The sequence below is a fragment of the Streptomyces sp. NPDC051218 genome (assembly GCF_044455475.1).
In the GTDB taxonomy this organism is placed as follows: domain Bacteria; phylum Actinomycetota; class Actinomycetes; order Streptomycetales; family Streptomycetaceae; genus Streptomyces.
This window is the reverse complement of sequence record NZ_JBITEU010000003.1, coordinates 339,177-396,847: the sequence shown is the minus strand read 5'-3', so window position 1 is coordinate 396,847 and position 57,671 is coordinate 339,177. Positions and strand designations below refer to the sequence as shown.

The 57,671-nt window shown below is 69.6% G+C and carries 39 protein-coding genes and 1 pseudogene (2 of these 40 cut by a window edge); 25 read left to right on the top strand and 15 right to left on the bottom strand.

Annotated elements, in window-relative coordinates:
* The 4 genes from acnA to ACIBCK_RS12725 all read left to right on the top strand — a co-directional run.
* Positions 1 to 2,222, top strand: partial view of an aconitate hydratase AcnA gene (acnA, locus tag ACIBCK_RS12740; RefSeq protein ID WP_399389498.1) — the 3' portion only. It extends 493 nt beyond the left edge of the window; only the last 2,222 of its 2,715 coding nucleotides appear in the window; its start codon lies beyond the left edge, outside the window; it ends in the stop codon at positions 2,220 to 2,222.
* A 98-nt stretch (positions 2,223 to 2,320) separates the two neighbouring features.
* Positions 2,321 to 5,515 carry an NACHT domain-containing protein gene (locus ACIBCK_RS12735; RefSeq protein ID WP_399389496.1) on the top strand — a complete coding sequence of 1,065 codons (3,195 nt, stop codon included), beginning with the start codon at positions 2,321 to 2,323 and terminating at the stop codon, positions 5,513 to 5,515.
* Positions 5,516 to 5,584: 69 nt separating this feature from the next.
* Positions 5,585 to 7,774 carry an ATP-binding protein gene (locus ACIBCK_RS12730; protein ID WP_399389494.1) on the top strand — a complete coding sequence of 730 codons (2,190 nt, stop codon included), beginning with the start codon at positions 5,585 to 5,587 and terminating at the stop codon, positions 7,772 to 7,774.
* Positions 7,771 to 9,339: an ABC transporter substrate-binding protein gene (locus ACIBCK_RS12725; protein ID WP_399389492.1), complete on the top strand. Its 1,569-nt coding sequence runs from the start codon at positions 7,771 to 7,773 to the stop codon at positions 9,337 to 9,339. The genes ACIBCK_RS12730 and ACIBCK_RS12725 overlap by 4 nt, the downstream gene beginning before the upstream one ends.
* A gap of 1 nt (position 9,340) precedes the next feature.
* On the opposite strand, the gene ACIBCK_RS12720 is transcribed toward ACIBCK_RS12725, so the two are convergent.
* Entirely contained in the window at positions 9,341 to 9,730 is a 390-nt protein-coding gene (locus tag ACIBCK_RS12720; RefSeq protein WP_399389490.1) for a VOC family protein, read from the bottom strand.
* Between the two features lie 126 nt (positions 9,731 to 9,856).
* Positions 9,857 to 13,732: a GH92 family glycosyl hydrolase gene (locus tag ACIBCK_RS12715; protein WP_399389488.1), complete on the bottom strand. Its 3,876-nt coding sequence runs from the start codon at positions 13,730 to 13,732 to the stop codon at positions 9,857 to 9,859.
* A gap of 520 nt (positions 13,733 to 14,252) precedes the next feature.
* Between ACIBCK_RS12715 and ngcE the strand changes: the two genes are divergently transcribed.
* The 13 genes and pseudogenes from ngcE to ACIBCK_RS12650 all read left to right on the top strand — a co-directional run.
* Complete coding sequence (ngcE, locus tag ACIBCK_RS12710) at positions 14,253 to 15,686, top strand: N-acetylglucosamine/diacetylchitobiose ABC transporter substrate-binding protein (protein ID WP_399389486.1); 1,434 nt, start codon at positions 14,253 to 14,255, stop codon at positions 15,684 to 15,686.
* Between the two features lie 172 nt (positions 15,687 to 15,858).
* Positions 15,859 to 16,800 carry a carbohydrate ABC transporter permease gene (locus ACIBCK_RS12705; protein ID WP_399389779.1) on the top strand — a complete coding sequence of 314 codons (942 nt, stop codon included), beginning with the start codon at positions 15,859 to 15,861 and terminating at the stop codon, positions 16,798 to 16,800.
* A 21-nt stretch (positions 16,801 to 16,821) separates the two neighbouring features.
* Positions 16,822 to 17,715, top strand: coding sequence for a carbohydrate ABC transporter permease (locus ACIBCK_RS12700; protein ID WP_399389484.1), 894 nt, complete (start codon positions 16,822 to 16,824; stop codon positions 17,713 to 17,715).
* A 148-nt stretch (positions 17,716 to 17,863) separates the two neighbouring features.
* Positions 17,864 to 19,126 carry an ABC transporter substrate-binding protein gene (locus ACIBCK_RS12695; protein WP_399389481.1) on the top strand — a complete coding sequence of 421 codons (1,263 nt, stop codon included), beginning with the start codon at positions 17,864 to 17,866 and terminating at the stop codon, positions 19,124 to 19,126.
* A gap of 42 nt (positions 19,127 to 19,168) precedes the next feature.
* The gene (locus tag ACIBCK_RS12690) at positions 19,169 to 20,116 is read left to right on the top strand and encodes a carbohydrate ABC transporter permease (protein ID WP_399389479.1); all 948 of its coding nucleotides are present in this window, start codon (positions 19,169 to 19,171) and stop codon (positions 20,114 to 20,116) included.
* Positions 20,116 to 21,000 (top strand): carbohydrate ABC transporter permease, encoded by an 885-nt coding sequence (locus ACIBCK_RS12685; protein WP_399389477.1) that lies wholly within the window; start codon positions 20,116 to 20,118, stop codon positions 20,998 to 21,000. Before ACIBCK_RS12690 ends, ACIBCK_RS12685 begins: the two co-directional genes overlap by 1 nt.
* 208 nt (positions 21,001 to 21,208) lie before the next feature.
* Positions 21,209 to 22,408, top strand: a complete 1,200-nt coding sequence (locus ACIBCK_RS12680; RefSeq protein WP_399389475.1) for an ROK family protein — start codon at positions 21,209 to 21,211, stop codon at positions 22,406 to 22,408.
* A 120-nt stretch (positions 22,409 to 22,528) separates the two neighbouring features.
* Positions 22,529 to 23,647, top strand: coding sequence for a sugar ABC transporter substrate-binding protein (locus tag ACIBCK_RS12675; protein WP_399389473.1), 1,119 nt, complete (start codon positions 22,529 to 22,531; stop codon positions 23,645 to 23,647).
* A gap of 193 nt (positions 23,648 to 23,840) precedes the next feature.
* Positions 23,841 to 24,629, top strand: a complete 789-nt coding sequence (locus ACIBCK_RS12670; protein WP_399389472.1) for an ATP-binding cassette domain-containing protein — start codon at positions 23,841 to 23,843, stop codon at positions 24,627 to 24,629.
* Entirely contained in the window at positions 24,626 to 25,918 is a 1,293-nt protein-coding gene (locus tag ACIBCK_RS12665) for a sugar ABC transporter permease (protein ID WP_399389470.1), read from the top strand. The genes ACIBCK_RS12670 and ACIBCK_RS12665 overlap by 4 nt, the downstream gene beginning before the upstream one ends.
* A gap of 213 nt (positions 25,919 to 26,131) precedes the next feature.
* Positions 26,132 to 28,066 (top strand): 1-deoxy-D-xylulose-5-phosphate synthase, encoded by a 1,935-nt coding sequence (dxs, locus tag ACIBCK_RS12660; protein ID WP_399389469.1) that lies wholly within the window; start codon positions 26,132 to 26,134, stop codon positions 28,064 to 28,066.
* Between the two features lie 146 nt (positions 28,067 to 28,212).
* The gene (locus tag ACIBCK_RS12655) at positions 28,213 to 29,712 is read left to right on the top strand and encodes an amino acid permease (protein WP_399389467.1); all 1,500 of its coding nucleotides are present in this window, start codon (positions 28,213 to 28,215) and stop codon (positions 29,710 to 29,712) included.
* An 83-nt stretch (positions 29,713 to 29,795) separates the two neighbouring features.
* Positions 29,796 to 31,253, top strand: a pseudogene (locus ACIBCK_RS12650) (ArnT family glycosyltransferase); the annotation flags it as partial.
* Between the two features lie 8 nt (positions 31,254 to 31,261).
* Here the strand turns inward: ACIBCK_RS12650 and ACIBCK_RS12645 are convergent.
* Entirely contained in the window at positions 31,262 to 31,633 is a 372-nt protein-coding gene (locus ACIBCK_RS12645; protein WP_399389466.1) for an NTP pyrophosphohydrolase, read from the bottom strand.
* Positions 31,634 to 31,780: 147 nt separating this feature from the next.
* On the opposite strand from ACIBCK_RS12645, the gene ACIBCK_RS12640 reads away from it, so the two are divergent.
* A complete protein-coding gene (locus ACIBCK_RS12640; protein ID WP_399389464.1) occupies positions 31,781 to 32,881 on the top strand; it encodes a hypothetical protein in 1,101 nt (366 codons plus the stop codon).
* A gap of 70 nt (positions 32,882 to 32,951) precedes the next feature.
* Here the strand turns inward: ACIBCK_RS12640 and ACIBCK_RS12635 are convergent, their stop codons facing one another.
* Complete coding sequence (locus ACIBCK_RS12635; protein ID WP_399389463.1) at positions 32,952 to 33,989, bottom strand: LCP family protein; 1,038 nt, start codon at positions 33,987 to 33,989, stop codon at positions 32,952 to 32,954.
* A gap of 383 nt (positions 33,990 to 34,372) precedes the next feature.
* Here ACIBCK_RS12635 and ACIBCK_RS12630 point away from each other — a divergent pair, with 383 nt between their 5' ends.
* The 3 genes from ACIBCK_RS12630 to ACIBCK_RS12620 are packed head-to-tail and all read left to right on the top strand — an operon-like array spanning position 34,373 to position 39,803.
* The gene (locus ACIBCK_RS12630) at positions 34,373 to 35,206 is read left to right on the top strand and encodes a CDP-alcohol phosphatidyltransferase family protein (RefSeq protein ID WP_399389461.1); all 834 of its coding nucleotides are present in this window, start codon (positions 34,373 to 34,375) and stop codon (positions 35,204 to 35,206) included.
* Positions 35,203 to 38,805 (top strand): CDP-glycerol glycerophosphotransferase family protein, encoded by a 3,603-nt coding sequence (locus ACIBCK_RS12625; protein ID WP_399389459.1) that lies wholly within the window; start codon positions 35,203 to 35,205, stop codon positions 38,803 to 38,805. The genes ACIBCK_RS12630 and ACIBCK_RS12625 overlap by 4 nt, the downstream gene beginning before the upstream one ends.
* 41 nt (positions 38,806 to 38,846) lie before the next feature.
* Complete coding sequence (locus tag ACIBCK_RS12620) at positions 38,847 to 39,803, top strand: capsular polysaccharide synthesis protein (RefSeq protein WP_399389457.1); 957 nt, start codon at positions 38,847 to 38,849, stop codon at positions 39,801 to 39,803.
* Positions 39,804 to 39,887: 84 nt separating this feature from the next.
* On the opposite strand, the gene ACIBCK_RS12615 is transcribed toward ACIBCK_RS12620, so the two are convergent.
* The 5 genes from ACIBCK_RS12615 to ACIBCK_RS12595 form a co-directional block, all read right to left on the bottom strand.
* A complete protein-coding gene (locus tag ACIBCK_RS12615) occupies positions 39,888 to 42,029 on the bottom strand; it encodes a 3-hydroxyacyl-CoA dehydrogenase NAD-binding domain-containing protein (RefSeq protein ID WP_399389456.1) in 2,142 nt (713 codons plus the stop codon).
* On the bottom strand, positions 42,026 to 43,252 hold the full coding sequence (locus ACIBCK_RS12610) for a thiolase family protein (RefSeq protein ID WP_399389455.1): 1,227 nt from the start codon (positions 43,250 to 43,252) through the stop codon (positions 42,026 to 42,028). The genes ACIBCK_RS12615 and ACIBCK_RS12610 overlap by 4 nt, the downstream gene beginning before the upstream one ends.
* Positions 43,253 to 43,976: 724 nt before the next feature.
* Positions 43,977 to 45,248, bottom strand: coding sequence for an HRDC domain-containing protein (locus ACIBCK_RS12605; protein WP_399389454.1), 1,272 nt, complete (start codon positions 45,246 to 45,248; stop codon positions 43,977 to 43,979).
* A gap of 78 nt (positions 45,249 to 45,326) precedes the next feature.
* Positions 45,327 to 45,989 carry a response regulator transcription factor gene (locus ACIBCK_RS12600; RefSeq protein ID WP_160507754.1) on the bottom strand — a complete coding sequence of 221 codons (663 nt, stop codon included), beginning with the start codon at positions 45,987 to 45,989 and terminating at the stop codon, positions 45,327 to 45,329.
* Between the two features lie 206 nt (positions 45,990 to 46,195).
* On the bottom strand, positions 46,196 to 46,864 hold the full coding sequence (locus tag ACIBCK_RS12595) for a DUF3000 domain-containing protein (RefSeq protein ID WP_399389453.1): 669 nt from the start codon (positions 46,862 to 46,864) through the stop codon (positions 46,196 to 46,198).
* Positions 46,865 to 47,040: 176 nt separating this feature from the next.
* Here ACIBCK_RS12595 and hemE point away from each other — a divergent pair, with 176 nt between their 5' ends.
* Positions 47,041 to 48,120, top strand: coding sequence for a uroporphyrinogen decarboxylase (gene hemE, locus ACIBCK_RS12590; RefSeq protein WP_399389451.1), 1,080 nt, complete (start codon positions 47,041 to 47,043; stop codon positions 48,118 to 48,120).
* Positions 48,121 to 48,229: 109 nt separating this feature from the next.
* Here the strand turns inward: hemE and ACIBCK_RS12585 are convergent, their stop codons facing one another.
* Both ACIBCK_RS12585 and ACIBCK_RS12580 read right to left on the bottom strand, forming a co-directional pair.
* Positions 48,230 to 49,612: an FAD-dependent oxidoreductase gene (locus ACIBCK_RS12585; RefSeq protein WP_399389449.1), complete on the bottom strand. Its 1,383-nt coding sequence runs from the start codon at positions 49,610 to 49,612 to the stop codon at positions 48,230 to 48,232.
* A 37-nt stretch (positions 49,613 to 49,649) separates the two neighbouring features.
* A complete protein-coding gene (locus ACIBCK_RS12580) occupies positions 49,650 to 50,603 on the bottom strand; it encodes a DUF4349 domain-containing protein (protein WP_399389447.1) in 954 nt (317 codons plus the stop codon).
* 141 nt (positions 50,604 to 50,744) lie between these two features.
* On the opposite strand from ACIBCK_RS12580, the gene hemG reads away from it, so the two are divergent.
* The 3 genes from hemG to ACIBCK_RS12565 all read left to right on the top strand — a co-directional run bounded on the left by hemG (position 50,745) and on the right by ACIBCK_RS12565 (position 53,455).
* Entirely contained in the window at positions 50,745 to 52,196 is a 1,452-nt protein-coding gene (hemG, locus tag ACIBCK_RS12575) for a protoporphyrinogen oxidase (protein ID WP_399389445.1), read from the top strand.
* Positions 52,197 to 52,200: 4 nt separating this feature from the next.
* The gene (gene hemQ / locus ACIBCK_RS12570; protein WP_399389443.1) at positions 52,201 to 52,920 is read left to right on the top strand and encodes a hydrogen peroxide-dependent heme synthase; all 720 of its coding nucleotides are present in this window, start codon (positions 52,201 to 52,203) and stop codon (positions 52,918 to 52,920) included.
* A gap of 160 nt (positions 52,921 to 53,080) precedes the next feature.
* Positions 53,081 to 53,455 (top strand): RNHCP domain-containing protein, encoded by a 375-nt coding sequence (locus tag ACIBCK_RS12565; protein ID WP_399389442.1) that lies wholly within the window; start codon positions 53,081 to 53,083, stop codon positions 53,453 to 53,455.
* A gap of 4 nt (positions 53,456 to 53,459) precedes the next feature.
* Here the strand turns inward: ACIBCK_RS12565 and ACIBCK_RS12560 are convergent, their stop codons facing one another.
* From ACIBCK_RS12560 to ACIBCK_RS12545, 4 genes are all read right to left on the bottom strand, one after another.
* Positions 53,460 to 55,088: an alpha/beta hydrolase gene (locus ACIBCK_RS12560; protein WP_399389440.1), complete on the bottom strand. Its 1,629-nt coding sequence runs from the start codon at positions 55,086 to 55,088 to the stop codon at positions 53,460 to 53,462.
* A 107-nt stretch (positions 55,089 to 55,195) separates the two neighbouring features.
* Positions 55,196 to 55,957, bottom strand: a complete 762-nt coding sequence (locus ACIBCK_RS12555; protein WP_399389438.1) for a TIGR04222 domain-containing membrane protein — start codon at positions 55,955 to 55,957, stop codon at positions 55,196 to 55,198.
* 85 nt (positions 55,958 to 56,042) lie between these two features.
* On the bottom strand, positions 56,043 to 56,819 hold the full coding sequence (locus ACIBCK_RS12550; protein WP_399389436.1) for a DUF4142 domain-containing protein: 777 nt from the start codon (positions 56,817 to 56,819) through the stop codon (positions 56,043 to 56,045).
* Between the two features lie 182 nt (positions 56,820 to 57,001).
* Positions 57,002 to 57,671, bottom strand: partial view of a TIGR04222 domain-containing membrane protein gene (locus tag ACIBCK_RS12545; RefSeq protein WP_399389435.1) — the 3' portion only. It continues 299 nt past the right edge of the window; the window shows 670 of its 969 coding nt (coding positions 300–969); its start codon lies off the right edge, out of view — the gene reads right to left on this strand; it ends in the stop codon at positions 57,002 to 57,004.

Below are 57,671 nucleotides of genomic sequence, written 5' to 3'. Positions count from 1 at the left end.
TCAAGGTCGTCCCCCCGGGCACCGGCATCGTCCACCAGGTCAACATCGAGAAGCTGGCGCGTACGGTCATGGTCCGTAACGGCCAGGCCTACCCCGACACCCTGGTCGGCACCGACTCGCACACCACCATGGTCAACGGCCTCGGCGTCCTCGGCTGGGGCGTCGGCGGCATCGAGGCCGAGGCCGCGATGCTGGGCCAGCCGGTCTCGATGCTCATCCCGCGCGTCGTCGGCTTCAAGCTGACCGGTGAGCTGCCCGCCGGCACCACCGCCACCGACCTGGTGCTGACCATCACCGAGATGCTGCGCAAGCACGGTGTCGTCGGCAAGTTCGTCGAGTTCTACGGCGAGGGTGTGGCGGCCACGAGCCTCGCCAACCGCGCCACCATCGGCAACATGTCGCCCGAGTTCGGCTCCACCGCCGCGATCTTCCCGATCGACGACGAGACGCTGAAGTACCTGCGCCTGACCGGCCGCGACGAGCAGCAGGTCGCGCTCGTCGAGGCGTACGCCAAGGAGCAGGGCCTCTGGCTCGACCCGGCCGCCGAGCCCGACTTCTCCGAGAAGCTGGAGCTCGACCTCTCGACGGTCGTCCCGTCGATCGCCGGTCCCAAGCGCCCGCAGGACCGCATCGTCCTCGCCAACGCCTCGCAGCAGTTCGCCCAGGACGTACGCAACTACGTCACGGACGACGAGGAGGCCGGCAAGGAGTCCTTCCCGGCGTCCGACGCCCCGGCCAGCGCCAACGGCATCCCGACGAAGCCGACCACGGTCACCGCCCCCGACGGCTCGACGTACGAGATCGACCACGGCGCCGTCACCGTCGCCGCGATCACCTCCTGCACCAACACCTCGAACCCGTACGTCATGGTCGCCGCCGCGCTCGTCGCGAAGAAGGCCGTGGAGAAGGGCCTGACCCGCAAGCCGTGGGTCAAGACCACCCTCGCCCCGGGTTCCAAGGTCGTCACCGACTACTTCGACAAGGCGGGGCTCACCCCCTACCTCGACAAGGTCGGCTTCAACCTCGTCGGCTACGGCTGCACCACCTGCATCGGCAACTCGGGCCCGCTGCCCGAGGAGGTCTCCAAGGCGGTCAACGACGCCGACCTGGCCGTGACGTCCGTCCTCTCCGGCAACCGGAACTTCGAGGGCCGCATCAACCCCGACGTCAAGATGAACTACCTGGCGTCCCCGCCGCTGGTCGTCGCGTACGCCATCGCGGGTTCGATGAAGGTGGACATCACCAAGGACGCGCTCGGCGCGGACCAGGACGGCAACCCCGTCTACCTGAAGGACATCTGGCCCTCCGAGGCCGAGGTGAACGACGTCGTCGCCAACTCCATCGGCGAGGACATGTTCAACAAGTCCTACCAGGACGTCTTCGCGGGCGACGCCCAGTGGCAGGCCCTCTCGATCCCGACCGGCAACACCTTCGAGTGGGACCCGCAGTCGACCTACGTCCGCAAGCCCCCTTACTTCGAGGGCATGACGATGGAGACCACCCCGGTCTCCGACATCGAGGGCGCCCGCGTCCTGGCCAAGCTGGGCGACTCGGTCACCACCGACCACATCTCCCCGGCCGGTGCGATCAAGGCCGACACCCCGGCCGGCAAGTACCTCACGGAGCACGGCGTCGAGCGCCGTGACTTCAACTCCTACGGCTCGCGCCGTGGCAACCACGAGGTCATGATCCGCGGCACGTTCGCCAACATCCGCCTGCGCAACCAGATCGCGCCGGGCACCGAGGGCGGCTTCACGCGTGACTTCACGAAGGAGGACGGCCCCGTCTCCTTCATCTACGACGCCTCGCAGAACTACCAGGCGGCCGGCACCCCCCTCGCGATCCTCGCGGGCAAGGAGTACGGCTCCGGTTCGTCCCGCGACTGGGCCGCCAAGGGCACCGCGCTCCTCGGCGTCAAGGCCGTCATCGCCGAGTCGTACGAGCGCATCCACCGCTCGAACCTCATCGGCATGGGCGTCCTGCCGCTCCAGTTCCCCGAGGGCCAGACCGCCGAGAACCTCGGCCTCACCGGCGAGGAGTCCTTCTCCTTCACCGGCGTGACCGAGCTGAACGAGGGCCGCACGCCGAGCACGGTCAAGGTCACCACCGACACCGGCGTGGAGTTCGACGCGGTCGTCCGCATCGACACCCCCGGCGAGGCGGACTACTACCGCAACGGCGGCATCATGCAGTACGTGCTGCGCTCGCTGATCCGCAAGTAAACGCGACAGCAGCGTAGTTGGGCCCGTACCCCCCTGACCGGGGGTGCGGGCCCTACGCTTTGTGTGCGGGGGAAAGCGCGGCGGCGACGGGGGATCGTGTGGACGCTGGAGCAGTCGGAATCAAGGTCGCGTCCTCGGTCGTGGTGCCGTTGCTGAAACGGCTGCTGCTTCCGCCGCCCAAGGCGCCCGGCGCCGAGTACACCGAACAGCCCGTACGGATCAAGGGGTTGCTCTCCTTCGCGGGGGACCACCCCTCGCTCAGCAAGGACGACATGCACCGGCTGGCCCGGGAGCTGGTGCGCCGGGCGGTGCGCGCCGCGGGACCGCACGAGCGGCCGATCGCGGACGACGAGCACGACGCCGTCGGACAGGCCCTGACCCGCACTCTCTTCGCCCTCGGCGAGCTCGACATGGACGACGTACAGGTCTTCGTGCTCGGACCCGACGAGCTGGCCAGGGAGCTGTCACGCAAGGCCGGGCCCGACACGCGCAGGCTCCTCACCCGCGACGCGGCACTCTTCCACGACGTACTCCTGCGGACCGCCTGCGTGCACCTCGTGCGGTTCTTCACCCAGCGGCCCGGGTTCGCGGCCCGCGCGCAGCTGGAGGAGTTCCAGGAACTGCGGCGCCAGCGCGACCAGTTGGAGGTCATCCTGCGCCGCGTATCGGGCGACGACTGGACGGCGGCCGACGCCCGCTTCGAGGAGGACTACGCACGCTACGTCGTCAAGCGCCACGGCAGCCTCACCCTCTACGGAGTCGATCTGCGTGACCCCCGCGGCAAGGAATGGCCCCTGGAGAGCGCCTACCTGAGCCTGCGGGCCGTCGCGACGGCCGCCGCGGACGACGAACCGGACGTGGACCGCGAGGGGAGGCCCGCGCAGGTCGAGGAGAGCGTCGAGACCGTTCTGGTCGGACACCGGCGCGTCCTGCTGCACGGGCTCGCCGGTACGGGCAAGACGACGCTCGTCCAGTGGCTGGCCCTGACCACCGCGCAGCAGGACTCGGTGCCCGGACATCTGCCCCAGCTCCTCGGGCGCGTCCCCTTCGTCCTGCCGCTGCGCACCCTGGTCCGTGAAGGCACCGAACTGCCGCTGCCCGACGACTTCCTGCGCCGGATGGGCTGCCCGCTGGCCGGCACCGAACCCGCGGGATGGACGGCCCGTCTGCTGCAGAACGGCCGCGGAGTCCTGCTCATCGACGGCCTCGACGAGATCCCCGCCGCCGACCGCACCCGCACCCGGGACTGGCTGCGCGATCTCCTCGCCGCCTTCTCCGGCAACATCTGGCTCGCCACCACCCGCCCCTCCGCGCTGGCCCCCGGCTGGCTGGAGCGCGAGGGCTTCCACGAGTTCACCCTGAACGCGCTGCGCCCCGACGACCTGCGGCGCTTCATCCAGCGATGGCACACGGCCGCCGACGCGCGCGAGGGAGAGGACGACGCGCTGATCCAATCCCTGCGCGCACGACCGGAGTTGAGCAGGCTCGCCACCAACCCGCTGATGTGCACGCTGATCTGCGCCCTGCACAGGGAACGCAACGGCTATCTGCCCGCGGGCCGGGCCGCCCTCTACAAGGCGGCCCTGTCCATGCTGCTCGAACGGCGCGACGTGGAGCGCGGCCTGCGCGGCCTCAAGCTCAGCGAGGAGGCCGCCGCCGAACCCCTCAAGCGCCTCGCGTACTGGCTGATCCGCAACGAACGCACCCAGATCGAGCGCCCCGACGCCGTGGACCTCGTCCGCAGGCTCCAGCCCCAGGTGCCGAGCCTGCAGAAGATGGGCGAACCGGAAGACGCCCTGCAGTACCTCATCGAACGCACCGGAGTGCTCCGCGAGCCCGCGTCGGGGGCCGTGGACTTCCTGCACCGCACGTTTCAGGATTATCTCGGCGCCAAAGCGGTGCTCGAAGAGCGGGACTTCGGCATTCTGGTGAAGAACGCCCATGCCGACCAGTGGGAGGACGTGGTGCAGATGGCCGTCGCGCAGAGTGATCACAACGGACGTGCCGATCTGCTCATGCGGCTCAACGACCGGGGCAACCGCGAGAAGGACGCGACGGTCCAGGCCCGGCTGCGACTGCTCGCCCTCGCCTCGCTGGAGCAGGCCACCCGCCTCGACCCCGCCGTGCGGACGACCATCGAGGCCGAGGCCGCGCGCATGGTCCCGCCGCGCAGCCTGCGCCAGGCCAGGCTCCTAGCGCGCACCGGGCCGCTGCTGCTCGGCCTGCTGCCGGGCGCGGGCGAGCTCGACGGCGACGAGGAGCTCGCGACCGTCCACGCGATCTGCCAGATCGGCGGTGACGCCGCCATCCCGCGCCTGCGGGAGTTCCTCGGCACCCGGCAGGCCGTGGTTCGAGCCCAACTCCTCGGCCACTGGGACCGGTTCGAGACCGGGGTGTACGCCGACGAGATCATCCGGCCGCTCCTCACCGCCGACCCCTCGCAGGCCGTCACCGTACGGTCGAGCGCCGAACTCGAAGCGCTCGCCGCGCTGCCCGGCTGCGAACGCGTAGGCATACATGGCGACTTCACTCCGGAGGCCGTACGCGCGGCCCTCGACCCGCAGCGCCTGCGCGAGCTCAGGCTGCGCGGCGCGCTCCAGCTGGACGACCTCGGGCTGCTCGCCGACTTCCCGGCACTGGAGAGCCTCACCCTGCAGGGCTGCCGCAACCTCCGGGAGCCCGCGCCGCTCACCCGGCTGCCCGAGCTGCACACCCTGGTGCTCGATGATCTGCCGCAGTTCGAACCCCTGGCGAAGTTGGCCCAGTGCCCCCGCCTGCGCGCCCTGCACCTGGGTCTGCAAGTGCCCTGGCGCGGGCTCGCCGACCTCGCGGGCCTCGGGGACCTGCGGGTCCTTGCGCTGCCGATGGGCACGGTCGAGCTGGCGGAGATCGGGCACTTCCGGGCGCTGGAGGAACTGCGCCTGCACGAAGCGGGGGAGCGGCTGCTGCCGGACGGGTGGGGCGCGCTGCTCGCCCGACTGCCCGAGCTGCGCACCCTGACGCTCTCCCCGGAGCAGCTGAGCACGCTGCTCTTCGATCCCAAGGCACAGGTCTCGCAGGTCACGCACCTGTACGTGTACGCGAAGCCGGGCGCCCTCGTGTCGCTGCGGCGTATCGCCCGGCGGCTGCCGGGCCTCGTCGAGATCCATCTCACCCAGGGAACCGACATCGATCTCTCGCATCTGGCGGGCCTGTCCGAGCTGCGGAGGGTCAGGCTCGCGTACCCGGGAGAGGTCCGTGCGGCGGCGAATCTCCCGGACCGGGTCGATCTGGAGATTTACCCGCAGCCCTGATGGGAAGGGGGGTAAGTTCCACAGGTCCGAGCTGAGTTGGCGCTCCAGGGGGAAGCGGGAAAACGTCGGATGGGCAAGCCGCAAACGCCACTGCTGTACGGGCGCGGTCCTCTGGTGGGCTCACTCATCCCGTCGCTCACGGGTCTTGCGTACGACGAACGGGCGCGCACGAAACGGGAGTTCGGTGACGACGTGCCCGTGGTCCTGCTCACCGGGCAGCACGGACTCGGCCGCAGCGCGGTCCTCGACGGGCTCGCGCGGAACTACCGCAACAGGCTGCCACTGGCCCATGTGCGGGTCCTGGTGCCGGGAGCGTCCGCCGCGGCACCCGTCGTGACCGCACAGGCCGAGGACGTGCCCGCCACGCCCGCGGCCGACTTCGTGCAGATCCTCGAGCGGATCGTGTGCGCGCTCGCACCCGGGCTCGGCCTCTTCCCGGTCCTGCTGCCCGGCCTGTTCGCGGTGTCCGGCTGGTCCCTCGCCGACGCCGACGGACGGGACGCCGTGTGCGCGCGGCACGCCAGGCTCCTGATCGCCTGCGGGGTGATGGCCGGGGGCGAGCGCGACGTGGCGCGGCAGTGGTCGGAGCAGGTCGTGGCCTCCGTCGACGCGGCGACCGAGGCGGCGGCCTCCGGTGCCGACGTGGCGGACGACGACGCCACGCAGCCGGTCACCGCGGCGATCCTGCGTGAACTCCAGTCCCTGCGCGGCCTCACCACGGCCCGCAACTGGTACGGGCAGCGGCACACCATGCCCGAGGGGGAGACGGGGAAGCCCGATGCCCTCCTTGAGCTCGGCCGCCGCTTCCACCGGGGCGGCGACTACCGCCACGCCGTCGAGAACACCCTCATGGCCGCCTTCCTGGAGGAGGTGGCCGCCGCCTACGGCCTGGTGCGGCACCTGAACCGTGAACCCTGGCCGCTGATCCTCCTCGACGAGGCGCACGCCCCCGCGGGGCGGCGCTTCCTGGACCTGCTGCTCGAACACCGCGCCGGCGCGCAGCGACCCCACCGCGACCGGATCACCGTCGTCGCCACCCGCCTCGGGGACGTGCCCGAGGAGGAGGCGCCGCAGGCGGTGCGCCGCGAACTGGCCGACCTGCTGCCGCCCGTGGGCAGCGCGCGGCGCAAGCAGGCCGCCGCCATCTGGCAGCGCGCCGGACACGATCCGTCCGCCGGACTGCTCGTCGTGCCGCTCACGCCGCTGGGCAGGGACGACGTCCTGTCGATGCTCGACCGGGCCTCGGCGCGGCTCCTCCACCCCCACCTGGCATCGGCCCTGCACTCGCTGACCGGCGGGCACCCCTCGGCGAGCACCGTGCTGTGCGACGCCGTGGTGCACGCGGCCCGGCACCACCGCGCGGTGGCCCCCAGGGACCTGCTCGACCTGCCCACGCCGCAGGGCCGCCCGGTCACCCAGGTGCTCCTGGAGGATCTCCTGCCGGACCGGCGGCAGCGCGACCGGCTCCTGGTGCTGTGCCTGGCGCGGGACAACGCGACCGCGGAGGCCCTCGCCGAGGATCTGCGCCTGGACGGGCCCGAGCAGTTGCCGGCCAACGCGGCGGCGCAGTACCTGGTGGAGCGGCAGTGGCAGCAGTCCGTGCCGATCGATGCGCCGTTGGTCGAGAGCAAGCTCCTGCAGGCGCTCCTCGTCCACGAGGCGCGCCGCACCTCGCCGCCGCCCGACGACCCGCACAGCTGGCACGAGATACACCGCTTCCTGCACCGCTACCACGTGCAGCGCACCGCCCGGGGAGAAGCGGACGCGTTGCGGCACAACCTCGCCGCCGGGAACGCGGCGGGGGCGGTCGAGATGCTGGCGGACGAGTTCGGCGCGGAGGAGGCGGTGCAGAGCGTCGAGCACTGGCTGAAGTGCCTGCGGCACTGCGCCACCGCCCCCACCCCGCCGTCGAAGAACACCGCGGTGGACGCGAACTCCCAGGACCAGCCGGGTGGTTGGAGCGACCACCGGGTGGAGATCGCGCTCGGCGAACGCGCCGCCCAGTTCGCCCACCTCGACGAGGCGGGCCGCAGCATCAACCGGCTCCTGCACGCCCTGTGGTACCTGTCCGAGCCGTACGCCGACGCGGCGATCGACCCGGATGCCGAGACCCTGTGCCAGGCGGTGGGTGACGAACTCGGGTTCCTCTCCCGCCGCCACCGCACCTGGTACGCGGCCCTCGGCAGAGCAGCCCGCGACTGGCCGACGGCCGCCCGCAAACGGCAGGTCCTGCCCGTCCCCGCCAGTGAGGGGTCATGATGTTCAAGAACCCGCCCAAGGAGTGGGGCCCCCTCGAATGGCTCGTGGCCGCGGTGGTGGTCATCGCCCTCGTCGGCGGCCTCATCACGTGGAACAGCTCGCGTCCCGGTCCGTGCGGTGAGGGCCTGGAGGAGATCGCGGGGGAGTGCGTCGGGGTCACCGCCCAGGCCTTCGACGCGGACGAGGAGACCAAGAGCCTCATCAAGGCCGTGGCGGACGAGAACGCCCGCGTCCGGCAGGACTGGGAGAACCCCACGGACGACAGGGCCCCCATCCCCTACGTACGGGTCGCCCTGATGATGCCGTTCACATCGAACGCGTCGAGCGCGATGACCGGCGACATGATCCGGCGCTCCCTGGCGGGCGCCCTCGCCGCGCAGCTCGAGGCGAACAGCGCGAGCGGGCCGCACTACCAACTGCTGTTCGCCCCCGACGGCAAACACCTCAGCGAGTGGCGGCCCGTCGTCGACCGTCTCGCCGAGCTGACGCGGGACAAGGCGGCCCCACTGGTCGGCGTGACGGGCATCCCCAGCAGTACGACGGAGACCCGCGAGGCGGTCGCCGAGCTCACCGGGCGCGGCATCCCCACGGTCGGCCCGGTGATCACCGCCGCCTCCATGAACTTCCGGTACTTCTTCAAGACCTCGCCGAACAACGAGCAGTTCGCCGAGGCCCTGTCCCGCTACCTCGACCGCTATCCGCAGAAGGAGAAGGGCCTGCTGCTGTGGGACAGCCGCGAGGGTGACGTGTACTCCCAGAACCTGCGTGAGGTCTTCGACCGGCACTTCGGCAAGACCTACGACCTCAAGAACCACAACTCCCACTACATCGGCTCGTCGGGAGACGACCAGGGCATCCCGCAGCGATTCGCCGACGCCGTCGCGCGGATCTGCCGCGACCAGGCGGACACCGTCTTCTTCGCGGGCCGGGACCAGGACCTGCCCGCCTTCATCAACCGCCTCGCCAATGAGGGCGGTTGTGACCGCGGCGGCCACAAGCTGCGGATCCTCAAGGTCGGCATCGGCCTTGAGCCGACACTCACCGCCGCCGGCATCGAACGCAGCCTGCGCAGGGCCAACGCCATGATCGTCGACGCGTCGGCCTACGACCCCGACTGGGCGAAGGATCCCGGCGAAGCACCCTCGGGCTTCTCCCCCTTCCACGCCCGCTTCAAGAAGATCCAGAGCGAGCACGAGCTGGGAACCAAGCCCCTGGAGGACGGGTACGCGGCCATGTACTACGACGGGTTCGCACTCCTCGCGTCCGCCGTCGACCGCTCGTACAGCGAGATCACCGAAGGCGGCCACACGGAGCGGCTGCCCTCCACCAAGGACGTCTACAGCACGCTCACCTTCTCGACGATCAACGGCGGCACATGCACGGGCTGCCTCGTCGGCGCGGGCGGCACCTATGGGTTCACCGGCCCCGGCGAGAACAACCAGTGGGCGGTCTGCAAGCCCGTCCCGGTCATCGAGTTCCCCCCGGTGGCCCGCTCCGGCGACAAGAAGAAACTGCCGCTGTACCGGACGTTCCGGGGGGACGAGGAGAAGAGCTGCCCCTCCTGAGCTACGCGGGGAAGCCGCCGTACGGCACGGTGATGATCTCCATGGCGTGGCCGGACGGATCCAGGAAGTACACGCCCCGGCCGCCGTCGTTGGTGTTGAACTCACCCGGCAGCTTCTGCTGCGGATCGGCCCAGTGCTCGATGCCGCGCGCCCTGATCTTCTCGTACGCCGCCTCGAACTCCGTCTCGGAGACGAGGAACGCGTAGTGCTGCGGGGTGATCTTGTCCGCGGGGATGGTGGCGAAGTCCAGGGTGACGGAGTTGCTCAGCTGCACCGCGATGAACGGGCCCCACACCGAGGCGATTTCGAGTCCCATCAGGTCCGAGAAGAACTCGGCGGACTCCCGGTTGCCCCGGGCGTGGATGATCGTGTGGTTCAGTTCGACTGACAAGGAATGCCTCCAGAAGGCATCTCCCGACACCTCCATGCCTCACCCAGCCGGTGACCGACACGCGATGTCGCCGTGGATCTTAGCCACGGCGACATCACGCTGTCGAGCGATTACCTGCGACGCGTCTCAGCTGAGCAGTTCCACCTCCGCCAGCGTCGCGGACCCCTCGGGCACGAGCCGGTAGTGGCGGTACGTGCCCGGGGCGTCGACCGTGAACACCCGGGTCTGCTTGTCCCAGGCGAAGGACTCGCCGGACCGCTTGTCCAGCTCCTGCCACTTCTCGCCGTCGGACGAGCCCTGAAGGACCCAGCCGCGCGGCGCCTTCGCCTTGTCGGACGATGACGTCAGCGTGTACTGCACGGCCTTCGTTTCCTTGGCGACCGGAAGGTCGACGGCGGTGTCCGACGACGCGTCCGTGTCGGAGGTGTTGTCGAAGAGCGCGCCGTCACCCTTGATGGCGTCACCGCGCGGCGACGGCACCTCGTCGTCCTGTGTGACCGACGTCGGCTGGGCGTTCTTGCCCGTGCCCCACGCCGACGGCTTCGGCCCCATGTCGAACTCCAGGACACCACCGCGGGCGATCTCCTTGTGGGGGAGCGCCGTCGAGGTCCACTTCTTGCCGTTGACCTTCAGGCCCTGGACGTACACGTTCTTCGCGCTGTTCTTCGGCGCCTTGACGACCAGGTCGCGCCCGCCGTCCAGATGCACGGTCATCTTGGTGAACTGCGGGGAGCCGATGGCGTATTCGCCGCTGCCCATGACCAGCGGGTAGAAGCCGAGCGAGGAGAAGAGGTACCAGGCCGACTGCTCGCCGTTGTCCTCGTCGCCGTGGTAGCCCTGCCCGATCTCGCTGCCGGTGTAGAGGCGGGAGAGGACCTCGCGGACCTTCTCCTGCGTCTTGGACGGCTCACCGGCCGCGTCGTACATGTAGGCGGCGTGGTGGGCGACCTGGTTGGAGTGCCCGTACATGCCCATGCGTACGTCGCGTGCCTCGGTCATCTCGTGGATGACGCCCCCGTAGGAGCCCGCGAACTCCGCGGAGCCGGTCTCCGGAGTGGAGAAGTACGTGTCCAGCTTGTCGCCGAGTCCCTTGCGGCCGCCGTAGAGGTTGGCGAGGCCGCGTGAGTCCTGCGGGGCGGTGAAGGCGTAACCCCAGGCGTTGGTCTCCGTGTAGTCGTGACCCCACACGCGCGGGTCGAACTTGTCGGAGGGGACGCGCCACTCGCCCTTCTTGTCCTTGCCCTGGAAGAAGCCAGGCGCGGTGCCTCCGCCCGCCGCCTTGTCGTCGAAGAGATGCACGTAGTCCCGGGCGCGGTTGAGGAAGTACTCCGACTCCTCCTTGTAGCGCTTCTCGCCCGTCTTCTTGTAGAGGGCGTGGCCCATCCGCGAGATGCCGTAGTCGTTGAGGTAGCCCTCGAGCGCCCAGGACAGGCCCTCGTGGGTCTCGCTCGGCGTGTAGCCGAGGAAGGGCGAGGTCTCCATGCCCTTGCGGCCGACGCCCGAACTCGGCGGCACCACGGTCGCGTTCTTCAGCGCCGCATCGTACGCGTCCTTCGCGTCGAAGTCCACGCCCTTGACGTAGGCGTCGGCGAACGCCACGTCCGACGAGGTGCCCGTCATCAGGTCCGCGTAGCCCGGCGACGACCAACGCGACGTCCAGCCACCGTCCTTGTACTGCTGTACGAAACCGTCGACCAGCTCACCCGCCTTCTTCGGCGTGAGGAGCGAGTAGGCGGGCCAGGTCGTGCGATACGTGTCCCAGAAGCCGTTGTTGACGTACGGCTTCCCGTCGACGATCTTCGCGCCGGTGTGGGTCGGGGTGTCCGGTCCCGTCTGCGGCGAGAAGGGCGACGCGTACTGGTACTTCGACTTGCCGTTCGCCGAAGTGACCTTCTCGAAGCCCGAGTTGGGGTAGAGGTACAGGCGGTACAGGCTGGAGTAGAGCGTCGTGCGCTGGCCCTCGCTCGCGCCCTGGACCTCGACCTTGCCGAGGATGTCGTCCCAGCTCTTCTGCGCGCGGTTCTTCACGCGCTCGAAGGAGCTGCCCGACGGGATCTCGCGGTTCAGGTTGGCCTTGGCCTGGTCGAGGCTGATCAGCGAGGTCGCGAGGCGCAGGTTCACCGTGCGGTCCTTGCCCGGCTTGAAGCGCAGATAGCCGGTGACGTCACCGCCACCCCCGCCGTCGAGCTTGCCGCCGGCGGTGACGGGCGAGTCGAAGGTCCCGTACACGAAGAGGCGGGTGGCGCCGGTGGAGAGCCCCGACTTCACGTCCGAGTAGCCGCTGACGATCCCGTTCTCCTCGTCGAGGGTGAGGCCGCCCTTCTCGGAGACGTTGTCGAAGATGACGCTCGCGTCGTCACCGGGATAGGTGAACTTCATCATCGCCGCGTGATCGGTCGGGGCCATCTCGGCCTTCAGACCGTTCTCGAACGTCACGCCGTAGTAGTGCGGGCGTGCCGTCTCCTTCTCGTGCTTGAAGGGCAGCGCGCGCTTGGTGCGGGACGCGGACGGCGTGTCCTTGTCGACCGACGGCATCATCTGGAAGGTCTGCCGGTCGCCCATCCACGGGCTCGGCTCGTGGCTCGCGCTGAACGCCTGGATCGTCGGCAGGTTGTCCGCGTTGTTGCCGCGCGCGTAGTCGTAGAGCCAGCTCAGGGAGCCGGCGTTGGTCACCGGCGTCCAGAAGTTGAAGCCGTGCGGTACGGCCGTCGCGGGGAAGGTGTTGCCGCGCGAGAAACCGCCGCTGGAGTTGGTGCCGCGGGTGGTGTCCGCGTAGTCCGATGGGTGGGCCTTCGGCTTCGCCGGGGCCTTCTCCTTCAGGGACACGTCGTCCACCCAGCCACGGAACTTCGCCGGGCCCTTGGGGGAGTCGTACGCGACGAGCACCCGGTCGACGGTTTTGCCGCGCGCGACCTGCCCGATCCGCGCCTGGACGTTGTTCCACTGGTTGACGTAGAGCCCCTTCGCGGCGCCCTGGCCCTGCGGCGTCAACGGGAAGCCGTGCTGGTCCATCGCCTTGAGGTCACTCAGATAGGTGCCGTCGGTGAAGGCCAGGTCCACGGACACGTTCGTGGCGTCGTAGTCGAGGTCACCCTCCGCCATGGACGGGAAGACCCGGTAGGACAGCTCGGTGTCACGCCGCACCGAGACGTTCACGTCGAAGACCTTGTTGTACGAGTAGCCGCGCCCGTCCACCTTGTGGGTGCCCGCGTAGCGCAGCGCGCGCTTGCCGGTGAACCCGGCGCCCGACTTCGCGGTCGGGGAGCCGCTGGGGCCGCGGTCCACGAGGGAGAGCATGTCCTCGGGGTCGGGCGTCTGGCTGCCGCCGACGGAGAGGTGGACGTCGGAGAGCTGGAGGGCGTCGGACGCGCCGTTGTTGGCGGTCACCTCCAGGCGGTAGTGCGCATACGTGGTGGAGTTCTCGAAGTCGTACTTCTTGGTCTGGTGGCGCTTGTCGAACGCCTCACCCTTCCGGGTGTCCAGGACCTTCCAGTCCTTGCCGTCGGTGGAGCCCTTGAGGGTCCAGTCCTTGGGGTCGCGCTCGGCGTGGTCGTTCGCGGACGTCAGCGCGTACGTCACCGTCTTGGCGGGCTCGTCCAGGTCGTACTCGACCCAGCCCGTCGGCTCGAACGTGAGCCACTTGCTGGTGGGCTCCCCGTCGACCAGGTTCTCCTTGACCTCGCCGCTCCCGGAGTTCTCACCGCTGGCGCGGACCTCCGTCACGTGGTCGTTCACACTTCCGGGTATCCCCGAACTGAACGCGCCGTTGACACCGGCGGTCCGCTTCTTGCCGTCGGGACCGGTCTCCACGGTGTTCAGCCAGTCGGGCTGCGCCTCGCCCTCTTCGAACGAGGAGACGAACTCCTTGGCCGCCTTGGGCGGTTCCTCCGGCTTGGCGACGGCTGCGCCCTGCGCTGTCGCGACGAGCGTGAACGCGGCCGCTCCCAGGACCGCGGCCGAACGGTGGTGTCTGAAGCGAGGTCTGCGTGATCTGTGCGGCATCCCCGAACCCCTCCCTGCGAGTCGGACAACGTTGTCACATCGCTGCGCAGGGTCCAGTAGGGCGGCAAGTGGTGTGTGGTGTCAAGGCTGTTGAAAGCGCCGAACGGGGCCTGGAGGGGGGCGGGGGCCGGGGGAAAGTCCAAGGGGTACGGGAGAAAGTCCAATGAGGTGCAAGTGAGCGCCAGGGAAGATCAAGGGGAGGGAGTGACGGCGGGTCCAAGTCGCGGCCGATCCGTTCGGCTGAATTTGCTCACGCCGTGAACGAACCAGTCCGTATCTCCGCGAGGTCTCAACTCGGGAAAGACTGCTGGCCGAGGCTGCGTTCGATCTTGCTCTGCTGCCGAGAAGTGGACTATACCTATCGGCACCCTGAGTGGCGGGTGCGAGCCCTTGCCATGTAGTTGTCGCACGCAACGCACCACGAAAGCTTCAACTGACCCGCGGTGTCGGGCCCTTCGCCACTGGCGAGCTGTCGGGAGCCCCGTACGCCGCCTGAGTCCTGGAAGGCGAGGACTTGAGCATGGGATCCACCAGCATCAACCGTCGTGACGTGATGAAGAGGGCGGCGGCCACCAGCCTTCTCGCAGTGCCGGCCGTGGGCGCCCTGAGCTCGTGCGCGAGCGGTGGCGGAGAAGAGAACAAGGCGGAAAAGGGCGAGAAGTCCAAGAAGAACCCGCTCGGCGTGAAGGACGACGCCGCGCTCGCCGTGGTCGTCTTCAACGGCGGTTACGGCGACAAGTACGCCCAGTTCGTGACCGACATGTACAAGAAGCGGTACCCGGACTCGGACGCCGGCCAGAAGTCGACGACGAAGGTCGCCACTCAGGTGCAGCCGAAGATCGTCCGCGGCAAGCCGACGGCCGACGTCATCAACAACTCCGGCGCCGACCAGATGAACCCCGGCAAGCTGGTCTCCAACAAGCAGGTGGCGGACCTCACCGAGCTGCTCGACGCGCCGTCGTGGGACGACCCGAGCGTCAAGGTGCGCGACATCCTCGCCCCGGCCGTCGAGGCGAGCGGCAACTTCGGTGGCTCGGGCACCTGGCAGGCCGGCATCTCGCTGACGGTCTACGGCACCTTCTACTCCAAGAAGCTCCTGGAGGAGGGCCTGGACTCCGAGTACCCCAAGACATGGGACGAGATGCTCGCGGTCTGCAAGAAGGCCAAGGCCAAGGGCATCCACGGCTGGAGCTACCCGGGCGGCCACCCCCGGTACATGTTCTTCAGCATGTACACGATGTTCGCGCAGCGTGGCGGGCGCGAGATCGCCACGGCCATGGACCACCTGGAGCCGGGCGCCTGGAAGAACGACGCGGTCAAGGACGTCTTCGAGGCCTGGGAGGAACTGGTCGCCAAGAAGTACGTGTTGACCGGCTTCGACGGCACCGAGGCGCACACCGAGATGCAGACCGCCTGGACCAAGGGCGGCAAGTGCGTCTTCGTGCCCAACGGTTCCTGGGTGGAGAACGAGGCCAAGGACACCACCCCGAAGGACTTCGGGATGTCATTCGGCCCGAGCCCGTCACTGGACTCGGGCGACAAGATGCCGTTCGGCACGATCAACGCACCGGCCGGTGAGTTCTACGTCGTCCCCGAGAAGGCGAAGAACCGGCAGGGCGGCCTGGAGTGGTTGCGGGCGATGTACAGCAAGGAGGCCGCCCTGAACAACTTCAGGGAGCTCTCCGCCCTCCCCGTGGTCAAGGGAGCCATCGACGGCCAGAAGCTGCCGTCGGGTGTGGCCAGCGTGCAGAAGGCGATCGAGGCCGCCGGCGACAACGTCGTCATCGCGAAGCACATGGACTGGTACAACGAGCTGTTCCGCGAGGACTTCAACGACATGATCGCCAAGTTCATGCTGGGCCAGATCGGCACCAAGCAGGCCATGGACATCATGGAGAAGGCCGGGGCCCGGATCCTCAAGGACCCTGACGTCGTCAAGGTCAAGAAGTCCTGACCAGCGGCTGATCGACCGAGAACGCGGGCACGTGAGCGAGGCGGGGCGAAGTGGCGTGAAGAGTGACACCCGGGTGGACGATTCCCCACCTTCGAAGAAGGCACGCAAGGCACCGGACCGGCCGGGCCCACGCAAGGCGCCGGGCCGGGCGCTGTTCATCCTGGCGGTGCTGCTGCCGCCCCGCTTCACACCGGAGAGCGTGCGCTACGACCGGCGCTACCGCACGCTCGACAAGTACCGCTTCATCGCGGGCTTCCTGGCCCTGCCGCTCGCGTTCTACGCCCTGTTCGTCATCTCGCCCTTCGTCCAGGCGATCTACTACTCGTTCACGGACTGGTCCGGCGGTCCCGTGGCGAACTTCATCGGCTTCGACAACTTCACGAAGATGTGGAACGACGAGCGCTTCTGGGAGTCCCTGGAGGTGAGCGTCACCCTGGCGGTCGTCGCCCCGGTGCTCACGCTCGTGCTCGGCATGTTCTTCGCCTACATGATCACGTCGGGCGGCCGGCACCGTAAGGGCCAGGCCATCGCCGGGGTCGCGGGCTCGTCGTTCTACAAGGTCGTCTACTTCTTCCCCCAGGTCCTTTCCGTCGCGATCATCGCGGTCGTCTGGGGCCGTGTCTTCAACACCAACAGCGGTCTGATCAACGGCGGCCTCGACAAGGTGGGCATCGACGGGCCCGCCTGGCTCGGCGGCGACCGCTCGCTCGCCCTCATCGCGGTGATGGTCGTGCTCTCCTGGAGCTTCGTCGGCTTCTACGTGGTGCTGTTCTCCGCCGCGATGGGCGCGATCCCCAGGGACATCTACGAGGCCGCGCTGCTCGACGGCGCGGGCCGGGGGCGGACCTTCTTCAGCGTGACGCTCCCGCTGATCTGGGACACCGTGCGGACCGGCTGGATCTACATGGGCATCCAGGCCCTCGACTCGTTCGCGATCGTGCTCGTGATGGTGCCCGAGCACGTCCTGAAGGTGACCCCGGTCTTCCTCTACGAACGGTTCCGTGACGGTCAATACGGCTATGCCACCTCCATCGGCGTCGTCCTCCTCGTCCTCAGCATGGCGTTCTCGCTGATCGTCATGAGGATCGGGAATCGCGACCGGATCGAATACTGAGCCCGCGGGAGCCACTGCATCATGACCACGACCACCGTGCCCCGCACCGACGCCGCCGACGTACCCCGCCGGGAGGGCGATTCGGCCGGCGGTGCGACCCTCAACGTCTTCTCGCACGCCTTCCTCGTCCTGTGGGTGGTGCTCGCGGCGGGCCCGCTCGTCTGGGTCGCCCTCACCGCGTTCCGTCCCTCGACGGAGATCCTCAGCGATCCGATGGGCTGGCCGGCCTCCTTCCACTGGGAGAACTTCACCAACGCGTGGACCGAGGCCAGCATCGGGCAGTACGCCCTCAACTCGGTGATCATCCTGGCGGGTTCACTGACCGGCACGATGCTGCTCGGGTCGATGGCGGCCTATGTGATCGCCCGCTTCACCTTCCCGGGCAACCGGCTGATCTTCATGCTCTTCGCGGGCGGGATGATGTTCCCGGTCATCCTCGCCCTCGTGCCGCTCTTCGCGGTCATGGAGAACTTCGGCCTCTTGGACACCCGACCTGGCCTGATGATCGCGTACATCGCGTACTCGCTGCCCTTCACCACGTTCTTCCTGACGTCCTTCTTCCGTACGCTGCCGACCGGCGTCCAGGAGGCGGCGATGGTCGACGGGGCCTCGCACACGCGCACGTTCTTCCAGATCATGCTGCCCATGGCCAAGCCCGGCCTGGTAAGCATCGGCATCTTCAACTTCCTCGGCCAGTGGAACCAGTACCTGCTTCCGCTGCTGCTCAACAACGAGGAGGAGAGCCGGTACGTGCTGCCGCAGGGCCTCGCGACGCTGGCGGTCTCGCAGGGCTACCGGGGCGACTGGGGGGCGCTCTTCGCGGGCCTGACGATCGCCATGCTGCCGGTGCTCGTCGTGTACGCGGTCTTCCAGCGCCAGGTGCAGGCGGGGCTCACCGCGGGCGCTCTCAAGTAACCCTGTCCGGCTGTGATTTCAGCTTGGCCACGAAAGTGGTCTAGGCCTGTTGCGGCAATTCCGGCCGTGAGTAATGTCGGCGCCACGGCGCCGCGGGGGGACCTTTGCCCGCGTTCAAGTCGACACCGATGTCGAAGGGTTGAACAGCATGAGGAATCGAGTAATCGCCACCGGTGCGGCAACGCTCGCCATGGCCATGGGACTTACCGCGTGCGGCGGTGACAGCGACAGCGGCGACGGCAAGACCATCAAGCTCGTCGCCGCGGACTACGGCGACAAGGCCTCCAACGCCTCCAAGAAGTACTGGGACGGCGTCAAGAAGGAGTTCGAGAAGGAGAACAAGGGCTACAAGGTCGATGTCCAGGTCATCAACTGGAACGAGATCGACAAGCAGGTCAAGAACATGATCCAGTCGGGCAACCAGCCCGACCTGCTGCAGACCGGCGGCTACGCCGACAAGGTCGCGGACGACCTGCTCTACAAGGCCGACGAGGTCCTCTCGCCCAAGACGAAGGAGAACCTCATCCCCACCTTCGCCAAGGCCGGCGAGGTCAAGGGCACCCAGTACGGCATCCCGTGGGTCTCCTCCAGCCGCGTCATGTTCTACAACAAGGACGTCCTGAAGAAGGCGGGCGTGAAGACCCCGCCCAAGACCTGGGACGAGGTCGCCGCCGCTGCGAAGAAGATCAAGTCCTCCAAGGCCGCCGACACCCCGTACGCCCTGCCGCTCGGCCCCGAGGAGACCCAGGGCGAGACGATGATGTGGGAGCTCGGCAACGGCGGTGGCTACACCGACGAGAGCGGCAAGTACACGCTGGACAGCGCGCAGAACGTCGAGACCTTCGACTGGCTGCAGAAGGAGCTCGTCAAGCCCGGCCTCACGTACTCCAACCCGGCATCCACCGACCGCAAGACGGCCTTCGCCGACTTCGCGGCCGGCAAGGTCGGCATGCTCAACGGCCACCCGAGCCTCATCCAGATGGCCAAGGACGGCAAGGTCGACTACGGCGTCGCGCCGATCCCCGGCAAGGACGCTCCGCTGGAGTCCACCCTCGGCGTGGCCGACTGGATGATGGCGTTCAAGGACGGCGGCGCGGAGAAGGAAGGCGTCAAGAAGTTCCTGGACTTCACGTACTCCAAGAAGATGCTGGAGTTCGACGAGATGTACAACCTGATGCCCGTCACCCAGGACGCGCTCAAGACGATGCAGACCAACGGCAAGCACAAGGACCTGGAGCCGTTCTTCGAGGTCCTGCCGAACGCCAAGTTCTACCCCCTGGGCGACACCTCCTGGGACGTCATCTCCGCCGAGATGAAGAAGACCGGCGGCAAGGCCGCGAGCGACGACCCGAAGACGGTCCTCGGTGACCTGCAGAAGAAGGCGGAAGCGGCGGCTGCCGAGGCCAAGTAGCAGGCAGACAGCTCCCGTTCGCTCCGTACGCAAGGAGACCTTGTGTCACTGAAGGCCCCTCCGCCCCCGGCCGACACCGGCCAGGGACGGAGCGGGCGCGCACCCAGGCCCGTGAGCCGCCGCAGCGGCATCGCCCGGCTCGGCCCGCTGCCCTGGATAGCGCCCGTCATCCTGCTGATCCTCGCCGTGGTCATCTGGCCGGTCGTCGAGCTGATCCGCACCTCGTTCCTCAACATCTCGATCGCCGGCATCGTGCGCGGCAGCGCGGGGACCGACAAGTACAAGAAGCTCTTCGAGGAGACCGACTTCGGGTCGGTCCTGCTCTGGACGGTCGTGTGGACCGTCGTCGTCGTGAGCGTGACGATGCTGCTCTCGCTGGCCCTCGCCCAGCTGTTCAACCAGAAGTTCCCCGGCCGCACCGTCACCCGCTGGGCGCTCATCGCGCCCTGGGCGGCGTCCGTCCTGATGACCGCCATCGGCTTCAAGTGGATGCTCAACCAGACCGCGGGCGTGCTCAACACGCTCATGCTGGACCTCGGCCTCATCGACAAGTCGAAGGACTGGCTCGGCCAGCCGGAGACGGCCTGGCCGTGGATGATGGCCGTCGCGATCTTCGTGTCGCTGCCCTTCACCACGTACACCCTGCTCGCCGGTCTGCAGACCATCCCGGGCGAGGTCTACGAGGCGTCGCGGATCGACGGGGCGAGCCCCTGGCAGACGTACCGGCACATCACCGTGCCGATGCTGCGGCCCGCGTTCCTCGTCGGCGTGGTCATCAACCTCATCAACGTCTTCAACTCCTTCCCGATCATCTGGGCCATGACGCAGGGCGGTCCCGGCTATGACACCTCCACGACCATGGTGTTCATGTACAAGCTGAAGGAGACCGACATCGGCGAATCCGCCGCCATGTCCGTGGTCAACTTCGCGATGGTCGTCGTGCTCGTGCTGATCTTCCTGAAGGTCAGCCGCTGGAACGAGGAGGACTGATGGCCACGGCGACGGAGACCCGCGCGGGGTCCCCGAAGAGCCCCGCGCCCCGGCCGAGGGCCAGGCGCACGTTCCGGCCGCGCACGCTGGTCATCACCGTGGTCGCCTGGGCCCTGGCGGCGATCTTCCTGGCTCCGTACCTGGAGATGGTGATCACCGCGCTCCGGCCCAAGAGCGAGCTGCGGGACCGGACGTACCTGCCGCAGAACCTGGAGTGGTCGAACTTCATCGAGGTCTGGAAGGAGTCGGAGCTCGGCCAGAACCTCCAGGTGACCCTCCTGGTCGCGGGCGGCGCCACGCTCCTGGTGCTCCTGGTCTCGCTGCCCGCCGCGTACTACACGGCGCGCATGCGCTACCGCGGACGCAAGGCCTTCCTGCTGCTCGTCCTGATCACCCAGATGTTCCAGCCCACCGCACTGCTCGTCGGCCTCTACCGCGAGTTCCACCAGCTGGACATGCTCAACTCGGTCTGGACGCTGATCCTCACCAACGCGGCGTTCAACCTCGCGTTCGCCGTGTGGATCCTGACGGCCTACATCAGCTCCATCCCACCGGAGCTGGAGGAGGCGGCCATGGTCGACGGCACCAGCCGCTTCGGCGCCATGGTGAAGGTGACGCTGCCGCTCGCGCTGCCGGGTGTGGTCACCGCGGTGATCTTCACCTTCATCACCTCATGGAACGAGTTCGTGATGGGCCTCACGCTCACCACCGAGCCCGACAAGCAGCCGCTGACCGTCGGCATCAACAACTTCATCGGCGCCTACACCGTGGAGTGGAACTACCTCTTCGCGGCCTCCGTGGTGGCGATCGTGCCGGTCATCGTGCTGTTCGCCTTCATCGAGCGGCACGTGGTCTCGGGTCTCACCGCGGGATCGGTCAAGTAACGGATCGGCCCCCACAGGCCGGGTCTGGGTGGTTTGGGGTGCATCCTCGCCGCTTGGACCCGGCCTGTCCCGCTGTTCGGGAGGGGGATTTCCGTCAAGGACTTGACTGCGCCAACCCGTTCAGCAGAGCTTGGAGTTCACAACTTGTACGGGCGGCGAAGGTGCTGCTTCTACATTTACGTCATACGGAATAAGGGTGGCTGAGTCAATGGAGACTCCGGGGTCGCAGTCGTCGCTGCACCGGGCCAATCTCGAGCGGGTCGTACGTGCCGTACGGCTCGCCGGATCGCTCACTCAGGCGGAGATCGCCAGGACGACGGGCCTGTCCGCGGCCACGGTCTCCAACATCGTCCGGGAGCTCAAGGACGGCGGAACGGTCGAGGTCACGCCCACCTCGGCAGGCGGCCGACGGGCCCGCAGCGTCTCGCTCAGCGGCGACGCCGGCATCGTCATCGGCGTGGACTTCGGCCATACGCACCTGCGCGTGGCCGTGGGCAACCTCGCCCACCAGGTGCTCGCCGAGGAGTCCGAGCCGCTGGACGTGGACGCGTCGGCCGCACAGGGCTTCGACCGCGCCGAGCAGCTGGTCAGCAGGCTGATCGCGGCGACCGGCGTGGACCGCTCGAAGATCGCGGGCATCGGCCTCGGCGTGCCGGGGCCCATCGACGTGGAGTCCGGGACACTCGGCTCGACGTCGATCCTGCCGGGCTGGTCCGGCACGAAGCCCGCCGAGGAGCTCAAGGACCGCATCGGCGTCCCCGTGCACGTCGACAACGACGCCAACCTCGGCGCGCTCGGCGAGCTGGTGTGGGGCAGCGGCCGCGGGGTCAAGGACCTGGCGTACATCAAGGTCGCGAGCGGTGTCGGCGCCGGGCTCGTGATCAGCGGGCGGATCTACCGCGGGCCCGGCGGCACCGCCGGCGAGATCGGGCACATCACCCTGGACGAGTCGGGCCCGGTCTGCCGGTGCGGCAACCGCGGCTGCCTGGAGACCTTCACGGCGGCCCGCTATGTGCTGCCGCTGCTCCAGTCCAGCCACGGCACCGAGCTGACCATGGAGCGCGTGGTCGCCCTCGCGCGTGACGGGGACCCCGGCTGCCGCCGCGTGATCGCCGACGTCGGCCGGCACATCGGCAGCGGCGTGGCCAACCTCTGCAACCTCCTGAACCCCAGCAGGGTCGTCCTCGGCGGTGACCTCGCGGAGGCCGGTGAGCTGGTCCTCGGGCCCATCAGGGAGTCCGTGGGGCGCTATGCGATCCCCAGCGCGGCCCGGCAGCTTTCCGTCCTTCCGGGGGCCCTGGGCGGCCGCGCCGAGGTGCTCGGAGCACTGGCTCTCGCCCTCAGCGAAATGGGCGATTCGACCCTTTTGGACGGCTCTCTCCCTGCGACCGCACCTGCCTTCACTTAGATAACGCATGGCACCGTTGTCATCTCGTTAAGGATTTACTCCTTGACGCTGGTGTGGCGGCCGAGTTGACTTCGAGCCACCTCGGCCGCAACGACGCGGCCACGTCAGGGAGGTTCCCAAATGAACACGCGTATGCGTCGTGCCGCCGTTGCCGTTGCCGCCACCACCATGGCCGTCACCCTCGCCGCCTGTGGCAGTGCCAAGGAGTCCGGCGGTGACAAGGATGAAGCGGGCTCGGGCTCGAAGAAGGGCGACGCGCTGAACATAGGTCTGCTCCTGCCGGAGAACCAGACCGCGCGTTACGAGAAGTTCGACAAGCCGCTGATCGAGAAGCACGTCAAGGAGCTGACCGACGGCAAGGCGAAGGTGACGTACGCCAACGCCAAGCAGGACGCGAACACCCAGAACCAGCAGGCCGACACCATGATCACCAACAAGGTGGACGTGCTGATCGTGGACGCGGTGGACTCCAAGGCCATCGCGGGGTCGGTCAAGAAGGCCAAGGACGCGGGCATCCCGGTCGTGGCGTACGACCGCCTTGCCGAGGGCCCCATCGACGCGTACACCTCCTTCGACAACGAAGAGGTCGGCCGCGTCCAGGGCAAGGCCCTCCTCGAGGCCCTCGGCGACAAGGCCAAGGGCGGCACGATCGTGATGATGAACGGCGCGATCACCGACCCGAACGCCAAGCTCTTCAAGAAGGGCGCCGAGGCCGAGCTCAAGGGCAAGGTCAAGATCGGCAAGTCGTACGACACCAAGGAGTGGAAGCCGGAGAACGCCAACGCCAACATGGAGGGCGCGATCTCGGCGATCGGCAAGGACAAGATCGACGGCGTCTACTCCGCGAACGACGGCATGGCGGGCGGCATCATCACCGCCCTCAAGGCCGCGGGCGTCAGCAAGCTTCCCCCGGTCACGGGCCAGGACGCCGAACTCGCCGGTGTGCAGCGCATCGTCGCGGGCGAGCAGTTCATGAGCGTCTACAAGTCCTACCCGCAGGAAGCCGAGATCGCCGCGAAGATGGCCGTCGCGCTCGGCAAGGGCGAGAAGCTCGACTCGATCGCCAAGACGACCGTCGACAGCCCCACCGCCAAGGACGTTCCCACGGTGCTCGTGCCGGTCGTCTCGCTGACCGACAAGAACATCAAGGAGACCGTCATCAAGGACGGCATCTACGCGGTCGACGAGATCTGCACGGCCAAGTACAAGGCCGACTGCGGCAAGGTCGGCCTGAAGTAAGTCCCCTCGTCTCCACGGGACTTCACCACCATTGAGGCCTGTCCGGCGCCCCGTTCCAACAGCCCCGCAGCTCCAGGCGGGGCGCCGGACAGAAACGCGCTCCGGTCGCGTACAGGTCTTCTCGCTCCTCCCGTTCTTCTCGTTCTTCTCGTTCTCTTCTGTTCAACCTCCCGCCGGTCAGGCGGCGAAGGAGATGGTTCACGTGTCCGCTACGCCCGTGTTGGCGTTGCGCGGGGTCTCCAAGCGATTCGGTGCCGTCCAGGCGCTCACCGACGTCGAGCTTGAGGTCCACGCCGGTGAGGTGGTCGCCCTGGTCGGCGACAACGGCGCAGGAAAGTCCACGCTGGTCAAAACGATCGCCGGCGTGCATCCCATCGATGACGGCGTCATCGAGTGGGAGAACAAGGCCGTCCAGATCAACAAGCCGCACGACGCCCAGAACCTGGGCATCGCGACCGTCTACCAGGACCTCGCGCTGTGCGACAACATCGACGTCGTCGGCAATCTCTACCTCGGTCGTGAGCTGCGCAGGCGCGGAGTGCTCAACGAGGTCGAGATGGAGCGCCGCGCCCGCGAGCTCCTCACCACGCTGTCGATCCGCATACCCAGCGTCCGCATCCCGATCGCCTCGCTCTCCGGCGGTCAGCGCCAGACGGTGGCGATCGCCCGCTCGATGCTCGGCGAGCCCAAGCTCGTCATCCTCGACGAGCCCACCGCGGCGCTCGGCGTCGAGCAGACCGCCCAGGTCCTCGACCTGGTGGAGCGGCTGCGCGAGCGTGGCCACGCGGTCATTCTCATCAGCCACAACATGGCGGACGTCAAGGCCGTCGCGGACAAGGTGGCGGTGCTCCGGCTCGGCCGGAACAACGGCGTCTTCGACGTGAAGTCCACCTCGCAGGAAGAGATCATCTCCGCCATCACGGGCGCCACGGACAATGCCGTGACCCGTCGCGCGGCGCGCAATGGGGAGGCCCAGAAGTGAGCAGCATCGACAAGACCTCCACGCCCGGCGACGCGCCCGTCGACGCCCCCGCGGCCGCCGCCGACGCCGTCACCGCGGTGGACCCCCGCCTGCTCGTGCGCGAGCAGGGCTTCGCGGGCTACATCACCGAGTTCAAGCGGAAGATGCGCGCCGGTGACCTGGGTTCCATACCCGTCGTCGCGGGCCTCATCATCATCTGGGCGATCTTCGCCTCGATGAACTCGCGCTTCATGACCGCGGAGAACCTCAGCAACATCTCCGTCGCCATGGTCGGCACCGGCATGATCGCGGTCGGCATCGTCTTCGTGCTGCTGCTCGGCGAGATCGACCTGTCGGTCGGCTCGGTCAGCGGTGTCGCGGGCGCGGTCGCCGCCGTGCTCGCCGTCACGCACGGCGCACCCGAGTGGGTCGCGCTGATCGTCGCCGTACTCTCCGGCACCGTGATCGGCACGATCCACGGCTTCTTCTTCGCGCGCATCGGCGCCCCGGCGTTCGCCGTCACCCTGGCGGGCCTGCTGTTCTGGCAGGGCTTCATGCTCCAGATCCTGGGTGACAACGGCACCATCAACCTCGACTCCGAGGGCCTGATCGCCAAGCTGACCTCGTACTACTTCACGGACGTCGCCGCGGCCTACGGCCTCGCGGTCGTCGCGGTCGCCGCGTTCTTCCTCTCCTCGTTCCTGGACAGCCGCCGCCGCGAGGCGGCCGGTGTCCCGTCCCGGCCGCTGAGCGAGATCATCGTCCGTACCGCGGTCCTGGCCGTGGTGGCCTTCGCCGCCGCGATCATGTTCAACCAGTACAAGGGCCTGCCCCTCGCCCTGGTGATCTTCCTGGTGGTCCTGGTCGGCACCGACTTCGTGCTCCGCCGCACCGGCTACGGCCGCAAGGTCTTCGCGCTCGGCGGCAGCGTCGAGGCGTCCCGCCGCGCGGGCATCAACGTCACCCTGATCCGTACGTCGGTCTACGCGATCGCCGGTACGTTCGCCGCGGCCGGTGGCCTCTTCATGGCCTCCAAGATCGCCGCCGCCAACCAGGGCGCCGGTACCGGTGACCTCCTGATGAACGCCATCGCGGCGGCCGTCATCGGCGGCACCAGCCTCTTCGGTGGCCGGGGCCGCACCTGGAACGCCCTCCTGGGTGTCATGGTCATCACCTCGATCCAGTACGGCCTTGCGCTCGAAGGCATCGCAACGCCGGTCCAGTACATGATCACTGGTGGCGTACTGCTCGCCACGGTCGTGATCGACTCCGTGACGCGCAAGACCCAGAAGACGGCAGGACGCGCCTGACCTGCCAGAACCCGGAACAGGGCTGCCCGGCACCGCAACGGCGCGGTGCCGGGCAGCTCGCTGTCCGCCCCCTGTCTACCGCCGATCGCGTGACGTGGAACTCACGGCCCGGACTCCGCCGCCGACGGCGGAACATTAGACTCAACAGGCCCGGCAACAATCCGGTCAACGCTTGAACAGCTCTACTGCACGCTCTACTGCAAGGAGGCACGGGTGCCGCTGCTGACCCGCATCAGGGGACCGCGCGATCTGGACCGGCTCAGCCTGGAGGAGCTGAACCAGCTGGCCGGCGAGATCCGCGCCTTCCTCGTCGACGCAGTGTCCAAGACAGGCGGCCACCTCGGCCCCAACCTCGGCGTGGTCGAGCTCACCATCGCCATGCACCGCGTCTTCGAGTCCCCGCAGGACAAGGTGCTCTTCGACACCGGCCACCAGAGCTACGTGCACAAGCTGCTCACCGGCCGCCAGGACTTCGGCAAGCTGCGCACCAAGGGCGGCATCTCCGGCTACCCCTCGCGTGCCGAGTCCGACCACGACGTGATCGAGAACTCGCACGCCTCCACCGTCCTCGGTTGGGCCGACGGCCTCGCCAAGGCCAACGAGGTGCAGGGCAAGGACGACCATGTCGTCGCCGTCATCGGTGACGGCGCGCTCACCGGCGGCATGGCCTGGGAGGCGCTGAACAACATCGCCGCCGCCAAGGACCGCCCCCTGGTGATCGTCGTCAACGACAACGAGCGGTCGTACGCCCCCACCATCGGCGGCCTCGCGAACCACCTGGCGACCCTGCGCACCACCGATGGCTACGAGCGCTTCCTGGCCCGCGGCAAGGACCTCCTGGAGCGCACCCCGGTCGTCGGCAGGCCCCTGTACGAGACGCTGCACGGCGCGAAGAAGGGCCTCAAGGACTTCATCGCCCCGCAGGGCATGTTCGAGGACCTCGGCCTGAAGTACGTCGGCCCCATCGACGGCCACGACATCGAGGCCCTGGAGTCCGCCCTGGTGCGCGCCAAGCGCTTCGGCGGCCCGGTCATCGTGCACTGCATCACCGAGAAGGGCCGCGGCTACAAGCCCGCCGAGGAGGACGAGGCCGACCACTTCCACGGCATCGGCCCGATCCACCCCGACACCGGCCTGCCCATCGCCGCGGGCGGCATGGACTGGACGTCCGTCTTCGGCGAGGAGATGGTCAAGCTCGGCCACGAGCGCGAGGACATCGTCGCGATCACCGCCGCCATGCTCCAGCCGGTCGGCCTGCAGAAGTTCGCCAAGGCGTTCCCCGACCGGGTCTACGACGTCGGCATCGCCGAGCAGCACGCCGCCGTCTCCGCGGCCGGCCTCGCCACCGGCGGCCTGCACCCCGTCTTCGCCGTCTACGCGACGTTCCTCAACCGCGCCTTCGACCAGCTCCTGATGGACGTGGCCCTGCACAAGTGCGGCGTCACCTTCGTCCTGGACCGGGCGGGCGTCACCGGCACGGACGGCGCGTCGCACAACGGCATGTGGGACATGTCGATCCTGCAGTGCGTGCCCACCCTGCGCATCGCCGCCCCGCGCGACGCCGACCAGGTCCGCCTGCAGCTGCGCGAGGCCGTCGAGGTCACGGACGCCCCGACCGTCGTGCGCTACTCCAAGGGCGCGGTCGGTCCCGCGGTCAAGGCCGTCGGCAAGGTCGGCGGCATGGACGTCCTGCGCAAGGCGGGCACCAGCCACCCCGACGTGCTCCTGGTCTCGGTGGGCGCGCTCGCTCCCATGTGCCTGGAGATCGCCGACCTCCTCAACAAGCAGGGCATCACCACGACGGTCGTCGACCCCCGCTGGGTCAAGCCCGTCGACGAGGCGCTCGCCCCGCTCGCCGAGAAGCACCGCGTCGTCGTCACCGTCGAGGACAACTCCCGCGCCGGCGGCGTCGGTTCGGCCGTCTCCCAGGCCCTGCGCGACGCGGGCGTCGACGTACCGCTGCGCGACTTCGGCATCCCGCCGCGCTTCCTGGACCACGCGTCCCGCAAGGAGATCATGGCCGAGATCGGCCTGACCGCCCCGGACATCGCCCGCCAGGTGACCGGCCTCGTCGCCAAGCTCGACGGCCGCTTCGAGCGCCCGGCGGCCGTCGACTCGGTCGAGGCGGGGGAGCCCGCGCGCGACTGACGTCAACGACCACCGCCGATGGGCCGGTTCCGACACCCTGTACGGGTGGTGGAACCGGCCCATTCGCGTGAATAGGCTCGCGCCGGGGCCAATGGGGTACCCGCCCTCTCGATCATGTCGAGGACGACAAGCGTGGAGGTACGTCCGTGGCAAGCAGCCTTTTCAGAACGAAGAGCATCGAGCAGTCCATCCAGGACACCGAGGAGCCGGAGCACCAGCTCAAGAAGTCGCTGTCCGCCCTTGATCTCACGGTCTTCGGCGTCGGCGTCGTCATCGGCACCGGCATCTTCGTGCTGACCGGGGCGGTGGCCAAGGAGACCGCCGGGCCCGCCACCGCGATCGCCTTCGCCGTCGCCGGAGTCGTCTGCGCCCTCGCGGCGCTCTGCTACGCGGAGTTCGCCTCCACCGTGCCGGTGGCCGGATCGGCGTACACCTTCTCGTACGCCTCGCTCGGCGAGCTGCCCGCCTGGACCATCGGCTGGGACCTGGTCCTGGAATTCGCGCTCGGCACGGCGGTGGTCGCCGTCGGCTGGTCCGGCTATGTGCGCTCCCTGATGGACAACGCGGGCTGGGAGCTGCCCGCGGCACTCTCCGGGCCCGACGCCTCCGATGGCTTCAGCTTCGACATCCTCGCCACCGCGCTGGTGCTCGTCCTGACGGTCGTCCTGGTCCTCGGGATGAAGCTCTCCGCCCGCGTCACCACGGTCATCGTCGCCATCAAGGTGGCCGTCGTCCTGATCGTCATCATCGCGGGTGCCTTCTTCATCGACGCCGACAACTACAAGCCGTTCATCCCCAAGGCGCAGGAAGTGCCCGCGGGCAACAGCATCGATTCCCCGCTCATCCAACTGATGTTCGGCTACGCGCCCACCAACTTCGGCGTGCTCGGCATCTTCACCGCGGCCTCCATCGTCTTCTTCGCCTTCATCGGCTTCGACATCGTGGCCACCGCGGCCGAGGAGACGAAGTTGCCCCAGCGGGACATGCCGCGCGGCATCCTCGGGTCGCTCCTGATCTGCACCGTCCTGTACGTCGCCGTGTCGATCGTCGTCACGGGCATGCAGCACTACAGCGAACTATCGGTGGACGCCCCGCTCGCCGACGCCTTCAAGGCCACCGGGCATCCCTTCTACGGCGGTGTGATCAGCTTCGGCGCGGCCGTCGGCCTCACCACGGTCTGCATGATCCTGCTGCTCGGCCAGACCCGTGTCTTCTTCGCGATGAGCCGCGACGGTCTGCTGCCGCGGTTCTTCTCGCACGTCCACCCGAAGTACCGCACGCCGCACCGGCCGACCATCCTGCTCGGCGTCCTCATCGCGATCCTCGCGGGCTTCACCAGCCTCGACGAGCTCGCCGAACTGGTGAACATCGGCACGCTCTTCGCCTTCGTCGTGGTCGCCCTGAGCGTCATCATCCTGCGCCGCACCCGCCCGGACCTGCCGCGCGCCTTCCGCACCCCGCTGGTGCCGCTCGTACCCATCCTCTCGGTGGCCGCATCGGTGTGGCTGATGCTGAACCTGCCGGCCGAGACGTGGCTGCGGTTCGCCGTCTGGATGGCGCTCGGCTTCGTCGTCTACTTCGTGTACGGGCGCTCGCACAGCCGGCTCGGCCGGGAGGGCAAGCAGCAGACCGGTGACGTCCGGTAATCGTATCGGTCACTTCCAGTCAATCGTCCGGCCCCGTATGTCCCGATCCGATGGGAACTGCGGGGCCGGATAGCGTGCACCTCATGCTCGCCGAGCCCTCCGCATCACCACGCTCCGTACACGGGCCGCGGCTGTCCCGCCCGCGTACGGAGTCGTACTGGCCGCGTCTGCTCCCCCTCCTCGCCGCCCTGGCCTGCGTCACCCGGATCCCCTCTTTCCGGTGGCCGCTGTGGAGCCCGGACGAGGGCTATATCGCCGTCCAGGCAAGGATGCTGGCCGACGGGGGAGAGCTCTACGAAACGGTCGTCGACCGCAAGCCGCCGCTCGTCCCCTGGCTGTACGAGGGGGCGTTCGCGCTCTTCGGCGACGGGACGCTGCTCCCGCTGAAGGTGCTCGCGGTGGCGGCCCAGTTCCTGACCGCCGTGCTCCTCGTCTGCATCGCAAGGCGCCGCTGGGGCGACGGCGCCGGCCGTACGGCCGGCGTGCTCTACCTCCTCGTCTCGGTGGGGCTGAACCCCGAGGACGCCCAGGCGGCCACCTTCGAGGTCTTCATGCTGCCGTGCACGGCGGCCGCCCTGTGGTGCGCGGACCGGCGCCGCTGGGGGGCGGCGGGTGCGGCGGTCGCCTGCGCGTTCCTCGCCAAGCAGACCGGGGGAGCGGTCCTGGTGCCGGTGGTGTGGCTGCTGTGGCAGGCGGGCGGCGCCCGAAGGGACGTACTGCGCATGGGAGTTGGCCTGACCGCCCCGGTCCTCGCGGCGGCGGCTCTCACGCATCCGGCGGGATTCCTGTTCTGGACGGTGACGGGCTCGGGGGCGTACGCCTCCTTCACCGGCTCCGAACTCCACGTGCTCTTCAGGGGCCTGACGAACACGGCGATCCTCGCGGTGGCCTGCGGGGGGATCATCCCGCCCGTCGTACGGGTCCTGCGCATCGCCCGCACAGGCTCCACAGAGCTGTGGCTCTGGCTCGCCTCATCGGCGGCAGCGGTCCTGGCCGGCTTCCACTTCTTCGGCCACTACTACCTCCAACTCACCCCACCTCTGGCCCTCTTGGCCACGGCAGCGCTCCACATCCTGCCTCGGGAGCGCACACGGACGGCGGTGTCGGTCTCGGCCGCCGCCTGCGCACTGTTCCTGACCTGGGGAATGCTCGCGCCCCGCCCCGAACTGGCGCACGCCACGCGCCTGGCGGAGACGGTCCGCGCGCTCACATCACCCCAGGACAAAGTGCTGTTCTGGGGGATACACCCGGAGACGTACTGGCTGTCCGACCGCACCCCCGCGAGCCGCTACCTCACGGCAGGGCTCCTGACCAACTACAGCGGCGGCAGGAACGGCCCCCAGGTGGGCGAAAGGTACGCGGTCGAGGGCTCCTGGAGGGTCTTCCGCCGAGAACTGGAGGACCACCCACCAACGATCATCATCGACGACTCCCAGGGCAAGCCGTTCACGCCGACCCGACTGCCGTCCCTGCGACGAATCCTCACGGTCGGGTACGAGCCGGTGGGGCGGGTGGGGGGAGCGGTGGTGTACGCACGAACGGACCGAGGTCAGCTGTCGCGGACCGTTCGGGGGCCCACCGATAGTGCTCCCAACTCGTCGACCCTTCGGCGCAGCTCGCGGTCGGCCGTGACGACCACGCAGGGTCTGTCCGCCGCCTCGGCGACCAGCTCCACGATGCGGTCGTCGCCGCTGCCGGGTGCGGGGACCACGCGTACGCCCTCGACCGACTCGACGTAGCGGGCCGCGCCCTCCACCACGAGGGTGATGTCCAGCGGCCCCGGATGACCCGGGATGCCCGTGTCGGCGTACGCGACGAGCCGGTCCCGCAGGCGCTCGGCCGCCCCGTGCCGGTCGCGCCACCAGCCGTCGGGCACCGAGCCCACGACGTTGGCGGCGTCCACGACCAGGAGAGTTCTCATGGCGCCACCCTGGCACACCGGCGGCCGGGCCCCGGCCGGAAGCCGCGTGCGTCAAACGTAGACTTAAGGCCCATAGGCAGCCACGGTCCACGGGCTGGCCAGAGCACCGCAGCAGACGACCACTCGCAGGAAGGCCGACGCCGAGTCATGCCGCAGAGGTCCGCACCCGGGCCCGAGGGAGAATCCTCCCGCCGGGCCGCCGCCGGCCACGCCGCGACAGGCACCCTCGCGACAGGGCGCTGGCTGCTGCGGGGCACGGACGGCAGGCTCACCGCCTATGCCCGCGCGGACGAGGGCCTGCTGCGCTGGACGGAGGCCCGCCCCGGCGGCCCGGAGTGGTCGGGCCCGGAATTCTTCGAGGCACCGGACCTGACGCACCTCACCCTGGCCCAGGGTGTCGACGGGTACGTCCACTTCATCGGCCTGCGCAAGCGCGGGACGGAGGTCGACGTGGTGCACAGCATCCAGTACCAGTCGGGCCGCCCGCTCATGGACTGGCGCTCACTCGGCAACCCGCACACCAAGATGGTCGAGCGCGCCCCGCACCTCGGCGCCCCGACCGCCGCCGTGGACGCCGCGGGCTCGGTCCACGTCTTCGTGCGCGACGCGGTGAACAGCGTCCGGCTGCGGCGCGAGGGCAAGGGCGGCAAGTGGGAGGGGTGGAAGGACTTCAAGGTCCGCGAGGTCCTCGACGGCATCACGGCCGTCGCCACCTCCACCGGCCGGATCGAAGTCTTCGGCCCGGCACGGAACAAGACGCTGCACTGGACCCAGGACAAGCAGGGCGCCGACTTCCAGCGCACCGACGATATTGCCCTGCCCCCGTCCCCCGGTTCGGGCACGGCCCTGGAGACGGCCGACGACCGCCTCACGTACTACGCCACGGACGCCCGCGGCTCAGGCGTGGTCGCGCACCGCGGTGTCGACGAGGACACGCGGCCCCTCGGTGGAGCCCCGGACACCGGCCACACGGCAGCCGTCCGCGCGACGATAGAGGGCCACGACTGCACGGTCCTCGCCCACCGGGGAGCGGACGGCCGCCCGGTCATAGCGGCCTACCCCACGGAGGACGAGAAGGCGGGCATCTGGTGGGCCGAGACGGGCGAACCCTGCCTGGGCTCCCCGGCGTTGGCGCTGGACGCGCAGGGCCGCGTGGTCATGGCGGCCATCGGCCTGGACGGCACGCTGCGGCTCGCGCGCCAGAAGGCGGAGTCGGGCCTCGCGCTGGAGGCGTGGACGCGGGTCTGAGGGAGCGCGGGTGAGGGAGCGCTGGTCTGAGGGGTACTGACACCGCGGCCTCGGCCGGCGACCTCACCGCTCACGAACCCCCGCCCCGCACGGGCGACTTCCTGGCCGACGCGGGCACCGGCTCATCGGTCTTCAGCGCCGACCACAGCTCGTCGGCCTGCGGCTGCGCGGCGACCACGCGGTTCGGGTCGCTCTTGTCGTAGGCCACGGGCAGCGTGACCGTCTCCATGCTCCGGGGATCGAGGCCGTCGAGGCTCCTGGCGAAGGAGGCCAGGTCCGTGAGCGAGGCGAGGCCGGAGTCGGTGGTGAGCGACTTGGTCGCGGCATCGGCGACCTCGTAGAGCTTGTTGGGGTTGCTCAGCGTGCCCTGCTGCTTGATCTCCGAGAGGGCCGCCAGCATGAACTGCTGCTGGAGGCCGATGCGCCCGAGATCACTGCCGTCGCCTATGCCGTGCCGGGTGCGGACGAAGGCCAGCGACTGGGTGCCGTCGAGCCGATGGGTCCCGGCCGCGAGCCGCAGGCCGCTGCCCTTGTCGTCGATCGGCTTGTCCGTGGTGACGGTGACGCCGCCGAGCGCGTCGACCAGCCCCTTGAAACCGGCGAAGTCGATCTCCACGAAGTGGTCCATGCGGATGCCGGTCATGTTCTCGACCGTCTTCACCACACAGGCCGGGCCACCCGCGGTGTAGACGGAGTTGAACATCACGCGCCGGGCCTCCGGCAGCTTCCTGCCGTCGGCGGTGGCGCACCCCGGCCGCGTCACCAGCGTGTCCCGCGGAATGCTCACCGCGGTCGCCCGGCCGCCGCCCGCGGGCAGATGCACCACCATGGCGGTGTCTGACCGGGCCGTGCCGCCGGTGTCGCCGCCCGCCAGGCCCTTGTTGTCACCGGACCGCGAGTCGGAGCCGATGACGAGGATGTCCTGGCTGCCGTTGTCGGTGTCGGCGGGGCGGTCCATGCCGAGGGCGGCGTTGATGTCGACGCTGCTGAGGTTGCCGGACAGCTGGCGGTAGGCGAGGAAGCCGATGCCACCGCCGACGACGAGCAGCCCCGCCAGGGTCCAGCACACGATTCTTCGGATCTTCCGACCCCGCGGTAGCCCGGCCATGATGTTCGTCCTTCGCGCCCCGTCCCGGAATGGTCCGCCGGGATCGGTGGGGCACGGCCCGGCGCGGGACGTCACACGACGCCCCACTCCATTCGACGGTGCCGCGCACGCTCCGGTGCGGGGGCGAAAGTCCTGACCGGCCGAACGGAAGTCCCGAGTGGGATTTTGGAATCGGCAAGGACCTTTGTCCCTGCCGGTCAGGACCAAAGCGTCCCGGTTCGATTCACCCTCCCCCGTAAGGTTGGAAATTCCGCTCTCGCGTGACGTTCCTTACGTGGCGTTCTTTATCGGCTGGTGGCTGAGGGGTTATGAAACGGCATTCGCTGAAGGATGTCCAACAGCAGACGTGCAAGAGGCGCGATGCCTGGTGGACGGTTCTTCTCGTGGACCCCGTAGCCACCCGACTCGTCCGGTTCCTCGCGCGCTTCGAACGCGTCACGCCGAACGGCGTGACGTGGTCGGCGCTCCTTCTCGGCATCGCGGCGGCCGGCTTCTTCGTGCGGGGCGACCAGCTGTCCCTCGTCGTCGGCGCGCTTCTCTACCACGTGAGCTTCATCCTCGACTGCGTCGACGGGAAACTTGCCCGCCTCAAAGGGAACGGCACGGTGTTCGGGGGCTGGCTCGACTACGTCTTCGACCGGATACGGGTGCTGTGCTGCGCCATCGCCCTGATGGGCGGCCAGTATCTGTGCACCGACGACGAGTGGTACCTCGTGGGCGCGCTGGCGGTCGTCTTCCTCGACATGCTCCGGTACGTCGACGCCCTGCAGATCTACAAGATGCGGGTGGCGATGCGACGCAGGATCGAGGACCTGGCCGCCGAGCGAGGGCAGGGCGGACGGGCCGGCAACACCCCGCCGGTGGTCTTCATGGAGGACCTGATGCGGGAGAACCCGGACCTCGACCCCGAGCGGCAGCAACCGCCCCGCAGCGTGACCGTCGTCGACCTGCACGCAGGGTTCCGCGGCCGCTTCCCCTGGTACGCCCGCGTACGCAGGACACTGACCGAGCACCGTATCCGGCCGCATCTGGTGAGCGGAATCGAATTCCAGATGGCGATCTTCATCATCGCGCCGCTGACGGGATGCATTCTGCCCGTCACGGTGGTCGCCGGCGTACTGCTCGCCCTTTTCGAATTGGCCATCATGTACAAATTCTGGCTCTCCACACGGGATTTCAGCCGCGTCATGGAGAAACGGGAGTGGAGCCTCATATGACGCCGAGACTGAGCATCATCGTCCCCTTCTACGGGGTGGAGGAGTACCTCTTCGACTGCCTCCAGTCGATCGCCGAACAGACCTTCCGTGATTTCGAAGTCGTTCTCGTGGACGACGAGTCACCGGACAACAGCGCGGACATCGCCCGTGATTTCGTGGCACGGGATCCGCGTTTCCGCCTCGTCTCACAGCGCAACGGCGGACTCGGCCACGCACGGAACACGGGATTCACGCACGCGGACCCGGGTTCCGAGTTCATCACCTTCGTCGACAGCGACGACGTACTGCCGAACTACGCCTACAGCGTGATGGTCAAGTCCCTCGAAGAGAGCGGGTCCGATTTCGTCGCGGGAAATGTCCACCTGCTGTACGGCGCGGGCACCCGGCAGTCCCCGCTGCACGCCCCGCTGGCGAAGAAGCGGACGCGAACGCACATCAGCGAGGTGCCCGACCTCGTCAATGACCGCACGGCCTGGAACAAGGTGTTCCGCCGTGACTTCTGGGAGAAGCACGCCTTCGCCTTCCCCGTCGGGGTCCTCTACGAGGACACCCCGGTCACCATGCCCGCCCACCACAAGGCGACCGCCGTCGACGTGATCGAGCGGCCCGTCTACTACTGGCGCCAGCGCGAGGGCTCGTCGGCGCCCTCGATCACCCAGCGGCGCACGGAGGTCAAGGGCCTCGTCGACCGCGTCGCCGCCTGCGACGGCGTCAGCCGCATGCTGGCCGAGGCCGACGCCGCCGACGGCCGACGGCGCAAGTACGAGTACGACCTGCGCGTCCTCACCTCCGACCTCCCGCCGTTCATGAAGGTCCTCCTCGACGCCGACGACGCGTTCCGCGCCCGGTTCCAGGAGCTGACCCGCGACTACCTCGGCCGCGTCGAGGCGGAGGTCCTCGACGCGCTGCCCGCCCAACTCCGCCTGAAATGGCACCTGGTGCGGTCCGACGCATACGAGGACCTGCTCGCCCTGTTGGCCAGGGAGCGGCGCGGCGAGAAGCTCGCCGTGCGCCACGGCCTGCGGCACGCCTACCTGAAGTACACCCCCGAGGTCACCGGCCGGCGCGTGCCCAAGTCCGTTCTGCGCTGCGACGACGAGCTCTCGGCCCGCGCCGTCCTGACCGACGTCAGCTGGCAGGACGGCCGCATGCGGGTCGAGGGGTACGCCTACATCCGGCACGTCGACGCGGCCTCGCGCATCGGTTCGTTCAAAGTGGTGGCGCTGCGTGAACGCGGCACCCGCCGCACGCTCCCGGTGCGCGTACGCTCCGTGCGCCGCCCGGACGCCACCGCGGGCTCGGGCCAGTACCACCGCAGCTACGACTGGGCCGGCTTCTCCTTCGAGGTCGACGTCCAACGGCTGCGCCACCGGGGCGAGTTGCACCGCGGCACCTGGGGGCTGCGCATCGGGATCCTCTCCGGCGGCAAGCTGCGCCTGGCCAAGCTCGCCAAGGGCACCCGCGGCTCGGCGAGCCACCCGCCGTACTACTGCCCGGACGAGAAGACGCGCGTGATCCCCGCCTTCGGCGGCGGTGGCCTGCTGCTGCGCGTGGAACCCGTCCGCGCCCTGGTCACCGGCCACCGGCTGTCCGGCGACCACCTCGAACTGCGGATCGACCTCGCCCGGCGCCACCGTGCACGGGCGGCACTGCGCATCCAGCACCTCGCCCTCGGCAAGTACCGCGAGTACCCGATGGAGCAGCTCGGCGGCATGGAAGGCCCCGGGGTGCGCGTCGTCCGCATCCCGGCCCGCGACCTCGCGGAGTTCGGCGTCGACGGCCGGCACGGCTTCCAGCGGATGCTCAACACCTCGGACAGCAACGGCTGGCGCTGCCAACTGGTCCTCGGCAGGAAGACCGTACGCATGATGGTCGACCCGATTCTCGCGGAGGGCCACTACCTCGCCCCGGACCGCCCCGGCGCCGCCGCGGGCAGCAGGCAGCTGGTGGTGCACCAGAACACGTCGGGAGACCTGGCGCTCTACGAGACGGACGTCTTCGCGGTGGCCACCTCGGTGAACTGGGGACCGGAAGGTGAACTCCAGGTCGAGGGAAGCCTGTTGGGATCCCACCGGGTGGGCGGGCGGCTCGTGCTGCACCACCGGGGGCAGAAGGAGGAGTGGACCTTCCCCGTAGAGGTGTCGGGCCACCACTTCCGGGCCACGCTGCACCCGGCCGCCGTCGACTCGCTCGCCGGTACCGTGCCGCTGCGGCCCGGCGCCTGGGACGTACGCTTCCGCGCCGAGGGAACCGACGCGGGCGCCGACAGCCCGGTGCGTCTGGACCGGCCGCTCCTGGGCTCCCTGCCCCTGGCGTACGGAGCGTCCGGCTTCACCGTGGAGCGGGCCCGCTTCAACCAGCTGATCGTCGTGGCCCCGTCCCGCGTCGCCGAACAGGAGCGCGGACCCTACTGGCAGCGCAGGCTCCAGCACGACGTCTACCCCGCCGCACGGCGCGAGCCGCTGCGCGACGCGGTGCTCTACAACAGCTTCACCGGCCGCCAGTTCTCCGGAAACCCGCGCGCCGTCCACGAGGCACTGCTGCGCAGGCATGAACCCCTGGAACACCTCTGGGTCGTGCGTGACGACCAGGTGCAGGTGCCCGCCACGGCCAGGCCCGTGACCATGTGGAGCCGCGAGTGGTACGAAGCCCTCGCGCGCAGCCGCTACATCGTCTCCAACACCCATCTGCCCGAGTGGGTCGAGCGCAGGGAGGGCCAGGTCATCGTCCAGACCTGGCACGGAACACCTCTGAAGCGGATCGCCCACGACATCGAGAACGTGCGCTTCTCCGACCAGCGCTACCTGGAGAAGATGGCCGAGGAGGTGCCCCACTGGAGCCTGCTCGTGTCGCCCAACAGCTTCAGCACCCCGATCCTGCGCCGCGCCTTCCGGTACGAGGGCGAGATCCTGGAGTCCGGCTACCCGCGCAACGACATCCTGTTCTCCGACCGCGCCGCTGACGTGGCCGCCGAGGTGCGCGCCCGCCTCGGCCTGCCGCCCGGCAAACGCGTCGTCCTGTACGCCCCCACCTGGCGGGACGACCTCTTCCACAGCCCCGGCCGCTACAAGCTCGACCTGCGCATCGGCCTGGAGCGGGCCCGTGAGGAGCTCGGCCACGACCACGTCCTGCTGGTGCGCAAGCACCCCAACGTCGTCGACGACGTGCCGGGCGCGGGTGACGGCTTCGTCTTCGACGTCTCCAAGTACCCCGACATCGCCGACCTCTTCGTCGTCACCGACCTGCTCATCACCGATTACTCGTCGCTGATGTTCGACTTCGCGATCACCGGACGCCCGATGTTGTTCTTCACCTACGACATGGAGCGCTACCGCGAGAAGCTCCGCGGCTTCTACTTCGACTTCGAGGCGGAGGCACCGGGCCCACTGATCCCGGACTCCGAGACCCTGCTGCGGGCCATCCGGCGCGTCGACTCCATCGCACCCCAGTACTGGCCCCGCTACCAGCGGTTCCAGTCCCTGTTCTGCGACTTCGACGACGGCCACGCGGCCGACCGTGTCATCGACCGCATGACGGAACTCGCCTGGCCGTTCCGCGAACGGCATGCCGCCCGAGGGCGGCACCGCAAAGCCGCCTGACCCCCGCCCCCCACCACCCCTCACGACTGGTAGTGATTGCCGTGAAGAACCCGTTCCCCCGTCGCCAGCCCCCGCCCGACTTCTCCAGGCTCTACGCTGTCGGCCAGGCCCTGGAGAAGCACAGGGAGCTCAAGCAGGCCGCCTGGGTGTACGAGCAGGCGGCCCGGCTCGACCCGGACGGACTGCCCGTCGACCTGAAGCTGATCGCCTCGGAACCCCAACGCTTCATGTACCGGCGGCAGATGGCCCGCTTCCTGACCGAACACCTCGACACGCTCAGGAGCAGGGTCGGGGACGGGCCCGTCGAGGAGAACACGGACCCGAAGATCTTCGTCTACTGGGCGCAGGGATTCGACGACGCGCCGCCGATCGTCAAGGCCTGCCGCAAACAGCTGGAGGCCCTGCACATCGGGGAAGTGATCGAACTCGACAGGGAGTCACTGCACCGGTGGGTGGACATCCCCGCCGACGTACGGCTGCACGCGGAGCCCGACCGCACCCACTACTCGGACCTGGTGCGCTTCGCCCTGCTGCGCCGCTACGGAGGGGTGTGGTTCGACGCCACCTGCCTGGCGTCCGAATCGGTGTTCGGCAACTTCGACGCCCTGGTCACGTCGGGCTTCTTCGCGTTCCGTTACCACGACGCGCTGATCTCCAACTGGTTCCTCGCGGCACGGCCCGGCAACTACATCACCGAGATGATGTACCAGGCCCAGTGCGCGTACTGGCGCCACCGGAACATCGACGTGCACTACTTCTTCCCGCACCACATGTTCGAGTCTCTGTACTACCTGGACCCGCAATTCGCCGCCGTCTGGGACGCCACCCCCGACCTGAGCTCCCACCCGCCGCACGAGCTGCAGAAGGCGATGCAGGAGCCGTACGACGACGCCCGCTTCGGGCAGCTGGTCTCGAAGTCCTTCGTCCACAAACTGACGTACAAGCGCGACGCGAAGCCGGGCAGCATCCTGGAGCGCATCGCGAGCGCGGCGGCCTGACCAGGGCCCGGCGGGGCGCTCCGGACACGGCGAAGGGGTGTCCGGTCGGCCGAGCCGCCGGACACCCCTTGCACCACACGGTCGTTACGCGGGAACGCTGGCCACGCCCGGCGCCAGGAACCGCTTGCCGGTGACGCGCTCGCTGACACCCTCACGGTCCAGGTACGGCGTGATGCCGCCCAGGTGGAAGGGCCAGCCGGCGCCCGTGATCAGGCACAGGTCGATGTCCTGCGCCTCGGCGACGACACCCTCGTCGAGCATCAGGCCGATCTCCTGCGCCACGGCGTCGAGCACGCGGTCGCGGGTCTGCTCCTCGGTCAGGACGGTGTCGCCCTGCTTGAGGAGCGCGGCGACCTCGGGGTCCAGCTCCGGCTTGCCGGAGTCGTAGACGTAAAAGCCGCGCTTGCCGGCCTTGACGACCGCCGCGAGGTTCGGCGAGACCGTGAAGCGCTCCGGGAAGGCGCGGTTCAGGGTCTCGGACACGTGCAGACCGATGGCCGGACCGACGAGCTCGAGCAGCACCAGCGGCGACATCGGCAGGCCGAGCGGCTCGACGGCCTTCTCGGCCACCGCGACCGGGGTGCCCTCGTCGATGACGTTCTGGATCTCGCCCATGAAGCGGGTGAGGATGCGGTTCACGACGAACGCCGGGGCGTCCTTCACCAGGACCGCGGTCTTCTTCAGCTTCTTGGCGACACCGAACGCCGTGGCCAGCGAGGCGTCGTCCGTCTGCTCGCCGCGCACGATCTCCAGGAGCGGCAGGATCGCGACGGGGTTGAAGAAGTGGAAACCGACGACCCGCTCGGGGTGCTTCAGCTTCGACGCCATCTCGGAGACCGAGAGCGAGGAGGTGTTGGTGGCGAGGATGGCGTGCGCCGGAGCGACGGCTTCCACCTCCGCGAACACCTGCTGCTTGACGCCGATCTCCTCGAAGACGGCCTCGATGATGAAGTCGGCGTCGGAGAAGCCCTCGGCCTTGTCGAGCACGCCGGAGACGAGCCCCTTCAGGCGGTTGGCCTTGTCCTGGTTGACGCGGCCCTTGAGGAGAAGCTTGTCGATCTCCTCATGGACGTAACCAACGCCCTTGTCGACGCGCGCCTGGTCGATGTCGGTCAGGACGACCGGCACCTCAAGACGGCGCAGGAAGAGCAGCGCGAGCTGCGAGGCCATCAGACCGGCACCGACGACGCCGACCTTGGTGACCGGGCGCGCCAGGTTCTTGTCCGGGGCACCCGCAGGGCGCTTGGCGCGCTTCTGGACGAGGTTGAACGCGTAGATGCCGCTGCGCAGTTCGCCGCCCATGATGAGGTCGGCGAGCGCGACATCCTCCGCGTCGAAGCCCTTCTGCAGGTCGCCGTCCTTGGCGGCCGCGATGATCTCCAGGGCGCGGTAGGCGGCCGGGGCGGCGCCGTGCACCTTGGAGTCCGCGATGCCACGGCCACGCGCCACAGCGGCGTCCCAGCCCTCGCCACGGTCGATCTCGGGACGGACGACCTCGACCGAACCGTTGAGGACGGAGGCCGTCCAGATCAGCGACTGCTCCAGGAAGTCAGCGCCCTCGAAGAGCGCGTCGGCGATGCCGAGTTCGAAGACCTGCTTGCCCTTGAGCTGACGGTTCTGGTTGAGCGAGTTCTCGATGATGACCGAGACCGCGCGGTCCGCACCGATGAGGTTCGGAAGCAGCGCGCAGCCGCCCCAGCCCGGTACGAGACCGAGGAAGACCTCGGGCAGCGAGAAGGCGGGCAGCGCCTTGGAGACGGTGCGGTACGAGCAGTGCAGACCGACCTCGACGCCGCCGCCCATCGCGGCACCGTTGTAGTACGCGAAGGAGGGAACAGCGAGCCCGGAGAGCCGCTTGAAGACCTCGTGCCCACCCTTGCCGATGGCGAGCGCGTCTTCATGCCGCTTGAGGATCTCGACGCCCTTGAGGTCGGCGCCGACGGCGAAGATGAACGGCTTGCCGGTGACGCCGACACCGACGATCGTGCCCTCGGCCGCCTCCTTCTCGACCTGGTCGATGGCGGCGTTCAGGTTCGCGAGCGAGCCAGGACCGAAGGTGGTCGGCTTGGTGTGGTCGAAGCCGTTGTCGAGCGTGATGAGCGCGAAGCGCCCGGCGCCCGCGGGCAGGTCGAGGTGGCGCACGTGCGCCTGCGTGACGACCTCGTCGGGGAACAGCTCGGCCGCACCCTTCAGAAGCTCGGTGGTGGAGCTGGTGGAGCTGCTCACTTGTCGCCTCCGGCGTCCTTGTGGTTCGGGTTCTCCCAGATGACGGTGGCGCCCATGCCGAAGCCGACGCACATCGTGGTCAGGCCGTAGCGGACGTCCGGCTGCTCCTCGAACTGCCGCGCCAGCTGCGTCATCAGACGCACGCCGGAGGAGGCGAGGGGGTGGCCGTACGCGATGGCGCCGCCGTACTGGTTCACGCGCGTGTCGTCGTCCGCGATGCCGTAGTGCTCCAGGAAGGCGAGCACCTGCACGGCGAAGGCCTCATTGATCTCGAAGAGGCCGATGTCGGAGATGGAGAGCCCGGCCTGGGCGAGAGCCTTCTCCGTGGCGGGGATCGGTCCGTATCCCATGACCTCGGGCTCCACACCGGTGAAGGCGTACGAGACGAGCCGCATCTTGACCGGCAGGTCGTGCTCGCGGGCGAAGTCCTCGGAGGCGATGATCGACGCCGTGGCGCCGTCGTTGAGGCCCGCGGCGTTGCCGGCGGTGACGCGGCCGTGCGTACGGAACGGCGTCTTGAGACCGGCGAGGCTCTCGAGCGTCGTCCCCGGCCGCATCGGCTCATCGGCGGTGGCGAGACCCCAGCCGGTCTCGCCGGCTTCCTCGTTGGTCCGCCGTACGGAGACGGGCACGAGGTCCTGCTGGATCTTGCCGTTGGCGTACGCCTTGGCGGCCTTCTCCTGCGAACGCACGGCGTACGCATCGGCACGCTGCTTGGTGATCGTGGGATACCGGTCATGAAGGTTCTCGGCGGTCATACCCATGAAGAGGGCGGACTCGTCGACGAGCTTCTCGCTCACGAACCGCGGGTTCGGGTCGACGCCCTCGCCCATGGGGTGGCGGCCCATGTGCTCGACGCCACCGGCGATGACGGCGTCGTACGCGCCGAACGCGATGGAACCGGCGGTGGCCGTGACGGCGGTGAGCGCGCCCGCACACATGCGGTCGATGGAGTATCCGGGCACGGACTGCGGAAGCCCGGCCAAGATCCCCGCCGTGCGGCCCAGCGTCAGACCCTGGTCGCCGATCTGCGTGGTCGCGGCGATGGCGACCTCGTCGATCTTGGCGGGGTCGAGGGCCGGGTTGCGGCGAAGGAGCTCCCGGATGGCCTTCACGATGAGGTCATCCGCACGGGTCTCGTGGTAGATGCCCTTCGGGCCCGCCTTGCCGAACGGGGTGCGGACGCCATCAACGAAGACGACGTCCCTGACGGTACGAGGCACGATGGCTCTCCTCCAGGGTGCGGGTGCGCCTGTCGGCGCGCTTCCGGTCCCCATGCTACTTGCCGGTAACTAGACTGCCCAGTCCCGGCTCGGGGAGGCGAAGGTCACACTTGGGGTCGGCTTTGCGGGGCCGGTGGCGTTGCTGCGTGCCGGGGCCATCCGGTGTCCCGAGGTTGGTGGTTCCGGTCCGGGAGTCAAGGGCGCTCCTCCGGCGCGTCGGCTACGCCGATTCCGCTGCGCTCCACCCTTGACACCCGCCCCTCCACCACGCGAGGGAAGACGACCGGACGGCCCAGGAGCGGGACTCTCGACCACTGCCGTCATTTTTTTGGGTTTGGGTGCCGGGTGCGGACTGGTTCGTCGGGGGTCACCCGGCAGTGGGCGGGGTGCGCGGCCGGTTCGGGAAGAGGGCCCGGTCTCGTCAAGCGTCTGCCGACCGGATGTGCGCGGAGTGGCCGAGGTGGGGAGACGTGCGCGGGCTTGAGATTGGCGGGACTTTTCTGCACTCCGTGTGATCGTGCGGTGGTGCGGTGGTGCGGTGGTGGGTGGGGGGAGGCGCACCTACTTGGCAAAGTTGTGTTCTGGCAGTTGGGGGGCGTGCGCGTTGGCTGATGCGCCTTCTCGGAAATAGGTGCCGGACCCTCACGTCCCTCGCGTGGTGGAGGAGCGCCCTGGATGGCCCCGGCACCCAGCAACGCCACCGGCCCCGCGAAGCCCCCGCCAACTACCCCGCAGCCAGCGCCGTCACCAAGGCCGGAGTGACCTGGGTGATCTGCCAGCGCCGTGCCCCGTGCGAGGCCAGCGCCGCTGCCACGGAATCCGCGTCCACCTGTGCCGGCGGCTCCCAGCAGACCCTTCGTACCGTGTCCGGAGTGATCAGGTTCTCCTGAGGCATGTTCAGTTCCTCGGCCAGCGCCGAGACAGCCGCTCGTGCCGCGGAGAGCCGCGCCGCCGCGGCCGGGTCGCGGTCCGCCCAGGAGCGGGGCGGCGGCGGCCCGGAGACCGTCTGCCCCGGCTGCGGGAGCTCGGAGTCGGGCAGGGCCCTGGCCCGGTCCACCGCGGCCTGCCACTGTTCGAGCTGGCGCCGCCCCATGCGGTGCCCGAAGCCGGTGAGACCGGCGAGCGCGTGCACGTTGGGCGGCAGACCCAGCGCCGCCTCCACGATCGCGCCGTCACTGAGCACCTTGCCGGGCGACACGTCACGCCGTTGCGCGACGCGATCACGCGCGGTCCACAGTTCCCGTACGACCGCCATCTGACGGCGGCGCCGCACCTTGTGCATGCCCGACGTACGCCGCCAGGGGTCCACCCGCGGCGGCGCGGGCGGCGCGGAGGAGATCGCGTCGAACTCCTCGCGGGCCCACTCCAGCTTGCCCTGCCGGTCGAGCTCCTTCTCCAGCGCGTCCCGCAGGTCCACGAGCAGCTCGACGTCCAGCGCCGCGTACCGCAGCCAGGGGTCGGGCAGCGGCCGCGTCGACCAGTCGACCGCCGAGTGGCCCTTCTCCAGGACGAAGCCGAGCACGCCCTCGACCATCGCGCCGAGGCCGACCCGGGGGAAACCCGCGAGGCGCCCCGCGAGCTCCGTGTCGAAGATGCTGGTGGGGATCATGCCTATTTCCCGCAGGCAGGGCAGGTCCTGCGTGGCCGCGTGGAGGACCCACTCGGCTCCGGAGATCGCCTCGCCGAGCCCTGACAGGTCGGGGCAGGCGACGGGGTCGATCAGGGTGCTGCCCGCGCCTTCACGGCGCAGCTGCACGAGGTAGGCACGCTGGCCGTACCGATAGCCGGACGCGCGTTCGGCGTCCACGGCCACGGGGCCACTGCCTGCCGCGAAAGCGGCGATCACCTCTGCGAGGGCGGTCTCGTCGGCGACCACCGGGGGGATGCCATCACGCGGCTCGTCCAGGGGGATCGGCGCCGTTTCGACGTCGTCCGGAGGGCCGCCTCCGGTGGTTCGCAGTGAACTGTCTGCTGCGGTCTCTTGGGCGTCGGTCACCTGTCAAGGGTATCTGTGTATGCACAGCGCCCGTCGACGGAACGTTCCGTCGACGGGCGCGCGAGGGGTGTAAATGAGTCAGTGGATGATTCCGGTGCGCAGGGCCACCGCCACCATCCCGGCGCGGTCACCCGTGCCGAGCTTGCGTGCGATGCGGGCGAGGTGGCTCTTCACGGTCAGGGCGGAGAGCCCCATCGAGACACCGATGGCCTTGTTCGACTGACCCTCCGCGACGAGGCGGAGAACCTCCACCTCACGGCCGGACAGCTCGCGGTAGCCACCGGGGTGGCTGGGAGCGCCCGGCGGGCGGCGGTGCATTCGGGCGGCGGCCGAGCCGATGGGCGCGGCGCCGGGGCGGGTGGGGAGACCGACGTTGTTGCGGGTGCCGGTGACGACGTAGCCCTTGACGCCGCCCGCGAGGGCGTTGCGTACGGCGCCGATGTCATCGGCGGCGGAGAGGGCGAGGCCGTTCGGCCAGCCCGCCGCGCGGGTTTCTGAGAGGAGCGTCAGGCCGGAGCCGTCAGGGAGGTGGACATCTGCGACGCAGATGTCACGAGGGTTGCCGATGCGGGGACGAGCCTCCGCGATCGACGAGGCCTCGATCACGTCGCGAACACCGAGGGCCCACAGGTGGCGGGTGACGGTGGAGCGGACGCGCGGGTCGGCCACGACGACCATGGCGGTCGGCTTGTTCGGGCGGTAGGCGACCAGGCTTGCGGGCTGCTCGAGGAGAACGGACACCAGGCCTCCTGGGGTGCGGGACTGAACCGGCTCGGGGAAGAAGCCGGGACGAACCGTGCTGTCAAGGTCACCAACCTCTTCGGCACCAAACCCGTCCGCCTTTAGAGAATGATCACGATTTGGTGAGTAACAATTCGGGCGATTCGGACATGCGATCGATCATCCGAAGATCAACCCGAATCGCAGTCGTTCAGAATCGTTCGCACTCACGGCGTCTGCGGTCCCCGCCGCTGGGGCAGCGACACCACCGAGCCGTCGCCACCGTGCGCCTGGTTCGCCGGCGGCAGCCCCGCCACCTGGCAGAGCAGATCGCACCACGCCGCGAGATGCGCGGCCGTGTCCGGCGTCCCGCCCGTCCCCTCGCGCGGCGTCCACGACGCTCGGATCTCGATCTGCGACGCGGGCGGCCGCTCGGCGAGCCCGCCGAAGTAGTGCGAGCCGGCGCGCGTGACGGTGCCGCTCGGCTCCCCGCACGCCAGACCGCGCGCCTGCAGCGCGCCCGTCAGCCAGGACCAGCAGACCTCCGGCAGCAGCGGGTCCGCGGCCATCTCCGGCTCCAGCTCCGCCCGTACGAGCGTGACGAGGCGGAAGGTGCCCTGCCAGGCGTCGTGCCCCGCCGGGTCGTGCAGCAGCACCAGACGCCCGTCGGCGAGGTCCTCGTCGCCTTCGACCACCGCGGCCTCCAGGGCGTACGCATGCGGGGCCAGACGCTGCGGTGGCCGCGTCGGGTCGATCTCGATCTCGGGCCGAAGCCGTGCCCCGCGCAGCGCCTCGACCGCCGCGCGAAAGGGCAACGGAGTCGAATCCGCCACCTTCCCCTCCGTACTTTCCATCTCGCCAGCGCCGTCCGACCGTTGTCCCTGAGCCGCAGCCATGCGGGGAAGATTAAGGGGAACGGCGGCTTCGCGCAGGGAGAGACACCCGTGCGGGGGGCCCCGGTCAAGGCAGCGTGCCCCTGCGAACCGGGGGCGTGGCGGCGTCGGGTGGGGGTCGGGCCGGGGTCGGGCGGGGGCCGAGCGGGGGCCGGGCGTACGCGTGCGAGACTTTCCGCGTGAGTGCCAACAGCAGCAGCCCCGCGGGCCAGCAGAACGCAGCGACGGACGCCGTCAAGGATTCAGCCTTCATGAAGGCCTGCAGGCGTGAGCCCGTGCCGCACACGCCGGTCTGGTTCATGCGGCAGGCGGGGCGCTCACTTCCCGAGTACCGCAAGGTGCGCGAGGGCACGGCCATGCTGGAGTCCTGCATGATGCCGGAGCTGGTCACGGAGATCACGCTGCAGCCGGTGCGCCGCCACAAGGTCGACGCCGCGATCTACTTCAGCGACATCGTCGTCCCCCTCAAGGCCATCGGCATCGACCTCGACATCAAGCCGGGTATCGGCCCGGTCGTCGCCAACCCCATCCGCTCGCGCGCCGACCTCGCCCAGCTGCGGGATCTGACGCCGGACGACGTGCGTTACGTGACCGAGGCCATCGGCATGCTGACGGCCGAGCTGGGGTCCACCCCCCTCATCGGATTCGCCGGCGCACCTTTCACCCTCGCGAGTTACCTGGTCGAGGGCGGTCCGAGCCGTAACCACGAGCACACCAAGGCGCTCATGTACGGCGACCCGCAGCTGTGGGCGGACCTGCTCGACCGGCTCGCGGAGATCACCGGCGCCTTCCTCAAGGTGCAGATCGAGGCGGGCGCGAGCGCCGTGCAGCTCTTCGACTCGTGGGTGGGCGCGCTGGCCCCCGCCGACTACCGGCGCTCCGTGATGCCCGCGTCGCAGAAGGTCTTCGACGCCGTGGCGTCGTACGGCGTGCCCCGCATCCACTTCGGTGTCGGTACAGGCGAACTGCTCGATCTGATGGGCGAGGCGGGCGCCGACGTGATGGGCGTCGACTGGCGCGTCCCGATGGACGAGGCGGTCCGCAGGGTCGGTCCCGGCAAGGCGCTGCAGGGGAACCTCGACCCGGCGGTCCTCTTCTCCACGCGTGAGGCGATCGAGGCCAAGACGGACGAGGTTCTCGACGCCGCGTCCGGCCTCGAGGGGCACATCTTCAACCTCGGCCACGGCGTCCTGCCGTCCACGGACCCCGACGCCCTGACGCGCCTCGTGGAGCATGTCCACACGCGGACCGCACGCTGACCGAGTCGTTTCGTGGTCGGTTCGTAGTTGGCCGAAAATCTCGCCTGAATGTGATGGGTGAGTCCGGCTCGAGAGCGGCCCGGGCCCACCCGGCGGTCCACCCAGGGGCCTACCCCGGGGCCCGGACCGCCGCGACCGCCTTGCGTGCCGCCACCAGGACCGGGTCCCACACCGGCGAGAACGGCGGTGCGTAGCCGAGGTCGAGCGCGGTCATCTGGTCCACCGTCATGCGGGCCGTCAGCGCCACGGCCGCGACGTCGACCCGCTTGCCCGCGCCCTCCCGGCCCACGATCTGAACACCGAGCAGCCGTCCCGTGAGGCGCTCGGCGAGCATCTTCACGGTCATCACGGCGGCCCCGGGGTAGTAGCCCGCGCGGCTCGTCGACTCGATGGTCACCGAGACGAACTGCAGTCCCGCCGCCCGCGCCTCCTTCTCGCGCAGGCCCGTGCGGGCGATCTCCAGGTCGCAGACCTTGCTGACGGCCGTGCCGACGACCCCGGGGAAGGTCGCGTAACTCCCGCCCACGTTCGAGCCGATGACCTGCCCGTGCTTGTTGGCGTGCGTGCCGAGCGCGATGTGGCGTTCGCGGCCCGAGACCAGGTCGAGGACCTCGACGCAGTCGCCGCCCGCCCAGATGTTGTCGTGGCCGCGCACCCGCATCGCGAGATCCGTGAGCAGCCCGCCGTACTCACCGAGGGGGAGACCCGCCGCGCGGGCGAGCTCCGTCTCGGGGCGCACGCCGATGCCGAGCACCACCACGTCCGCCGGATACTCCGCGTCCTCGGTGGCCACCGCCCTGACCCGGCCGTCGTCATCGGTGAGGATCTTGGTGACCTCGGCGCCGTTCACCATCTCGATGCCCATGCCGGACATCGCGTCGTGGACGAGGCGGCCCATGTCGGGGTCGAGCGTCGACATCGGCTCCGTGCCGCGGTTGACGACCGTCACCTCGTAGCGACGCTGGATCAGGGCCTCGGCCATCTCGACGCCGATGTAACCGGCGCCGATGACGACCGCCCTGCGGCCCTCGGTGTCCGCCAGCGTGTCCAGGAGCGCCTGGCCGTCGTCCAGGGTCTGCACACCGTGCACGCCGGGGGCGTCGATGCCGGGCAGGGAGGGACGGACCGGGCGGGCACCGGTACCGATCACGAGCTTGTCGTACGTCGTCCAGGCCTCCGCGCCGGATTCGAGGTCCCGGGTGCGGACCCGGCCGCCCTCGACGTCGATCTCCATGACCTCCGTACGCATCCGCAGGTCGATGTCGCGCTCCCGGTGCGCCTCGGGCGTACGCGCGATCAGCTCGTCGCGGGAGAGGACGGCGCCGCCGACCCAGTAAGGGATGCCGCAGGCCGAGTACGAGGTGAAGTGGCCGCGCTCGAACGCGACGATCTCCAGCTCGTCCGGGCCCTTGAGCCTGCGTGCCTGCGACGCGGCGGACATGCCCGCCGCGTCGCCCCCGATGATCACCAGTCGCTCTCTCGCGCTACTCATACGGACACGCTACGACGAAGCGGCAGTTGGCGGCCCCCTAGTCGTCGCCGCCCTCGCGCGCCGCCGTCACGGCGGGCCGCCGCGACAGCCGGGGCCGCACCAGACGCTGCCACAGCAGGAACAGCAGCGCCGCCACCGCCGCGAACGGCAGGACCGCGCCGAGGGCGACCGCGAGCCACCGCAGCATCGTCACGAAGGCGCTCCAGCCGCCGGACAACGCGTCCATGAACGTCGGGTCGTCGTCCTGCGCGTCCGCCTTCTTCACGGCCGTCTCGCTGAGCGAGAGCGTAATGGTGGACATGCTCGTACGGTCCTTGAGCGAGGACTGTTGTGCCAGCAGCGCCTCCAGTTCGGACTGCCGACTGCTCAACTCCCCTTCCAGGGTGACGACATCGCTCAGCTTCGTCGCCTTGTCCATCAGCTCCCGCACCCGCGCCACGCTCGCCCGCTGCGACTTGACGCGGCTCTCCACGTCGACGACCTGCTCGGTGACGTCCTGCGCCTTGGCCTTGCGCTCGATCAGCTTGCCCGTGCCCTCCAGGGCCTCGAGCACCTCCTCGTACCGGTCCTGCGGGACGCGCAGCACGATGCGGGAGCGTTCGTCGCCGCTGCCGTCGCGGTCCGTCGTCTCGTCGCCGACGACGCCGCCCGCGTCGGTGGCCGCCGCGCGCGCCTCGTCCAGGGCCTTCGGTACGTCCTTGACGCGGACGGTCAGGGTGGCGGTGCGGATGATGTGCGTGCCGGTGATCTTGGGCGGCTTCTTCTGGCCGGACTTGTCCGCCTGGCTGCCACCGCCCACCCCCTTGTCGTCCTGGCCGCCGGAGTACTGCGCTTCCTCCTTGGCGCCGCCCGCCGCCTTGGCGCCGTCACCGCCGCCGTCGTTGCTGTCGCCCGCGCTGCACCCGGTGAGGGCGAGGGCGACCGCGAGCAGGACGGCGGAGAGAACCTGGACCGTGCGGTGCCTTGACGTGGTTTCGCTGGACGCGTGCATCGCGGCGTACCCCCCGAGGGTCGTGGTGACTGATGCTCCTTTGACGCCGGAGAGAGGCGAAACGATGGTTGCTGACCGGTCCCGATGGGGTCACGGTCGGGACTCGCGCGACTCACGGAGCGCGACTCGTAGAGTGGAGGCATGCGCGAAACGGACACACGTACGGGTCATGTCGTAGTCATCGGTGGCGGGATCGCCGGACTGGCCGCCGCCCACCGATTGCTCGGCACCGGCGCCCGCGTGACCGTCCTCGAAGCCTCCGGCCGCCTCGGCGGCAAGCTGCTCCCCGGCGAGATCGAGGGCGTACGCGTCGACCTCGGCGCCGAGTCGATGCTGGCCCGCCGCCCGGAGGCCGTCGCCCTGGCCCGCGAGGTGGGCCTCGCCGACCGGCTGCAGCCACCCGCGACCGCGACCGCGGCGATCTGGACCCGCGGGGCCCTGCGGCCGATGCCCAAGGGCCACGTCATGGGCGTACCGGGCGACGCGTCGGCCCTGGCCGGAGTGCTGTCCGACGAAGGTCTTCGGCGCATCGAGCAGGACCGTGAACTGCCGCCCACCGAGGTCGGCGACGACGTCGCGGTCGGCGAGTACGTGGCCGCGCGCCTGGGCCGCGAGGTCGTCGACCGCCTCGTGGAGCCGCTGCTCGGCGGGGTCTACGCGGGCGACGCCTACCGCATCTCGATGCGCTCGGCCGTCCCGCAGCTCTTCGAGGCCGCCCGCACGCACGCCTCCCTCACGGAGGGCGTCCGTGACATCCAGGCCAGGGCCGCGCGGAACCAGCAGACCGGGCCCGTCTTCATGGGCATCGAGGGCGGCGTCGGCCAACTCCCGCTCGCGGTAGCCGAGTCGGTGCGTGCGCAGGGCGGGCAGATCCGCACCGGGACGCCGGTCACCGAGCTGCGGCGCGCCCCGGACGGCTGGCAGGTGAGCACCCCGGAGCAGACCATCGACGCCGATGCCGTGGTCGTCGCCGCCCCCGCCTACGCCGCCGCCGCGCTCCTCGGCGTCGAGGCCCCCGCAGCCGCCGCCGAGCTCGCGGGCGTCGAGTACGCCTCCATGGCCCTGATGACCCTCGCCTACCGCCGCAGCGAGACCGACCTCCCCGAAGGCAGCGGTTTTCTCGTGCCGCCCGTCGACGGGCACACCATCAAGGCGTCCACCTTCGCGTCACGCAAATGGGGCTGGATCGCCGAGGAGGACCCCGACCTGCTGGTTCTGCGCACGTCGGTCGGGCGGTACGGCGAGAGCGAGATCCTGAAGCGCGACGACGCCGAGCTCATCGAGCTCTCCCGGCACGACCTGCGCGCGGCCACAGGCCTTGACGCCGCACCCGTCGCCACCCGCGTCACCCGCTGGCACGACGGCCTGCCGCAGTACCCCGTCGGCCACCACGCGCGCGTGGCCCGCGTCCGCGAGCACGTGAGCAAGCTGCACGGCCTCGCCGTGTGCGGAGCGGCGTACGACGGAGTGGGTATCCCCGCGTGCATCGCGAGCGCCTACGCGGCCGTGGACCAGCTGGGCGGTGACCTGGCCGGTGTGCAGGAGCTCACCGCCAACCCGGTGCAGAGTCTGCACGGCGGCGGAGGAGAATAGGGCCATGAGTGACGACGCCCCCGCCAAGAGCCCGAACGCGGGCAAGAAGGCCAAGGACCTCAACGAGGTCATCCGCTACACGCTGTGGTCCGTCTTCAAGCTGCGCGACCTGCTGCCCGAGGACCGCACCGGCTACGCCGACGAGGTCCAGGAGCTGTTCGACCAGCTTGCCGCCAAGGACATCACCGTCCGCGGCACGTACGACGTGTCGGGCCTGCGCGCCGACGCGGACGTCATGATCTGGTGGCACGCCGAGACCTCAGACGAGCTGCAGGAGGCCTACAACCTCTTCCGGCGCACCAAGCTGGGCCGCGCCCTGGAGCCGGTCTGGTCGAACATGGCGCTGCACCGCCCCGCCGAGTTCAACAAGTCGCACATCCCGGCCTTCCTGGCCGACGAGACGCCGCGCAACTACATCAGCGTCTACCCCTTCGTGCGCTCCTACGACTGGTACCTGCTGCCCGACGAGGACCGTCGCCGCATGCTCAAGGACCACGGCATGATGGCCCGCGGCTACCCCGACGTGCGCGCCAACACGGTCGCCTCGTTCTCCCTCGGGGACTACGAGTGGATGCTCGCCTTCGAGGCGGACGAGCTGTACCGCATCGTCGACCTCATGCGGCACCTGCGCGCCTCCGAGGCCCGCATGCACGTCCGCGAAGAGGTGCCGTTCTACACCGGCCGCCGCAAGTCCGTCGCCGAGCTCGTGGCGGGCCTCGCCTAGGCAATTCGGTGCGCTGTTAATTCGGTTGCCGCGCCCTGTCCGGTGCGGGTTTCATCGAGAGGTCGAAGCCGAGGACAGAAAGATGGTGCGTGTATGCCCAGGGCCCCGCGGATCAGCTCGAAGCCAGCCCATTCCGCGACGCACTGGAGTCCACCCCGTCATGTCCCGCAACACCTCTCGGCGGGCCCGCACTGAAGCGCGCGCCCAGTCCTTCCGCTGCCTGCAGTGCGGTCTCGACGTATCGATGACCGCCCCCGGCACCGGCCACCGCAACCACTGTCCCAACTGCCTGTGGAGCCGTCACCTCGACGACACCCCGGGCGACCGGGACGCCGACTGCGGTGCCCGGATGGAGCCCCTCGCCATCTCCGTACGAGGAGACGGCGAATGGGTCCTCGTCCATCGCTGTACGCACTGCGGCGTCCTGCACGCCAACCGCACGGCGGGCGACGACAACGCCCTGCCGCTGACCCGGCTCGCGGTGCGCCCGCTGGCCCAGCCGCCGTTCCCGCTGGAGCGGCTCGGCGCACTGTGACCGGCTAGCGCTCCTTGGGGAGAGCCGCGGCCCGCGCGCCGGACAGCGGCTTGGGCTCCTTGTGCGGTGCGCACTCCGCGCGCCGCACGGGGAGCCTGCCCTCGAGGAGGTACGCCTCCATGTGGCCGTTGACGCACTTGTTGGGGCCCGCGCCGATGCCGTGGGTGCCCGCGTCCCGCTCGGTCACCAGGACCGAACCGTCCAATCGGCGGTTCAGCTCCTGGGCGCCCGCGTACGGGGTCGCGGCGTCCCGCTCGGCGGCCAGGATCAGCGTCGGGGCGAGCTCACCACCCTCGGTGCGGACGTCCACGGGCTGCTGCCGGGCCTCGGGCCAGTAGGCGCACGGCAGGTTCATCCAGGCGTTGTCCCAGGTCTCGAAGGGCGCGACGCGTGCGAGAAGTGAGTTGTCGCGGTTCCAGGTCTTGAAATCCGTCGGCCAGGGCGCGTCGTTGCACTCGACCGCGGTGTAGACGGCGTTGCCGTTCTCCTGCTCCTTGGCCGCCTTCGGCTCGGGCGCCGCCTGCTCGATCAGCGGCTTCGGGTTGCCCTTCACATACGCCGAGAGCGCGGACGCGCGCGCCGGCCAGTAGTCGTCGTAGTACCCGGCCTGGAGGTACGCCGACTGCAGCTGACCGGGGCCGACCTTGCCGCCCGCGGGCTTGGCCGCGAGCTCCTCGCGCACCTTCTCGTACCGGCGGAGGACCGCTTCGGGCGTCTTGCCCAGGTGGTACGTCTTGTCGTGCTTGGCCACCCAGGCGCGGAAGTCGCCCCAGCGCTGCTCGAAGGCCGCGGACTGGTCGAGGTTGTTGCGGTACCAGATCTGCTGCGGGTCGGGGTTGACCGCCGAGTCGAAGACCATGCGGCGCACGTGCGAGGGGAAGAGCGTGGCGTACACGGCGCCGAAGTACGTGCCGTACGAGGCGCCCATGAAGGTCAGCTGCTTCTCGCCGAGCGCCGCCCGAAGGACGTCCAGGTCGCGGGCGTTGTTCAGGCTCGTGTAGTGCCGCACGGCCTTCCCGGAGCGCTTCACGCAGCCCTCCGCGTACGCCTTCGCCTGCTTGACGCGCTCCAGCTTGTACGCGGTGTCGGGGTGGGTCGGCGACTGCGTCGGGGCCTTGGCGAACGCCTTGGGTTCCTGACAGGAGATCGGGGCCGAGCGGCCGACACCGCGCGGCGCGTAGCCCACGAGGTCGTACGCCGCCGCGATGCGCTTCCACTCGGGGAGCATGCCGACCATCGGGAAGTACATGCCGGACCCGCCGGGTCCGCCGGGGTTGAACACGAGAGCGCCCTGGCGCTTGACGGACTTGCCCCGCCGGGGTTCGGCCCGCTCCGTGGCCTTGGTGCGGCTGACGGTCAGTCTGATCTGCTTGCCGTCCGGGTGCGCGTAGTCGAGCGGCACCGAGACCGTGCCGCACTTGATCGAGGGGGGCAGGCTCTCGACCGCGGGGCAGGCGCCGAAGCGGATGCCGGCCGCCTGCGCGCGCTGGGCCGCGACCTGGGTGCCGTGCTCCGCCCAGGAGGGGTAGGCGGGGTGGCTGTCGGCCGCGGACGCGCTTCCCGCGGGGGCGGCGACGAGTGCGGTCAGGACCAAGGATCCGGCGGTTCCGTAGAGGGCGGCTGCTGCTCTCATCGCTCTTCATCCCTTCATTCGGCCGTGCGTTGCTCGAACAAAAGGGATGATTCGTTTGGTAATAGGTGAAGTAAAGCACCGCCCCGCCGGTGTCGGGCGTGTCGGGCTCAATGACCCCGATGCGCCGCGTCCCGGTGCGCGAAGGCCGCCCGCAGCTCCGGATCGGCGAGGGCGCGGGTGCCTCGTACGGCGACGGCGGTGAGGTCGGAGCCGCCGCGCGCCGGGAGTGCGCTCAGGAGGAGCTGGCCCGCGGGCGAGGCCCAGCGGGGGTAGGGGTGGATCTCGAAGCGGGCGACGGCGAGGCAGCTCGCGTTCAGGACGAGGGGCAGCGCGAACCAGAGCGCTACGGGCACCTGGCCCGAGGGGTCCTGACCGGGCATCAGGAGCGCGACGGCTCCGAGGGCGACCACGGCCACCGTGGCCGCCCGCACCTGCCGGACCGCTCCCGCGACCCCCGACCAGGCGCCGTCGGGCAGGGCGAGGCCGGCCGCGACGAGACGGTCGGCGAGGGCGCGCATCGCGTCGGTGCCGGCCGCGGCAGTGCGCACCGGCGCTATCGGGGACTGGCCGCCGGGTCCTATCGCGCCGAGCACGGACCTCTCCATGTCGTCGCCGCCCACCGGGTCGACGACCGTCGCCCAGCCGGTGTGCGCGAGCAGCAGGCGCCGGGCGCGGGCCATCGACACCAGGGTGAGGTCGGTGACGCGGGCGGGACCGCCGGAGAGGAACGCGGCTTCGTAGAGGGTCAGTTCGTGGCGGTACGCCGGGGTCGCGCGGTGCGGGGCGGCGCGATACGCGGTGAGGCAGAGCCGAGCACAGGACAGGCCCGTCGCGACCCAGGCCACGAGAAGGAGCGGAAGCCAGAACATGCCGGAGTTCTATGCGAGGGGGCGGGGGCGGCGCCATGGGTTATTCACCATGCGGACGCGGGGTCGCGGGAGGATAACGTTCCGCTCAGCCGCGGTCCTTGTCCTTGTCTCTGTCTTCGTCCACCTCGGGTTTGGGGCGGGATGCCGGTGGGGGCAGGGAGAAGGTGGGGGAGGGGGAGACCGGGGTCGCGGGGTCCGGTGACGGGGTCGGGCCCGGTGGGGCGGGGGAGCGGGTCACCGGGACGGGGCCTGCCGATGCCGCGTCGCGCGCCAGGTCGTCGAAGTCGACGAGGCCCGTGCCTTCGAGGACCGTGATGTGGTCGAGGACCGTCGTGTTCGCGTCGTCCGCGAGGGCGCGCACCAGGGAGTTACGGGTGGTCGCGCGGACCTCGGCGACCACCGAGAAGACCTTGCCGTGGGCGGCACGCAGGATGTTGGCGAACTTCTCGTCGTACGCGTCGCCGTGCGCGTCGCTCATCTCGTCGAGCCAGCGACGCTGCTGCGCGGTCGGCTGATTGGGCAGCTCCAGGTCGAGCCGCGTCGCCACCTCGCGTACGCGTGCGTCCAGGAACGTATGCCCCTCGACGAGATGTTCGCCCGCAGTCTTGACCGCCTTGGTGGTGCCGCGGGCCTCGGCCTGCTGCCCGGCGGGGAGCTCCCAGAGGCCCGCGAGCCGCACCTTGGTGATGAAGTCCCGGTCGAGCGCGGAGAGCGGACCGAACTCCGTCGACACGGTCTCCGCGTCGAGTCTGTCCACGCCGGTGCCCGACCTGTCCTCGTACGACCAGACGGGAAAGAGCAGCGCGGCCAGGGTCGCGACGAGTCCCGCGACGATGAGGCCGGTGCCGTTGATGGATCGCATGACGCCTCCAGTTGCACCGCCGCACGCTAGTGCGCCCCGCGAAGGCACCTGCGGGATACAGCCCGGAGTACGTCAACTGCCGTACCGGTAAGGGGCATGGGAAGCGGGGCGCCCGCTGCTCGCAGGGGGAGGGGCTGTTCTCGACGCGACGCGGGGCGGGAGCCGTGCATGCGGGGTCGCGGCTAGGAGCTGCCTCCGCCTCCGCCGCCTCCTCCGCAGCCGCCACCGCCGCCCCCGCCGCAGGAGGACGAAGAGCCTCCCCCGCAGCCGCCGCCGCCGGAACTCCCGCAGCTTGAGCCGCCGCATGCCGAGCTGCCTCCGCCGCACCACGCGATGGTGGTCCCGGAGCTTGCGTACGTCGAGGATGTCGCCGACGTACGTCCCGGGCGGACGCGGTGCGCGGCCTGTAGCTGCGCGCGCAGGTCGGGGTCGAGGACGCCGACCAGGCCCTCGACCGCCACGCGGTGCGCCGCGCCGGACACGTGCGCGCCCGCGGCGCGGTACTCCGCGAGAGCGGTCCGGCCCATGGCGGTCACCCTCGTCCGGGTGGCGCGGCCGCAGAGCAGGCCGATCAGGGAGCCGACGACCCACGCCACGACCAACACGATGGTCGACACGCTCACGGGGTCCCATGAAGGGCCGTCACCGTCCTCGACGGCGATGACCCCGATGACGAGGAAGAACCCGACGAAACTCAGGACGTTGTGCCGGATCTTCCGGCGCAGACGGTCCAGGACCTCGGGGCGCACCATCAGGCCACGCCGCGCCATCGTGTCGCCGATCGCCTGCACGGCGGCGCTGCGCATCACGCCGATACGCAGCCAGTGCAGGGCGCCGCTCGGCGCGGCGGCG

What these genes read in the sequence shown, in the direction of transcription:
- ACIBCK_RS12730 (WP_399389494.1), top strand. Translation starts at nt 5,585, where the DNA reads ATGGGCAAGCCGCAAACGCCACTGCTGTACGGGCGCGGTCCTCTGGTG.
- ACIBCK_RS12725 (WP_399389492.1), top strand. Translation starts at nt 7,771, where the DNA reads ATGATGTTCAAGAACCCGCCCAAGGAGTGGGGCCCCCTCGAATGGCTC.
- ACIBCK_RS12715 (WP_399389488.1), bottom strand. Translation starts at nt 13,732, where the DNA reads ATGCCGCACAGATCACGCAGACCTCGCTTCAGACACCACCGTTCGGCC.
- ngcE (WP_399389486.1), top strand. Translation starts at nt 14,253, where the DNA reads ATGGGATCCACCAGCATCAACCGTCGTGACGTGATGAAGAGGGCGGCG.
- ACIBCK_RS12700 (WP_399389484.1), top strand. Translation starts at nt 16,822, where the DNA reads ATGACCACGACCACCGTGCCCCGCACCGACGCCGCCGACGTACCCCGC.
- ACIBCK_RS12695 (WP_399389481.1), top strand. Translation starts at nt 17,864, where the DNA reads ATGAGGAATCGAGTAATCGCCACCGGTGCGGCAACGCTCGCCATGGCC.
- ACIBCK_RS12685 (WP_399389477.1), top strand. Translation starts at nt 20,116, where the DNA reads ATGGCCACGGCGACGGAGACCCGCGCGGGGTCCCCGAAGAGCCCCGCG.
- ACIBCK_RS12680 (WP_399389475.1), top strand. Translation starts at nt 21,209, where the DNA reads ATGGAGACTCCGGGGTCGCAGTCGTCGCTGCACCGGGCCAATCTCGAG.
- ACIBCK_RS12675 (WP_399389473.1), top strand. Translation starts at nt 22,529, where the DNA reads ATGAACACGCGTATGCGTCGTGCCGCCGTTGCCGTTGCCGCCACCACC.
- ACIBCK_RS12670 (WP_399389472.1), top strand. Translation starts at nt 23,841, where the DNA reads ATGGTTCACGTGTCCGCTACGCCCGTGTTGGCGTTGCGCGGGGTCTCC.
- ACIBCK_RS12645 (WP_399389466.1), bottom strand. Translation starts at nt 31,633, where the DNA reads ATGAGAACTCTCCTGGTCGTGGACGCCGCCAACGTCGTGGGCTCGGTG.
- ACIBCK_RS12640 (WP_399389464.1), top strand. Translation starts at nt 31,781, where the DNA reads ATGCCGCAGAGGTCCGCACCCGGGCCCGAGGGAGAATCCTCCCGCCGG.
- ACIBCK_RS12635 (WP_399389463.1), bottom strand. Translation starts at nt 33,989, where the DNA reads ATGGCCGGGCTACCGCGGGGTCGGAAGATCCGAAGAATCGTGTGCTGG.
- ACIBCK_RS12625 (WP_399389459.1), top strand. Translation starts at nt 35,203, where the DNA reads ATGACGCCGAGACTGAGCATCATCGTCCCCTTCTACGGGGTGGAGGAG.
- ACIBCK_RS12595 (WP_399389453.1), bottom strand. Translation starts at nt 46,864, where the DNA reads ATGGCTGCGGCTCAGGGACAACGGTCGGACGGCGCTGGCGAGATGGAA.
- ACIBCK_RS12585 (WP_399389449.1), bottom strand. Translation starts at nt 49,612, where the DNA reads ATGAGTAGCGCGAGAGAGCGACTGGTGATCATCGGGGGCGACGCGGCG.
- ACIBCK_RS12580 (WP_399389447.1), bottom strand. Translation starts at nt 50,603, where the DNA reads ATGCACGCGTCCAGCGAAACCACGTCAAGGCACCGCACGGTCCAGGTT.
- hemG (WP_399389445.1), top strand. Translation starts at nt 50,745, where the DNA reads ATGCGCGAAACGGACACACGTACGGGTCATGTCGTAGTCATCGGTGGC.
- hemQ (WP_399389443.1), top strand. Translation starts at nt 52,201, where the DNA reads ATGAGTGACGACGCCCCCGCCAAGAGCCCGAACGCGGGCAAGAAGGCC.
- ACIBCK_RS12565 (WP_399389442.1), top strand. Translation starts at nt 53,081, where the DNA reads ATGTCCCGCAACACCTCTCGGCGGGCCCGCACTGAAGCGCGCGCCCAG.
- ACIBCK_RS12560 (WP_399389440.1), bottom strand. Translation starts at nt 55,088, where the DNA reads ATGAGAGCAGCAGCCGCCCTCTACGGAACCGCCGGATCCTTGGTCCTG.
- ACIBCK_RS12555 (WP_399389438.1), bottom strand. Translation starts at nt 55,957, where the DNA reads ATGTTCTGGCTTCCGCTCCTTCTCGTGGCCTGGGTCGCGACGGGCCTG.
- ACIBCK_RS12550 (WP_399389436.1), bottom strand. Translation starts at nt 56,819, where the DNA reads ATGCGATCCATCAACGGCACCGGCCTCATCGTCGCGGGACTCGTCGCG.